This window comes from Oceanirhabdus seepicola, assembly GCF_023684385.1.
In the GTDB taxonomy this organism is placed as follows: Bacteria; Bacillota; Clostridia; order Clostridiales; family Clostridiaceae; genus Oceanirhabdus; species Oceanirhabdus seepicola.
In genome coordinates this window covers 922,740-980,410 of the sequence record NZ_JAGSOJ010000002.1, presented here as the reverse complement: position 1 = coordinate 980,410, position 57,671 = coordinate 922,740, and the positions used below count along the sequence as shown (strand labels likewise).

The 57,671-nt window shown below is 32.4% G+C and carries 45 protein-coding genes, 8 tRNA genes and 1 riboswitch (2 of these 54 cut by a window edge); of the genes, 5 read left to right on the top strand and 48 right to left on the bottom strand.

Going from position 1 to position 57,671, the window contains the following annotated elements; genetic code table 11:
* Positions 1-617, bottom strand: the 5' portion of a protein-coding gene (locus KDK92_RS11885) for an AIR synthase family protein (protein WP_250859467.1). It extends 364 nt beyond the left edge of the window; 617 of the gene's 981 nt are visible here — the first part of the coding sequence; its start codon is at positions 615-617; its stop codon lies beyond the left edge, outside the window.
* 95 nt (positions 618-712) lie between these two features.
* Between KDK92_RS11885 and KDK92_RS11880 the strand changes: the two genes are divergently transcribed.
* Positions 713-2,119, top strand: a complete 1,407-nt coding sequence (locus tag KDK92_RS11880; protein ID WP_250859466.1) for a hypothetical protein — start codon at positions 713-715, stop codon at positions 2,117-2,119.
* A gap of 59 nt (positions 2,120-2,178) precedes the next feature.
* Here the strand turns inward: KDK92_RS11880 and KDK92_RS11875 are convergent.
* The 10 genes from KDK92_RS11875 to pcrA all read right to left on the bottom strand — a co-directional run bounded on the left by KDK92_RS11875 (position 2,179) and on the right by pcrA (position 7,969).
* Positions 2,179-2,254: transfer RNA gene (locus KDK92_RS11875), tRNA-Thr, on the bottom strand.
* Between the two features lie 186 nt (positions 2,255-2,440).
* A tRNA-Asp gene (locus tag KDK92_RS11870) sits at positions 2,441-2,517 on the bottom strand.
* 19 nt (positions 2,518-2,536) lie between these two features.
* A tRNA-Val gene (locus KDK92_RS11865) sits at positions 2,537-2,612 on the bottom strand.
* 5 nt (positions 2,613-2,617) lie between these two features.
* Positions 2,618-2,692 (bottom strand) — tRNA-Glu (locus KDK92_RS11860).
* Between the two features lie 219 nt (positions 2,693-2,911).
* Positions 2,912-2,987, bottom strand: a tRNA-Thr gene (locus KDK92_RS11855).
* 9 nt (positions 2,988-2,996) lie between these two features.
* Positions 2,997-3,073: transfer RNA gene (locus KDK92_RS11850), tRNA-Asp, on the bottom strand.
* A 19-nt stretch (positions 3,074-3,092) separates the two neighbouring features.
* Positions 3,093-3,168, bottom strand: a tRNA-Val gene (locus KDK92_RS11845).
* A 5-nt stretch (positions 3,169-3,173) separates the two neighbouring features.
* Positions 3,174-3,248: transfer RNA gene (locus KDK92_RS11840), tRNA-Glu, on the bottom strand.
* A 483-nt stretch (positions 3,249-3,731) separates the two neighbouring features.
* Complete coding sequence (gene ligA / locus KDK92_RS11835) at positions 3,732-5,720, bottom strand: NAD-dependent DNA ligase LigA (protein ID WP_250859465.1); 1,989 nt, start codon at positions 5,718-5,720, stop codon at positions 3,732-3,734.
* Positions 5,721-5,737: 17 nt separating this feature from the next.
* A complete protein-coding gene (gene pcrA, locus KDK92_RS11830; protein WP_250859464.1) occupies positions 5,738-7,969 on the bottom strand; it encodes a DNA helicase PcrA in 2,232 nt (743 codons plus the stop codon).
* Between the two features lie 313 nt (positions 7,970-8,282).
* Between pcrA and KDK92_RS11825 the strand changes: the two genes are divergently transcribed.
* Positions 8,283-9,662, top strand: coding sequence for a tryptophanase (locus tag KDK92_RS11825; protein ID WP_250859463.1), 1,380 nt, complete (start codon positions 8,283-8,285; stop codon positions 9,660-9,662).
* Between the two features lie 26 nt (positions 9,663-9,688).
* Here the strand turns inward: KDK92_RS11825 and KDK92_RS11820 are convergent, their stop codons facing one another.
* The 28 genes from KDK92_RS11820 to KDK92_RS11685 form a co-directional block, all read right to left on the bottom strand.
* Positions 9,689-10,012: a YerC/YecD family TrpR-related protein gene (locus KDK92_RS11820; protein ID WP_250859462.1), complete on the bottom strand. Its 324-nt coding sequence runs from the start codon at positions 10,010-10,012 to the stop codon at positions 9,689-9,691.
* Between the two features lie 349 nt (positions 10,013-10,361).
* Positions 10,362-12,401, bottom strand: a complete 2,040-nt coding sequence (locus KDK92_RS11815) for a sodium-translocating pyrophosphatase (RefSeq protein ID WP_250859461.1) — start codon at positions 12,399-12,401, stop codon at positions 10,362-10,364.
* Positions 12,402-12,444: 43 nt separating this feature from the next.
* Entirely contained in the window at positions 12,445-12,675 is a 231-nt protein-coding gene (gene secG / locus KDK92_RS11810; RefSeq protein ID WP_250859460.1) for a preprotein translocase subunit SecG, read from the bottom strand.
* A gap of 246 nt (positions 12,676-12,921) precedes the next feature.
* A complete protein-coding gene (gene eno, locus KDK92_RS11805; protein WP_250859459.1) occupies positions 12,922-14,223 on the bottom strand; it encodes a phosphopyruvate hydratase in 1,302 nt (433 codons plus the stop codon).
* A gap of 76 nt (positions 14,224-14,299) precedes the next feature.
* Positions 14,300-15,829, bottom strand: a complete 1,530-nt coding sequence (gene gpmI, locus KDK92_RS11800) for a 2,3-bisphosphoglycerate-independent phosphoglycerate mutase (RefSeq protein ID WP_250859458.1) — start codon at positions 15,827-15,829, stop codon at positions 14,300-14,302.
* Positions 15,830-15,998: 169 nt separating this feature from the next.
* The gene (gene tpiA / locus KDK92_RS11795; protein ID WP_250859457.1) at positions 15,999-16,745 is read right to left on the bottom strand and encodes a triose-phosphate isomerase; all 747 of its coding nucleotides are present in this window, start codon (positions 16,743-16,745) and stop codon (positions 15,999-16,001) included.
* A 43-nt stretch (positions 16,746-16,788) separates the two neighbouring features.
* A complete protein-coding gene (locus KDK92_RS11790; RefSeq protein ID WP_250859456.1) occupies positions 16,789-17,985 on the bottom strand; it encodes a phosphoglycerate kinase in 1,197 nt (398 codons plus the stop codon).
* A 117-nt stretch (positions 17,986-18,102) separates the two neighbouring features.
* Entirely contained in the window at positions 18,103-19,104 is a 1,002-nt protein-coding gene (gene gap / locus KDK92_RS11785) for a type I glyceraldehyde-3-phosphate dehydrogenase (protein WP_250859455.1), read from the bottom strand.
* A 63-nt stretch (positions 19,105-19,167) separates the two neighbouring features.
* Positions 19,168-20,211: a sugar-binding transcriptional regulator gene (locus KDK92_RS11780; RefSeq protein WP_250859454.1), complete on the bottom strand. Its 1,044-nt coding sequence runs from the start codon at positions 20,209-20,211 to the stop codon at positions 19,168-19,170.
* 107 nt (positions 20,212-20,318) lie between these two features.
* Positions 20,319-21,668 carry an RNA polymerase factor sigma-54 gene (rpoN, locus tag KDK92_RS11775; protein WP_250859453.1) on the bottom strand — a complete coding sequence of 450 codons (1,350 nt, stop codon included), beginning with the start codon at positions 21,666-21,668 and terminating at the stop codon, positions 20,319-20,321.
* Between the two features lie 209 nt (positions 21,669-21,877).
* Entirely contained in the window at positions 21,878-22,834 is a 957-nt protein-coding gene (locus KDK92_RS11770) for an ABC transporter permease (protein WP_250859452.1), read from the bottom strand.
* Positions 22,827-23,933 (bottom strand): ABC transporter permease, encoded by a 1,107-nt coding sequence (locus tag KDK92_RS11765; RefSeq protein ID WP_250859451.1) that lies wholly within the window; start codon positions 23,931-23,933, stop codon positions 22,827-22,829. Before KDK92_RS11765 ends, KDK92_RS11770 begins: the two co-directional genes overlap by 8 nt.
* Positions 23,923-25,464 (bottom strand): ABC transporter ATP-binding protein, encoded by a 1,542-nt coding sequence (locus KDK92_RS11760; protein WP_250859450.1) that lies wholly within the window; start codon positions 25,462-25,464, stop codon positions 23,923-23,925. Before KDK92_RS11760 ends, KDK92_RS11765 begins: the two co-directional genes overlap by 11 nt.
* A gap of 157 nt (positions 25,465-25,621) precedes the next feature.
* Positions 25,622-26,728 carry a BMP family lipoprotein gene (locus KDK92_RS11755; protein ID WP_250859449.1) on the bottom strand — a complete coding sequence of 369 codons (1,107 nt, stop codon included), beginning with the start codon at positions 26,726-26,728 and terminating at the stop codon, positions 25,622-25,624.
* 549 nt (positions 26,729-27,277) lie between these two features.
* Complete coding sequence (gene grdD, locus KDK92_RS11750; protein ID WP_250859448.1) at positions 27,278-28,444, bottom strand: glycine/sarcosine/betaine reductase complex component C subunit alpha; 1,167 nt, start codon at positions 28,442-28,444, stop codon at positions 27,278-27,280.
* Between the two features lie 26 nt (positions 28,445-28,470).
* Complete coding sequence (gene grdC / locus KDK92_RS11745; RefSeq protein WP_250859447.1) at positions 28,471-30,006, bottom strand: glycine/sarcosine/betaine reductase complex component C subunit beta; 1,536 nt, start codon at positions 30,004-30,006, stop codon at positions 28,471-28,473.
* 162 nt (positions 30,007-30,168) lie between these two features.
* A complete protein-coding gene (gene grdB, locus KDK92_RS11740; protein ID WP_276575947.1) occupies positions 30,169-31,476 on the bottom strand; it encodes a glycine reductase complex selenoprotein B in 1,308 nt (435 codons plus the stop codon).
* A gap of 36 nt (positions 31,477-31,512) precedes the next feature.
* Entirely contained in the window at positions 31,513-31,983 is a 471-nt protein-coding gene (gene grdA, locus KDK92_RS11735) for a glycine/sarcosine/betaine reductase complex selenoprotein A (RefSeq protein WP_250859446.1), read from the bottom strand.
* 66 nt (positions 31,984-32,049) lie between these two features.
* Entirely contained in the window at positions 32,050-33,336 is a 1,287-nt protein-coding gene (locus KDK92_RS11730; RefSeq protein ID WP_250859445.1) for a glycine/sarcosine/betaine reductase component B subunit, read from the bottom strand.
* A 79-nt stretch (positions 33,337-33,415) separates the two neighbouring features.
* Positions 33,416-33,754, bottom strand: coding sequence for a thioredoxin family protein (locus tag KDK92_RS11725; RefSeq protein ID WP_250859919.1), 339 nt, complete (start codon positions 33,752-33,754; stop codon positions 33,416-33,418).
* Positions 33,755-33,822: 68 nt separating this feature from the next.
* Entirely contained in the window at positions 33,823-34,743 is a 921-nt protein-coding gene (gene trxB, locus KDK92_RS11720; RefSeq protein ID WP_250859444.1) for a thioredoxin-disulfide reductase, read from the bottom strand.
* A 22-nt stretch (positions 34,744-34,765) separates the two neighbouring features.
* The gene (locus KDK92_RS11715; RefSeq protein ID WP_250859443.1) at positions 34,766-35,143 is read right to left on the bottom strand and encodes a GrdX family protein; all 378 of its coding nucleotides are present in this window, start codon (positions 35,141-35,143) and stop codon (positions 34,766-34,768) included.
* A gap of 180 nt (positions 35,144-35,323) precedes the next feature.
* Positions 35,324-35,428, bottom strand: a riboswitch (glycine riboswitch).
* A 502-nt stretch (positions 35,429-35,930) separates the two neighbouring features.
* Positions 35,931-36,398 carry a tRNA (uridine(34)/cytosine(34)/5-carboxymethylaminomethyluridine(34)-2'-O)-methyltransferase TrmL gene (gene trmL, locus KDK92_RS11710; protein WP_250859442.1) on the bottom strand — a complete coding sequence of 156 codons (468 nt, stop codon included), beginning with the start codon at positions 36,396-36,398 and terminating at the stop codon, positions 35,931-35,933.
* A gap of 312 nt (positions 36,399-36,710) precedes the next feature.
* Complete coding sequence (locus tag KDK92_RS11705; protein ID WP_250859441.1) at positions 36,711-37,532, bottom strand: Cof-type HAD-IIB family hydrolase; 822 nt, start codon at positions 37,530-37,532, stop codon at positions 36,711-36,713.
* A 165-nt stretch (positions 37,533-37,697) separates the two neighbouring features.
* Positions 37,698-40,007, bottom strand: coding sequence for a transglutaminase-like domain-containing protein (locus tag KDK92_RS11700; protein WP_250859440.1), 2,310 nt, complete (start codon positions 40,005-40,007; stop codon positions 37,698-37,700).
* 26 nt (positions 40,008-40,033) lie between these two features.
* Entirely contained in the window at positions 40,034-41,236 is a 1,203-nt protein-coding gene (locus KDK92_RS11695) for a DUF58 domain-containing protein (protein ID WP_250859439.1), read from the bottom strand.
* A 14-nt stretch (positions 41,237-41,250) separates the two neighbouring features.
* Positions 41,251-42,189, bottom strand: a complete 939-nt coding sequence (locus KDK92_RS11690) for an AAA family ATPase (protein WP_250859438.1) — start codon at positions 42,187-42,189, stop codon at positions 41,251-41,253.
* Between the two features lie 184 nt (positions 42,190-42,373).
* Positions 42,374-43,756 carry a VanW family protein gene (locus KDK92_RS11685; RefSeq protein WP_250859437.1) on the bottom strand — a complete coding sequence of 461 codons (1,383 nt, stop codon included), beginning with the start codon at positions 43,754-43,756 and terminating at the stop codon, positions 42,374-42,376.
* A gap of 89 nt (positions 43,757-43,845) precedes the next feature.
* Between KDK92_RS11685 and KDK92_RS11680 the strand changes: the two genes are divergently transcribed.
* The gene (locus tag KDK92_RS11680; protein ID WP_250859436.1) at positions 43,846-44,883 is read left to right on the top strand and encodes a M42 family metallopeptidase; all 1,038 of its coding nucleotides are present in this window, start codon (positions 43,846-43,848) and stop codon (positions 44,881-44,883) included.
* Positions 44,884-44,996: 113 nt separating this feature from the next.
* Here the strand turns inward: KDK92_RS11680 and KDK92_RS11675 are convergent, their stop codons facing one another.
* From KDK92_RS11675 to KDK92_RS11665, 3 genes are all read right to left on the bottom strand, one after another.
* The gene (locus KDK92_RS11675; protein ID WP_250859435.1) at positions 44,997-46,451 is read right to left on the bottom strand and encodes a hypothetical protein; all 1,455 of its coding nucleotides are present in this window, start codon (positions 46,449-46,451) and stop codon (positions 44,997-44,999) included.
* Complete coding sequence (locus tag KDK92_RS11670) at positions 46,432-46,962, bottom strand: RNA polymerase sigma factor (RefSeq protein ID WP_250859434.1); 531 nt, start codon at positions 46,960-46,962, stop codon at positions 46,432-46,434. The genes KDK92_RS11675 and KDK92_RS11670 overlap by 20 nt, the downstream gene beginning before the upstream one ends.
* A gap of 253 nt (positions 46,963-47,215) precedes the next feature.
* The gene (locus KDK92_RS11665) at positions 47,216-48,484 is read right to left on the bottom strand and encodes a magnesium transporter MgtE N-terminal domain-containing protein (protein ID WP_250859433.1); all 1,269 of its coding nucleotides are present in this window, start codon (positions 48,482-48,484) and stop codon (positions 47,216-47,218) included.
* Between the two features lie 353 nt (positions 48,485-48,837).
* Between KDK92_RS11665 and KDK92_RS11660 the strand changes: the two genes are divergently transcribed.
* The gene (locus KDK92_RS11660) at positions 48,838-50,724 is read left to right on the top strand and encodes a YgiQ family radical SAM protein (protein ID WP_250859432.1); all 1,887 of its coding nucleotides are present in this window, start codon (positions 48,838-48,840) and stop codon (positions 50,722-50,724) included.
* A gap of 260 nt (positions 50,725-50,984) precedes the next feature.
* Here the strand turns inward: KDK92_RS11660 and KDK92_RS11655 are convergent, their stop codons facing one another.
* The 6 genes from KDK92_RS11655 to KDK92_RS11630 all read right to left on the bottom strand — a co-directional run bounded on the left by KDK92_RS11655 (position 50,985) and on the right by KDK92_RS11630 (position 57,347).
* Positions 50,985-51,872, bottom strand: a complete 888-nt coding sequence (locus KDK92_RS11655; protein ID WP_250859431.1) for a YegS/Rv2252/BmrU family lipid kinase — start codon at positions 51,870-51,872, stop codon at positions 50,985-50,987.
* A gap of 35 nt (positions 51,873-51,907) precedes the next feature.
* A complete protein-coding gene (locus KDK92_RS11650; RefSeq protein ID WP_250859430.1) occupies positions 51,908-52,186 on the bottom strand; it encodes a hypothetical protein in 279 nt (92 codons plus the stop codon).
* Between the two features lie 319 nt (positions 52,187-52,505).
* Complete coding sequence (cax, locus tag KDK92_RS11645; RefSeq protein ID WP_250859429.1) at positions 52,506-53,516, bottom strand: calcium/proton exchanger; 1,011 nt, start codon at positions 53,514-53,516, stop codon at positions 52,506-52,508.
* Between the two features lie 69 nt (positions 53,517-53,585).
* Positions 53,586-54,455 (bottom strand): L-serine ammonia-lyase, iron-sulfur-dependent, subunit alpha, encoded by an 870-nt coding sequence (gene sdaAA, locus KDK92_RS11640; RefSeq protein ID WP_250859428.1) that lies wholly within the window; start codon positions 54,453-54,455, stop codon positions 53,586-53,588.
* Entirely contained in the window at positions 54,445-55,137 is a 693-nt protein-coding gene (sdaAB, locus tag KDK92_RS11635) for an L-serine ammonia-lyase, iron-sulfur-dependent subunit beta (protein WP_250859427.1), read from the bottom strand. Before sdaAB ends, sdaAA begins: the two co-directional genes overlap by 11 nt.
* A gap of 557 nt (positions 55,138-55,694) precedes the next feature.
* Complete coding sequence (locus KDK92_RS11630) at positions 55,695-57,347, bottom strand: nucleoside kinase (RefSeq protein WP_250859426.1); 1,653 nt, start codon at positions 57,345-57,347, stop codon at positions 55,695-55,697.
* 157 nt (positions 57,348-57,504) lie between these two features.
* Here KDK92_RS11630 and KDK92_RS11625 point away from each other — a divergent pair, with 157 nt between their 5' ends.
* On the top strand, positions 57,505-57,671 hold the 5' portion of the coding sequence (locus KDK92_RS11625; RefSeq protein WP_250859425.1) for a YetF domain-containing protein. The gene runs 505 nt beyond the window's last position; the window shows 167 of its 672 coding nt (coding positions 1-167); the start codon lies at positions 57,505-57,507; its stop codon lies beyond the right edge, outside the window.

The following is a 57,671-nucleotide window of genomic DNA, read 5'->3' as shown; positions in this document are numbered from 1 at the left end:
GCAATACGCCCTTCTCTAAGAACACTTAACTTATCCGCATAACCCTGAGCTTCTTTTATTTTATCCTCATGAATAACACCATCTATTTTTTCTTTATAGTCAAAAGCAAGTATAGCTGTTCCTTCAAGACAAAGCTCTTTTGTTACAACTATAGAATCCCCAAGTTCACATCCTTTAGTCGCGACAGAATCACCTTTTTTATTTTTCCCAATAGCTGTACAAGATACCACCATTCTATTTACAGCTGATGTTATTTCAGTATGACCACCAATAATCTCAACCTTATGCTCAACTGCTTCAGTATGTATTTCATTCATAACTTTTATTATTTTCTCATAGCTTGTTCCTACAGGAGCCAATATTGTTACCAAAATCCCAACTGGCTCTGCACCACTTGATGCTATATCATTCATATTTATATTAAAAGCAATCTTCCCTATTCCCTCTTCAGCCCCGGTTATTGGGTCAGTTGACAAGACACATTCTTCATCTCCAAAAGTTATAACTGTACAATCTTCACCTACTCCACTTTTAACTCTCACCTCATCTCTTTGATACCCTCTATTCTGAGAAATGAGCTCCGTAAGGTCATCCCAATTCAGTTTTCCCTCTTTCATATTAAATTTCCTCCGTTTTTTTTGTGTGGACAAGCACTTTTTTGTTTTATCTTTCATATTATTCTTATAAGGATTATTATATGGTGGTGTAATTTTTGAAATATATAGGACCTTTTTTACGATTAAATTCTCTTACTTTAGACAATATTAAAACCCAGATATTCCATCTCTCAAAAGAGACAATAAAAACACTAGCTTTAAATTCAAAATGTGGTATTCAAATTTCCTACAAGGAATTTATTAAGAACATACCTAATTTTGATAATAACACAAAATCTAGCTTTTATCCACTGCTCTGCTTGTACAAAAAAGCGAGCCCTAAAATAACATTTAAGCATGATAAAATGTTATGGAATGAGAGCAAATTTAAGAAAGAAGTTGATATCCCAAGTAACGCTTTCTTAACGCTGTCACTTTTAGAGTTAAGCGAGTATTATAAACAATTTGAGAACATAAAAAACTCCAAGTATAAACTAGCTCAGATATACACAGAACTAGCGAAAAAACAACTAGAATTTTACGGGAATCATTTACGGAATCAAGAAGGACTATTTGTAAACATGCTAGATGTAGCTGATCCTCTTATGGGTGATTACAAATTCGAGGATAAGGCAAAGAATTTCAAATTTTCTCACCAAGCTTTCATGATGTGCGCATATTATAAATGCTCACTCTCACTTGAAGAAGATGAAGGTAAATCTTTTAAATTATTCGCTTATGATATTTTAAAGATGTTCATGACACACAGAGAGGAGCTTTATTCACTTCCTTATAGCGAAATAGTTAAATTATGCTTAGCATTAAATATCTTCTATATTTATAGCAGAGAATTTGAAGTTAAGACGTTACTTATGGATTTGAATGATCTTCTAAGAGATAGTCACGATGAGTATTCCCAATCTACCTCAGGCAAAAAATTAGATGTTGACCTTATGTTATTCTTGAACTATTATCTTATGTTTAAGAACACAAGCATAACAAAGTATAAGGATGATTCCGAAAAATTATTTACTAAATTGAGCAGACATTATAACAGCGATGTTCAGAACCTTTTCAAAGATTCTGATAGTAAAGAAATAAGTTATTCATCAAATGAGATTATACTTTACTTCATAATGACTTATATATCAGCTATACACAATCAAGATGATGATGACATTAACCGAATGTGCGTAGGACTCTACAAAAACAGTGTTGTAAACTCCGGAATAATTCTCAGTTGGCCTGATTCTCCAAGTCTTGATGATCCTGAGCGTTATATGAATTTTTCAAGTAAATCTGAAGACCTTTTGGATGAACAGCACTTTAAGTTACCATCCATCGGAACCCCTAAAACACTAGAACTAGCATCAATATTCGCGAAGAAGATCACATACGTTAAGAAAAAAGATATGTTCAAACAGAGTAAGACATCCTTTGACAGCACAAAGAATATGCATCTTTTCTATCTTTTTATAATGCTTGAAAAACACCTAGATATTAAAAGAGAAGATAAAGAATGAATAGAAGAAAAATTGAAGATAAAATAAAAAAACCACGATATATAATATCGTGGTTTTTATGGAGCTGGCAATAGGACTTGAACCTACAACCTGCTGATTACAAGTCAGCTGCTCTACCAATTGAGCCATGCCAGCATGTGTTTTAGACTTTGAAAAACTCCAATTTCTTCGTCACTTCGGTTCTCTGTGCTGCTCAAGTACCCGTGTACATTCCGCTGCTCGTTCACCTTGTTCCTCGACCCTGAAGCTTTTCAAAGCCTAAAACAATTTTCATGACAAGATTTTTGTTATTCTTCATCATCTTCAATGTTTAAAATTAAATGGCGACCCAGAAGGGATTCGAACCCTCGACCTCCGGCGTGACAGGCCGGCACTCTAACCAACTGAGCCACTGGGCCATATTGTTTTATTATAATGTGGTGGGAACAACAGGGTTCGAACCTGTGACCCCCTGCTTGTAAGGCAGGTGCTCTCCCAGCTGAGCTATGCTCCCATATTTGGTGACCCATAGGGGAATCGAACCCCTGTTACCGCCGTGAAAGGGCGGTGTCTTAACCGCTTGACCAATGGGCCTTGCTACATTTAATAATATATCATATCAAAAAACAGGTTTCAAGCTTTTTTTAAAAGAAAATATATTTAAAACATTAAGAAAATAAACAAAATTAATCTTTTTGCTATCTTCTTATAATGTTTGAAGAACGGTTAAATCTTAAAAGAGAAAATAAAGAATGAATAGAAAGAAAATTGAGGACAAAATAAAAAAACACGATATAAATATCGTGTTTTTTATGGAGCTGGCAATAGGACTTGAACCTACAACCTGCTGATTACAAGTCAGCTGCTCTACCAATTGAGCCATGCCAGCAAGCATGTATGGCGACCCAGAAGGGATTCGAACCCTCGACCTCCGGCGTGACAGGCCGGCACTCTAACCAACTGAGCCACTGGGCCATATTGTTTTATTATAATGTGGTGGGAACAACAGGGTTCGAACCTGTGACCCCCTGCTTGTAAGGCAGGTGCTCTCCCAGCTGAGCTATGCTCCCACATTTGGTGACCCATAGGGGAATCGAACCCCTGTTACCGCCGTGAAAGGGCGGTGTCTTAACCGCTTGACCAATGGGCCTTGGTACATTTAATAATATATCACATCAAAAAACAAATTTCAAGCTTTTTTTAAAAGAAAGTGTATTTAAAATATTAAGAAAACAAACAAAATTAACCACTTAGACAAATAACTTCATATTTTTTCAAAAGAGCAAAGAAAATCCTCATCCTTTGTTCTTTGTACATAAAAGTTACTTCATAAGTTTAGCTTCCAATATCTTTTTAACTATAGCTGGGTTACCTTTACCCTTAAATGCCTTAATAACATTTCAAAAGAATTATCACTTCACTCTTTATACTCATCTTCTATATTTAGTGAGAAGATACATTTTAAGTACCAACCTCTCACTAAAGTTCACCGCCTTTCTATACACTTACTCTCTTTACTATATAAAAAAGCTGCCGATATTAATATTATACCAGCAGCTATAAAATATGTAATTAAGATATTCTGAAGAATAAAGGATATCTTCAATATTGGTTCTTTATTCTCTATTCTTTGTTATATCATTCCCATAAATTCTTCTTCTGCTATTGTCTGAACACCAAGATCAACTGCTTTATCATATTTTGAACCTGCATTCTCTCCATATATAACCATGTCTGTCTTTTTACTTACACTTCCTGAGACTTTAGCACCAAGTTCTTCTAACTTCTTCTTTATCTCAGGTCTTTTGAAGTTCTGCAGAGTTCCAGTTACAACCACAGTTTTCCCTGTGAATGCACTTTCTTCAATTATACTCTCTTCATATTTAGGATTTACACCTAATTCAAATAACTCTTCAATATTACTCATTACCTTCTCATCTTGGAAGAATGTTAAAACACCCTCTGCAACTTTATCTCCTACATCTTTTATTTCAACGAGTTCCTCAAATCTAGCATTTTTAATACCTTCAAAACTTTTAAATGCAGCAACAATATCCTTTGCAGTTTTCTTTCCAACATTAGGTATACCTAATGCATATAGAAATGATGGAAGGTCACAATCCTTACTTCCTTCAATTGCAATCAATAATTTTTCAGCTTTCTTCTCACCAAATCTTTCAAGGTTAATAAGATCCTCTTTTTTCATCCTATATAAATCAGGCAATGATTTGATATGAAGTTCTTCAAATAATTGACTAGCTGTCTTCTCACTAAACCCTGGAATATTCATAGCATCTCTACATCCATAGTGAACTATACTCTTTACTAGTTGAGGTTTGCAAGATAAAGAATTTTCACAGAAATAATGAACACCATCCTGTTTTACCTTTGCCCCACAACTTGGGCATACTTCTGGAATTATAATCTTTTCTGTATCCTCATCACTTCCCTGAACTATTCCCATAATCTCAGGAATAACATCATTTGATCTCCTAAGGAATACTGTAGCACCAATCTTAACACCTTTTCTCTGTATGTCATCCATATTATTAAGTGTCGCTCTCTTTACTGTTACTCCACCAATATCAACTGGTTCAAGAATCGCTGTAGGAGCAACTCTTCCACTTCTTCCAACATTCCACTCCACTTCAAGGAGCTTTGTTGTTGCCTCTTCTGCTGCAAATTTATATGCTATTGCCCACTTTGGGAATTTCACAGTGTATCCCATTAGCTCTCTAGTTTTTATATCATCAATCGCTAAAACCACACCATCTATATCGTAGTTCAAATCCCCTCTTATACTTTCAATATAATCAAGTTGTTCTTGTATCTCATCAATAGTTCTACACGGGACAGCATAATCATCCATAGGAAATCCTTTATCCTCAATGAATTTTAACATCTCTCTATAAGTATCAAATCTATATCCATCTATATGCCCTATATCGTAGAAATAAGCCGAAAGATTTCTTCTTGCCGTTTCTTTAACATTTAAGTTTCTAAGAGCCCCTGCTGCACCATTCCTTAAATTTTTAAGAGGTGTTTGGGATTCCTTATTATATGCTTCAAAAGCTTCTGTAGTCATAAGTGCTTCACCATGTATCTCAAACTCATTATGACATTTAATTTTAAGAGGCAAGCTCTTAATAGTTTTAGCCTGTGCCGTTACATTTTCCCCAATCTCGCCTGTCCCTCTTGTCGCTGCAGTTACCATCACTCCATTGGTATCGTATGTTGCATTAAGAGTTAATCCATCAAATTTCTTTGTTAGTATATATAATGGTTCAGGTAACTGTTCATGATTTAGGTCATTATAATCTTTAATAAATTTTAAATTCCTTTTATGCCAATCCTTTATTTCTTCAATACTCTGAGCTTTATCCAAACTCCAAAGTTTTGCCTTATGCTTATATTTTTTAAATTCAGGCAACACCACATCACCAACTCTAAGTGTTGGTGAATATGGCAGTACCCTATTCAACTCTTTCTCAAGCGCAACTAATTCATCATATAATCTATCATATTCAATATCTGCAACTGTAGGTTCATCTAGAACATAATATTCATGACTGTATCTATTTAATAACTCAACTAACTCTTCCATTCTGTTTTCTTTATTCATCTCAAATCCTCGCTCGTCTATAAAAGTTTCAGTGGTGCAATAGAACTATCTAGTTTTTTGATTCCCATATTTGTGAACGCTATAGTAAGCATAGCTTTCTCTCCACTATGGGATGCTGTTATTATAGTTCCTTCCCCAAATTTAGGATGTTGTATCTTTCTACCAGGAACAAACTCCTTAGAGTTTACTTTCCCACTTGCAGTATTATTAGTAAGACTACTTGAAAATGAACCATTCTTAGCTCCTAGTGCATGTGGATTGTATTCTTTCTTTAAGGTTTTAGATTTTTGCGTTCCTAACTTATTAACTGCTCTATTACCACTTCCCACATTCTCTTTTAGGTTTAAAGGAATCTCCTCTATAAAATCTGACTGTGGATAACAACTTGTTCTACCAAATACCATTCGCTGTTCCGCAGAAGTAAGATATAACTTCTCCTCAGCTCTTGTAATGGCAACATAACACAATCTTCTTGCCTCTTCCATTTCTTCATTACTATTAAAACAAGCATCACTTGGGAAAATACCATTCTCCATTCCCACCATAAACACTGCTGGAAACTCTAGTCCTTTTGATGCATGAACAGTCATAAGTACAACATTGTCATCATCTTCATTATAATTATCAGTGTCTGATACCAAGGTCGCTTGTTCTAAGAAAGCTTCCAAACTCTTATCCTCATTGTTGTTCTCAAAATCAACAGCTTCTGAAACCAATTCTTTTAAGTTCTCAACCCTACTCTCATCCTCAGGATCCTTAGAATCCTTTAAAGCTTTCATATATCCAGTATCCTCTAATATCTTCTTAATTATCTGAGATATTGTCATCTCTTCTCTAAGTTCAATGAATCCGTTCATGAGATTTAAGAATTTATTTACTGAACTTTTTGCTCTTGAAGATAATCCTGGTATAAAATCTATATCCAAAATAGCACTATAGAGACATTCATCTGTTTCCTTAGCGAAATCTCTTATTTTCTGTACTGTCGCATCTCCAATAGCTCTCTTTGGAACGTTAATTATTCTCTGTAAACTTATGTCATCCTGTGGGTTATTTATTAGTTTCAAGTATCCCATGATATCCTTTATTTCTTTTCTATCATAGAATCTAAGGCCTCCAAGAATCCTATATGGTATAGAAGCTCTTCTGAAAGCATCCTCAAATGTTCTAGATTGAGAATTCATTCTATACAATATTGCAAAATCTTTATAATTGAAAGGACTGTCCTCTCTAATTTTTTTTATCTCCCTAGCAACAAATGCTGCTTCATCTTTATCTGTGTAACCTCTATATATTTTAAGTTTTTCCCCTATAACTTGCTCTGTTCTCAATACTTTATCTTTTCTTTTGGAATTATATTTTATTACACTATTTGCAGACTGAAGTATTGCACCCTTTGATCTATAGTTCTGTTCAAGTTTAACCACCTTAGTGTTTTTGAAATCCTTTTCAAAATCAAGTATATTCTGGATGTCTGCTCCTCTCCACTGATAAATACATTGGTCATCATCTCCAACAACACAGATATTATTACTTCCCTGAGCTAAAGCTTTAACCAACTTATATTGAGCATAGTTTGTATCTTGATACTCATCAACCATTATATATTTAAATTTTCTTTGATAGAACTCAAGAACCTCTGGATTCTTCTCAAATAGCTGTACTGTGTTAAATATTAGATCATCAAAATCCATGGCATTATTTGCTCTTAATCTCTTTGTATATAATAGAAATACATCTGCAATTTTATTCTTTCTATAATTACTTTCATTTTTTTTCTTAAAATCCATAGCATTCATAAGTTCATTTTTACTGTTTGATATTGTCCCTATGATTTCTTTATCTGTTATATCCTTTTCATCTATCCCAATCTCTTTCATGCATTGTTTAACCAGTGCTTTTGAATCGTAGGAATCATATATTGTAAAGTTACTGTTGAATCCCATATGTTCTGCTTCTCTTCTAAGAATTCTAACACAAGATGAGTGAAATGTTGAAATCCACATCCCCTCTGCTCTCTCTCCAATAAGTTTCTTAACCCTTTCCCTCATTTCTCCAGCAGCTTTATTTGTAAATGTTATAGCTAATATGTTGTATGGAAATATATCCTTTTCTGTTATCATATTCGCTATTCTATATGTCAAAACTCTTGTCTTCCCCGAACCCGCTCCGGCTAATATAAGCAATGGACCTTCAATATGTGTTGCCGCTTCATACTGTTCACTGTTTAATAGTTCCTTCAAGTTCAAATTGAACCCCTCCTAAATTTCTTTAAATCATAACAATTTACACTTTAAAATTAAAATTATATATTCCAACTTTCCAATACCTATAATTATACCACAAAAATATATATTTTAACCATCATACAGAACATTAGTTCTAAATTTAATTCTTTACCTCTTTATAATATATAAATTCAAATTATTAATCCACATTGTTAATTTTCCAATATATTCCTTTCAACCTTAGAAGGAATTAAGGATATTTTATTGAATACATTAAATATATTAAATTTTCTAAATATTCTTAATAGTATTATTTTTACAAGGAGGAACAAATATGAAATACGTTGCAGAACCTTTTAGAATCAAAATGGTAGAGCCAATGAAAATAATTTCTCATGAAGAGAGACTAGAAGCATTAAAAAAAGCAGGCTATAACCCATTCGCCCTTAAATCTGAAGAAGTATATATAGACTTATTAACCGACAGTGGAACCGGTGCTATGAGTGATAATCAATGGGCCGGTCTTATGCTTGGAGATGAATCATATGCCGGAAGCAAGAATTTTTATAACTTAGAAGCTTCAGTTAAAGATATAATTGGGTACCCTTTAATGATACCTACTCATCAAGGAAGAGGAGCTGAACAAGTATTATTTCCTTGCCTGATTGAAAAAAAAGGACAATATGTACTTTCTAACATGCATTTTGATACAACTAAAGCTCACGTTGAAATTAGTGGCGGAAGAGCTATGAACTTCGTAACCAAAAAAGCATTTAACACTGGTGAATATTATGATTGGAAAGGTAATTTCGATCTTAAACAAATGGAGAGCTTTATTCAGGAAAAAGGTGCAGAAAATATTGCATTTATAATTGTTACAATTACTTGCAATAGTTCTGGAGGACAACCTGTTTCTATGGAAAATATCCGCGGTGTTAGAACCATCGCCGATAAATATGGATTGAGGATTGTTATTGATTCTGCGAGATTTGCAGAAAACGCATATTTCATCAAGAAAAGAGAAAAAGGATATGAAGATAAAAGTATTATTGAAATAGTACGCGAAACTTTCTCTTATGGAGATGCTTTCACAATGAGTGCTAAGAAAGATGCTATTGTAAACATGGGTGGTATCGTTGGAATCAAGGAAGATGAGGAATTATTCAGAGCTGTTCGTTCAAGAGTTGTACCTATGGAAGGCTTCGTTACTTATGGCGGTCTTTCTGGAAGAGATATGGAATGTGTTGCAAGAGGACTTAGAGAAGGTGTAGATGAGGATTACTTAGAATATAGAATTGGTCAAGTTGAATATCTCGGAAGAAAATTAATGGATGGTGGCATCCCTATACAGTGGCCAACTGGTGGTCATGCAGTTTTCGTTGATGCCAAAAAGATACTTCCACATATACCAGCAGATCAATTTCCAGCTCAAGCTTTAGCAAATGAATTATATATTGAGTCTGGAGTTAGAGGTGTTGAGATTGGATCATTCTTACTAGGTAGAGATCCAGAGACAGGAGAACAAGTAGAATCCCCATTAGAACTTTTAAGATTAACTATTCCTAGAAGAGTTTATACTCAAGCTCATATGGATATTATTGCTGAATCTCTTATAAAAATTAAAGATAGAGCTCACACTCTAAAAGGATTAGACTTTACTTATGAACCAAAAATCTTAAGACACTTTACTGCAAGACTTAAACCGATTGAATAAAAATAGAACTCCCTTACGGGAGTTCTTTAAATTTCTTCTTTTTTACTTTTTTCACTTTCACTTACTCTTTCGAATAATGTCTTGTAGCCCTTAGTACCATAGTTTAAAGCTCTGTTTACCCTACTGATAGTAGCCGTACTTGCTCCTGTAGTAGCAGCGATATCCAAATATGTACGCCTTTCCATCAATAATTTTGCAACATGCAATCTTTGCTTCATAGCATTAATTTCATTTACAGTGCAAATATCTTCAAAAAAGCTATAGCACTCCTCCAGTGTCTCTAAAGATAAGATCACTTTAAACAAAAAATCCATCTCTTCACTCTTTAATTTACTATTATAATCATTCATGCTATTACACCCCGTATATTAATTTAACACTTTATATCATTATACTATAAATTTCTTATATATGTAAGAAAAATTCGATAAAATATTGCATTTTATTTTCCTCTGAAATATTTCTTGCAATATTAAGATTACTTATATAGATATTATGTCAAAGTTTAATTTATCCAAGTAATTTAATTGTATTTTTAACCAAATCTTTGTTATATAAAGAATAGTGAAAAAAGAATAATATATAGCTTTTGAATTTCTTGAATAAGTTAAGTTTTCAACTAAGAAATCTATAATACATTAATAATAAAAAAGACTATCTAAAATTAGATAGTCTTTTCCATATATCAAAAGTAATAAATTACTTTATTAAGTTCAATAAGATTCCACCGTACTCAGCAATTAATGGAGCAAAAACAAGTGAAACGATAGTCATAAGCTTGATTAAGATGTTCATTGAAGGTCCTGAAGTATCCTTAAATGGATCTCCAACTGTATCTCCAACAACTCCAGCTTTATGAGTTTCAGATCCTTTACCACCAAAGTTACCTAATTCGATGTATTTTTTAGCGTTATCCCAAGCGCCACCAGAGTTAGCCATGAATATAGCTACAAGAACTCCAGAAGCAACAGCTCCACCTAAGAATCCTCCTAATGCTTCAGCTCCTAAAAGAAGACCGATACCAATCGGAGAAACAATTGCAATGATACCTGGAAGCATCATTTCTTTTAATGCAGCAGTTGTTGAAATATCAACACATTTAGCGTAATCTGGCTTACCTTTACCTTCCATGATACCAGGAATTGTTTTGAACTGTCTTCTAACTTCTTCAATCATCTCGTTAGCAGCTTTTGAAACAGATTCCATAGTTAATGCACCAAATATAAATGGTAACATTGCTCCTATTAATAATCCAACTAGAGTAATTGGTTCAAGCAAATCAATATTAGTAATTTTAGCAGCTTGCGCGAATGCAGCAAATAATGCTAATGATGTTAATGCCGCAGATCCGATAGCAAATCCTTTACCGATAGCCGCAGTAGTGTTTCCAACAGAGTCAAGCTTGTCAGTAATCTGTCTAACTTCTTTAGGAAGTCCAGCCATCTCTGCAATACCACCAGCGTTATCAGCTATTGGTCCGTAAGCGTCAACAGCAACTGTTAATCCAGTTATTGAAAGCATTCCTATAGCAGATAATGCTATACCATAAAGACCAAATGTTGCGTTAGTATTTCCTCCCATTACATAGAAAGAAACTAATACACCAATTGCAATTAATATTATAGGAATCATTGTTGATTTCATACCAACAGCTAATCCTGAAATAATGTTTGTAGCAGCACCTGTTTGAGACTGCTCAGCAATATTTGTTACATGCTTATAATCCGCAGAAGTGTATATCTCTGTAATTTTACCAATTAACATACCTACAACTAATCCAACTAAAACAGCTATAAACGCTGTAAATCCACCAAATAACATTTTACTTAGTACAGCTGAAATAATAATAACAATGATTCCGCCTATATAAGTTCCACTGTCCAAAGCTTTTTGTGGATTGTCTGCTTTACTTTTTCTAGCAATTAAAATTCCTACTACAGAAGCAACTATACCTGCTGCTAATAATAAGAATGGAAAGAAAATTGCAGCCTTATCATTCAAAGACTCAATTCCTGCTGCCATAGCAGCCGTTCCAAGAGTGATTGCAGATATTAATGATCCAACATATGATTCAAACAAGTCTGCTCCCATACCAGCAACGTCTCCAACATTGTCTCCAACGTTATCAGCAATAACTGCAGGGTTTCTTGGATCATCTTCTGGAATACCAGCTTCAACTTTACCAACTAGGTCTGCTCCTACGTCTGCAGCTTTTGTGTAGATTCCTCCACCAACTCTAGCGAATAACGCTATTGAAGAAGCTCCTAGTCCAAATCCTGTTAAATAAACAACGTTGTAATCAAATGCAGTATAAAGTATAGATACACCTAAAATACCTAAACCTACAACGCTCATTCCCATAACCGCACCACCAGAGAATGCTATTTCTAAAGCACCTTTCTGACCGTGTCTTGCTGCCTCAGCAGTTCTTACGTTTGCACTTGTAGCAATTCTCATACCAAAGTAACCAGCAAAGATAGAGAAGATTGCTCCCACAACAAATGCGATTGCTGTCTGCCATCCTAAAGTTAATAGGATAAGAACACATACAGCCCCTACGAATATAGCCAAATAGAAGTATTCTCTCTTTAAGAAAGCCATAGCTCCATCTTGGATATACCCTGCTAACTCTTTCATTCTTTCATTTCCAGCACTTTTGCTATTAATTCCTTTACCTAATACCAAAGCAAAGATCAATGCAAAAACACCCACTAAACCACATAATAGATATAAATTCATTAAGTCATGCGCCCCTTTCAAGCATAAATATAAAATTTATTTATTAAATTAAATTTAAAGCAATAACAATACCTACAAATGCAAGAGACAATACAACTGTAATTCTAGCCATAACTTTCTCTTTTGTCTTAACTTTATTTTTTGCAAAAAAGTTTTCATTAGACCCACCAGTGATTAATCCTGCAAGTCCTTGACTTTTACTTGGTTGTATCATTACAAGTCCAACTATAGCTACTGAAATCAATACTAGTAAAACTCTTAAAACTGTTTCCATATTGCACCTCCTAAAAAAAGATATAACAACAACAATATTTTAGCACAATAAATTAAAGTTTACAACATTATTGTCTACAATGCAAACTCAATCACTATCGCGAATTTTTCTCTTTTAGTTTGTCCAATTATAACATATATATACTATCACACTTATCCCAAAAAGTAAATATTATATACAAATTAATAGGGAAACCATATTTAAGTTTCCCTATTTAACATTTATTACATACTATTTAAAAACTTACTATTTTTTGATGTTATAGAATGTATCCATTCCTCTGTATTCAGCCATTTCTTCTAATTCTTCTTCAATTCTTAATAATTGGTTGTACTTAGCAACTCTCTCACTTCTTGCAGGAGCTCCTGTTTTAATTTGACCAGCGTTAGTAGCTACAACTAAGTCAGCTATAGTTGTATCTTCTGTTTCACCAGATCTGTGAGATATAACAGCTGTATATCCAGCTCTTTCAGCCATCTCGATAGCATTTAAAGTTTCTGTTAAAGTACCAATTTGGTTAAGTTTGATTAAGATTGAGTTAGCTGTACCAGTTTTGATACCTCTGCTTAATCTCTCAGTGTTTGTAACAAATAAGTCGTCACCAACAATTTGGATTTTGTTTCCTAACTTCTCAGTCATTAACTTCCATCCATCCCAATCTTCTTCAGCCATACCATCTTCAATAGAGATGATTGGATATTTCTCACATAAGTCTACATAGAAATCAACCATTTGAGCTGGAGTTAAGTCTTTACCTTCACCTGTTAACTCATACATGTTTCTCTCTTCATTAAAGAACTCAGATGATGCTGGGTCAAGTGCGATGAAGATTTCTTCTCCAGCTTTGTATCCACTCTTCTCAACTGCTTCTAAAATTACTTTGATAGCTTCTTCGTTAGAGTTTAAGTTTGGAGCGAATCCACCCTCGTCACCTACTCCAGTAGCTAATCCTTTTGTTTTTAAGATATTCTTTAATGTAAAGTATACTTCTGAACACATTCTTAAAGCTTCTGAAAAACTCTTAGCACCAACAGGCATAATCATGAACTCTTGAAGGTCAACGTTGTTATCAGCGTGCTTACCACCATTCATGATGTTCATCATTGGAACTGGAAGAACTTTAGCATTAACTCCACCAACGTATTGGTAAATGCCTAATCCTAAGCAGTTAGCAGCAGCTCTAGCAACAGCTAAAGAAACACCCAACATAGCATTAGCTCCTAATTTACTTTTGTTTTTAGTTCCATCTAACTCGATCATAGTCTTATCAATTGCAACTTGATCAAAAACGTTTAATCCAATTATCTCTTCAGCGATTACGTTATTTACGTTATCAACTGCTTGAAGTACACCTTTACCATTGTACTTTTCTTTGTCTCCATCTCTTAATTCTACAGCTTCAAATTGACCAGTAGAAGCTCCACTTGGAACTGCTGCTCTTCCCATAGTACCGTCTTCTAAAGTTACCTCAACCTCTACAGTTGGGAAAGCTCTTGAATCAAGTATTTGTCTTGCATATACATCGATGATTTCTACATAATTTTTCATTTAAATAACCTCCATTATATGTACTTTTTCTTTGAAACAGTTTACCCATTCCAAAGAAAAAATTTATCATTTTTTATTATTTGAATAATGATTTACCAGTCATTTCCTCTGGTATTTCAATGTTTAATTCTTGAAGCATTGTAGGTGCAATATCTGCTAATATACCACACTCCCTTAATTCCTTTGCATTATTAGAAATATATAAGAAAGGTACTTCATGTGTAGTATGCGCAGTCATTGGTTTACCTGTAGAGTATTCTATCATTGTTTCAGCATTTCCATGGTCTGCTGTCATAAATACACTACCATCTTTTTCAAGAATTTTATCAACAACCTTCTTCATTTCAGTATCAACTGTTTCAACAGCCTTTATAGCTGCTTCAATAACTCCAGTATGACCAACCATATCTGGGTTAGCATAGTTTAATACTATAACATCAAATTTCTCTTTATCTAATTCAGCTATTAAAGCATCTGTAACTTCTTTAGCACTCATCTCAGGTTGCAAATCATATGTTGCAACATCTGGAGAATTTAAAAGAACTCTTTCTTCATTATTACTAGGTTCTTCTACACCACCATTAAAGAAGAAAGTAACATGGGCATATTTCTCTGTTTCAGCTATTCTAAGTTGATTTAAACCTTTCTTACTTATATATTCACCAAGTGTATTTTCATAACTTTCTGGCGGATATGCAATTTGCACATTCTCAATTGTACTATCATATTGAGTCATACAAACATAATGAAGATTTAATCTCTCTCTTTCAAATGCACTGAATTCAACATCATTGATGGCTCTAGTTATTTCTCTAGCTCTATCTGGTCTGAAGTTGAAGAACACAACAGAATCTCCATCTTTAATCTTTGCTACCGGTCTGCCTTCATTCATGATTACACTTGGAAGAACAAATTCATCAGTTTTATTCTCATGGTATGATTCTTCAACTGCACCAACAGCAGTATTCACTTTTTCACCTTCACCAAGCACAAGAGCATTATAAGCAAGATTAACTCTTTCCCATCTTTTATCTCTGTCCATAGCATAGTATCTACCACTTACAGTAGCAATTTCTCCTAAACCTACTTCTCTCATATATGCTTCTATTTCTTCAATATAAGTGATTGCTGATTTAGGTGGAACATCTCTTCCATCAAGAAAAGCATGTAGGTATAGTTTTGTTATACCCTTATTTTTAGCTCCTAAAATTAATCCTTTTACATGATCAATATGAGAGTGAACTCCTCCATCAGATAATAATCCTAGTAAGTGTACACTACCATTTTTTTCAATAGCATTTTCAAAAGCACCATTAATTGCTTTATTTTCAAAGAACTTTTCTTCTTTAATTTCTTTAGTTATTTTTGTTAATGCTTGATAAATAACTCTACCAGCACCTATATTCAAATGACCAACTTCTGAGTTACCCATCTGACCTTCTGGAAGACCAACATCTAATCCACTAGCTCCAACTGTTGTCATTGGATATTTCTTAATATATTCATCATAGTTAGGCGTGTTAGCTAAAGCTATAGCATTACCATCTCCTGGATTATCTAAACCAAATCCATCTAGAATCATTAACAATACTGGTTTTTTAGCCATTCTTTTTCCTCCATTATTAATTTTTAATGTTTCCCATTGTACTTCTTCTTATGTTCAATCAACATGTGAACCACTTTTTCAAGATAGCATAAGCACTAATTACAACCATAAAAAAAAGGTTTTCCCTAACTAGTTTATCTCACATATCTTATTTTTTCAATAGAATTAATTAATAATTAACAATAGCAGAAAAATCTTCTACTTTTAGGCTAGCTCCACCAACTAATCCACCATCAATATCACTCATTTCCATTTGACCTTTAATAGTATTAGGTTTTACAGAACCACCATAAAGTATTCTCATTGCTTCAGCACTTTCAGTATCAAATAACTCAGCTACTTTATTTCTTATGAACTTAATAGTATCATTTGCATCTTCAGCACTAGCAGTTTTACCAGTACCAATTGCCCATATTGGTTCATAAGCAACAACTAAAGTTTTTACATTTTCACTAGTTAATCCAGCTAAATCTTCCTTTAATTGTCCTTCAAGAACAGCTTCAGTTCTTCCACTTTCTCTTTCTTCAAGAGTTTCACCTACGCAAAGAATAGGTATAATACCATTTTCAAAAGCAGCTTTAAGCTTAAGATTAACTGTTTCATCAGTTTCATTGAAGTACTGTCTTCTTTCACTGTGTCCTATTACTACATGCTCAATACCTACTGATTTAAGCATTAATGGAGATAACTCTCCTGTAAATGCTCCACTCTCTTTATAGTGCATGTTTTGTGCTGCAATCTTAACATTAGTTCCTTCAGCCGCTTTAACAGCCTCTGTTAAGCATATTGCTGGCGGACAAAGTATTACCTCTGCATCAGCATCTTTAACGTTGTTTTTAAATTCATTTATATATGCAACTGTTTCTTCTGGAGTTTTATTCATTTTCCAGTTACCAGATATAATAGCTCTTCTCATTAAAATCACCTCTATATTAAACTTAGTTATATTCTAATACGACTTATTTATCGTCTAATGCAACTATTCCTGGAAGCTCTTTTCCTTCTAGTAATTCTAAAGAAGCTCCACCACCAGTTGAAATGTGTGTCATCTTATCTCCGAATCCTAAAATATTAACAGCAGCAGCACTATCTCCACCACCGATTATAGTATCTGCATCACTTCCGGCTAAAGCTTCTGCTACAGCCATTGTACCTTTTGCAAAGTTCTTAAATTCGAATACTCCCATTGGTCCATTCCATACAACCGTTTTAGCTTCCCTAACGGCATCTTCATATAATTTAGAAGTTTTTGGTCCGATGTCTAATCCCATAAATCCTTCTGGAATGTTTTGATCTTCTGTAATTACAGGTTCAGTTTCTGCATTGAATTCTGCACCACAAACGTGATCAACAGGTAGTAATAATTTAACACCTTTATCTTCAGCTTTCTTAATCATTTCTAAAGAGTAATCTACTTTTTCAGCTTCTAATAGTGAAGTTCCAATTTCATATCCTTGTGCTTTAAGGAAAGTATACGCCATACCTCCACCTATGATTAATGTATCAACCTTATCAAGAAGATTATTGATAACACTAATCTTATCTGATACTTTTGCTCCTCCTAAAATAGCAGCAAATGGTTTTTTAGGAGATTCAATAGCACCACTTAAGAATTTGATTTCCTTCTGAATAAGGTATCCACAAACTCTCTCTTCTAAAAACTCACCAGCACCAACAGTTGAGCAATGAGCTCTATGTGCAGTACCAAAAGCATCATTTACAAAGATTTCAGCAAGTGAAGCTAACTCTTTAGAGAACTCTTCACCATTCTTTGTCTCTTCTTTTCTATATCTAGTGTTTTGAAGTAATACAACTTCTCCATCCTTCATAGCTTCCACTGCTTTTTTAGCATTTTCCCCTACAACGTTAGCATCATCAGCAAAAACAACTTCTGTTTCAAGCATTTCACTTAGTCTCTTAGCCACAGGAGCTAAAGTCAACTCAGGTTTCGCCTCTCCCTTTGGCTTACCAAGGTGAGAACAAAGTATAACTCTTGCACCGTTTTCCATAAGATACTTTATTGTAGGAAGAGCTCCTACTAATCTATTCTCATCTGTAATTTTTCCATCCTTTAGAGGCACGTTAAAATCACATCTAACTAATACTTTTTTACCTTTAACTGAAATGTCTTCAATTGTCTTTTTGTTTAGTTTCATAATCTCTGCTCCTTTCACTACAAAATCCCATAAGTCTTCCAAAAATTCTCTCTAAGTTTGAAAAAGTCTGGCACTATAGAAAACTCTAAGGCCAGACTTTTAGTTTTCAACTATAGTCTATAATTTATCTGCAACAAATTTAGCAAGGTCAGCTAATCTATTAGAGTAACCCCACTCGTTATCATACCAAGAAACAACTTTTACTTGCTTCCCGCTAACCATTGTTGATAATCCGTCAACGATAGAAGATCTTTCATCTTGTCTGTAGTCGATAGATACTAATGGTTCTTCTGAGAAACCAAGAACTCCAGCCATTTCTCCTTCAGCAGCTTTCTTTAAAGCAGCATTAACAGCTTCTACAGTAGCTTCTTTTTCAACTTCTACAACTAAGTCAGTGATTGAAACTGTTGGAGTTGGAACTCTTACAGCCATACCATTTAACTTACCTTTTAATTGTGGTAATACTTTAGCAACTGCTTTAGCCGCTCCAGTTGATGTTGGGATCATGCTCTCAGCACATGCTCTAGCTCTTCTTAAATCAGAGTGAGGTGCGTCAAGTACTTTTTGATCTCCAGTATATGAATGAATTGTAGTCATTAATCCGCTTACAATTCCAAATTCTGTGTCAAGAACTTTAGCAAATGGTGCTAAACAGTTTGTAGTACAAGATGCATTTGAAATTATGTGATGCTCTGCTGGCTTATAGTCACCTTCATTAACACCTAGAACGATTGTAATATCTTCGTTGCTAGCAGGTGCAGAGATTAATACTTTCTTAGCTCCAGCTTCAATGTGAGCTGATGCAGCTTCTTTAGATCTGAAGAATCCAGTACACTCAAGTACGATATCTACTCCATTTTCCCAAGCGATGTTCTTAGGATCTCTTTCTGCACTGATTTTAATTTCTTTACCGTTAACTACGATAGCACCCTCTTTTGCTTCTACTGTTCCATTAAACTTACCGAAACATGAGTCATACTTTAATAAGTGAGCTAATGTAGCTGGGTCAGTTAAATCGTTAATTCCTACTACTTCAAGAGAATCAGCATACTTATCTACCAATACCTTGAAACAACTTCTTCCTATTCTACCAAAACCATTAATACCAACTTTAATCATTTTGTTACCTCCTATGAATGTAATAGTTCTTTATTTGAATTTCATTTAAACAAATTAAGTTTTCTAAATATAATTTTCTTCATTACGAGAAATTATATTCATTATTTCATTAGCACAACCCTGATCAATAACTAGAACACTTTTTTTTCTTCCTCGTTCTACCGAGATAATAGCTTCACTCTTTTGCTTTCCTCCAGCTATTGCAATTAAATGTTCAATTTTTTCAAGATCTTCTCCTTGAATACCGATTGTAGGGGTGCAATATACTGTGCTACCATTTTTGTTGAAGTAAATTCCAAATGCTTCTCCAACAGCACCTAAATTATGTAATTGTTCAATTGTTTCTGCTTCCAATTCTCTTCTTTTTGCCATTTCATCTGCTCTACCGATTCCATAAACCAGTATATCTGTTTCTCTTATTTTTTCAATTGTTTCACATATACTTTTTTCTTTTAACATAGTTTCTAGAGCTATACCACTCATATTATCAGGTGCATATAGAAGTTTATAATTACCATTGAGCTTGTTGCTTAATTCTGCAGCTAGAGTATTAGATTGAATTTCAACCTTCTTCCCTATACCTCCTCTTGCTGGCAAAACAAGAATATCTTTATACTTAGTGTATATATCAAAATTATCAACAACAGCTTTAATACTATTTCCACCTGTAAGTGCTATGCTAATGTTATCATACATAATAGTTTTACAATAACTAGCAGCCGCTCTTCCCATCTCACCTAAAACCGATGGGTCTTCATCACAATCACCAGGAACTATTATTACTTTCTTTATGTTTAAATATTTCTGGATCATTTCTTCTTTTCCACTTAATCCTTCAATATCTTTTAACAAGTCTTTAAGTTCATTCAAAATACCTTTACCTTCTCGAGTGAGACACATTCCACTATTCTTCACAGAAATAAAATTCGATTTCTTCATTTGTTCAACTTCATTCCTTATGGTTCTCTCTCCAAGATTAGTTTCTTGAGCTAACATTCTTCTTCCGATAGGCTCATAGAAGTTTATTGTTTTTAGAATATTATACCTTCTATGGAGTAATTCAGGTAACTCCGGCAATATCTTATTTGCTAAATCTTGTAGATTCATAATGTAAACACCTTCTGGGACTTATTTTGTCCCCCTACTTAATTATTGTTCCCACTTATATTATAATACATTTTAGAATTATTTCAACGTTTTTTTGCAAAATATCTCTAAAACCTTTTTCTTTTACTCGTGCTAAGTATCCCCATCTCCTCTCTATACTTCGCTACAGTTCTTCTAGATATCTTAACCCCTTGCTCAAATAACATTTGCGAAATAATATTATCCGAGTATGGCTTCTTTTTATTTTCACCATTTATAATGTTTTTTATTATACTTTTTATTGATTTCGCTGAACTCTCTTCTTTATCATAATTACTTTTTAACGAAGCACTAAAAAGTTCTTTAATAGCAATTACACCCTTTGGTCCTTCCAAGTACTTATTTTTAACAGCTCTACTAATAGTAGATTCATGCAAGTTCAAATCTAAAGCAATTTCCTTTAAAATCATTGGTTTAAGATACATATCACCTTTTAAGAAGTATTCTTTTTGTTTTTCAACTATCTTCTCACTCACTTGATAGAGCGTACTTTTTCTTTGATCTATTCCCTTAATTATATTAAGAGCCTCACTTATTTTTTCCTTAACATATTTCTTTTCTTCACTCTTTGCATTTTCATTATTAATGATGTTCATATATAAATTATTTATTTGGAGATTTGGTGCATTTCTCTCATTCAATAATATAATTAACTCTCCATTTATATTTTTAATAAAAACATCAGGAGTTATGTATACTATCTTTTCACCAGTATAAAATCCTCTAGCAGGTTTAGGCTCAAGTTTTTTAATAATATCTCCTAAATCTTGAGCTTCTTTTATTTTAATTCCATATATTTGGGATAATTCTTTATATTTATTACTAGCGATTAAATCCAAATGTTTATCAATAATTTCAAAGAGCACTTCATTTGTATAATCTTTATCTTTCAACTGTATATTTAAACATTCTTTCAAATTTCTGGCACCTATACCTGTTGGCTCCATACTTTGGAGTGTTTTCACACATAACTCATACTCATTTTCTTTTATCTCAAAACTTTTTAACACATTTTCTACTTCAACATTTAAATATCCTTTTTCATCAATGTTATTTATTAAGTACTCTAAAATTTCATTATGTTCTTTAGAGAGATTTATATTTTTAAGTTGTGTTAATAAGAACTCATACAAACTCTCTTCCTTGCTAATAAAATTTAGTGGAGAAACATAATCATTATTGTAATCTATTCTTTCGTATTTATTCTTTTCATACTTTCCAAGTTCCTTTACAAATTCCACCAATTCTTCAGAATCCCTATTTTCCTTTTCCAACAAAGGATTTTCCTCTAATTTTTCTTCAATAAATTCTGTTAATTCCAAAGAAGAAAATTGCAATATATCTATAGATAATTTCATTTGTTGAGTTAATACCAATTTCTGTTCTTGTGAAATATTTAAATTAACATTCAAATCCATTAAAGCACCACCCATACCCTATGATTTAACATTCAAAAAACTCATACACTTACTCTAATATAAACATATTCTCTTCCTTTATTCAACACCGTATATCATTTCTCTTAAGAATCATTAAATTAATTATCGTGCAAAATCCTATGGGATAAAAAAAATCAAAAGAAATATAGAAAAAAGCCCAGCGAATGCTGAGCTTTTTTCTACATTTATTATCTTGATCCTTTTTCGTAAGGAACACCATCTGCACGAGGTGCTGTTGTTTTTCCAACAAGCCCTGACAATGCTAACATTGTAAGTACATAAGGTAAACTTGAATATATTTCAGTAGGTAAGTTCCATCCAAAACCTTGTGCTTTTATTTGGAATGCCTCAGCAAAACCAAATAATAGACACGCAAGCATTGTTCCTTTTGGCTTCCAGTTACCAAATATCATAGCAGCAAGAGCGATAAATCCTTTACCTGCTACCATTCCATTACTGTATATACCAGCAATACCAATTGAAAGTGCCGCTCCACCAAATCCAGCTAAAGCACCAGAGATAGCAACACATAAATATCTCATTGAATAAACGTTAATTCCTAATGTATCAGCTGCTTTTGGATGTTCTCCAACAGATCTGATTCTTAATCCTAATGGTGTCTTATAAATTATGAATGTAGATACTGCAACTAAAATAAGCGCAAATACAACAAACCAGTTTAATCCACCAACAAAGTCTCCTAGGTATTTTCCAATACCCGGTATTTTGTATAAACCACTAACTAACCATTTAGGTAAACCTGGAAGAGTAGCAACACTATCAGTCTGCCCTCCCTTATGGAATAACGTTTGAATCAAAAACGCACAAAGAGCAGATGCAAATAAGTTAATAGCTGTACCAGATATAACTTGATCTGCTTTAAGTGTTATACTTAAGAAAGCATGTAGTAATGATAAAACAGCACCTGCAACTATAGCACCAATTAGTCCAATCCATGGGCTTCCTGTTTTAAAAGTTACCCACACAGCGAAGAATGCACCAATCGTCATCATACCTTCAAGACCAATATTAACTACACCTGATCTTTCTGAGAATACCCCTCCTATACCAGCAAAAATCAGCGGAGTAGCCATTCTCAATGTAGCAGCTAATAGAGCAACAACAAATATTAAAATATTATCCATTTACAATTGCCCCCTTTTTCTTTCTTTTTCCAAGCCATCTATAAACGAAATCTATAGCAACGAAGATTATGATGATTGCTTGGATTAAAGAAATAATCTCCTTAGGGATTCCATTTAATTGTAAAGTTCTTGAACTTGCTCTTAATGCACCAAACAATAGTGCTGAAGCTATACAGGCTATTGGATTATTTTTTGCAAGCAACGCAACTGCGATACCATCAAATCCATATCCTGGTAAACTAACATAATCAGTTATATTATGAGCTGTACCTGCAACCTGCATTGCACCACCAATACCAGCAATCGCTCCTGAAAGAACCATTGAAAGAACAGTGTTCTTCGAAATGTTTATTCCACCATACTCAGATGCATGTGGATTAATTCCTACAGCTCTTAATTCGTATCCTATTGTTGTTTTCCAAAGAAGAATATATGCTAATATTGCAAATATTACTGCAATAGCGATACCCCAACTTCCTCTACTCAACTCTACCATAATTTTCGGCATTTGAGCACTAGCTTGAATATCATATGTTTTAGCAGCGTTAGGTATACCAAATGCAGTTCTTAGAACAACAAAGTTTATTAAATACAACGCTATATAGTTCATCATAATGGTGTTAACAACTTCATTAGCACCTATCTTAGCTTTTAAGTAACCTGGGATGGCAGCCCAAAGGCCTCCGAATACAATACCTGCTATTATCATTAAAGGTATATGAATTAACATTGGTAATCCAGGTATCATACCTACAAGAGCCGCTCCAATCATACCTAGTGCAAATTGTCCCTCAACTCCAATATTGAATAAGCCAGTTCTAAATGCCAATGAATGAGCTACCCCAGTAAATAATAATGGTGTAACATATATTAATGTGTCTAGCATTTTTTTAGTATTACCAAATGAACCTTTCCAAATATTATCAAATAAATCAACAAAAGCCTTAGGGTAATCTAAAAGTGAAAATTCAGGCTTTGCCCATATTACAAAGAATACTGCAACAAAAATTGAGATAAGAATTGATAATAGCGGAAACGCTAATGATTTAATATTATTCATTAAAGGAGATTCTTTTACTTCTTTTTTCTTATTGCTCATTTGATTTCACTCCTTTCGTTTCATCTAGTGTTCCACCAGCCATAAGTATTCCTAATTTTTGTTCATCAGCATCTTTTCTATCAAGAATACCTACTATCTGTCCATCATACATAACAGCTATTCTATCAGATAGTGCTAAAACTTCATCCAACTCTAATGAAACCAATAACACACCTTTTCCGTTATCTCTTTCTTGAACTAATCTTTTATGAATATATTCTATAGCTCCAACATCAAGACCTCTTGTAGGCTGTGCAGCAATTACCACATCAGGGTTTTTACTAATCTCTCTAGCTGCTATAAGTTTTTGTTGATTTCCTCCTGATAAAGCACCAACATGAACATCAATACTAGGTGTTCTAACATCAAATTCTTCAACTAATTTTCTACAGTGATCTTTTATTGCTTCATACTTCATTTTTATTCCATTAGAGAATTCCTTACGATGATATTTCCCTAATACAGAATTCTCAAACAATGAAAATTTAAGTATAAGTCCTCTTTTATGTCTATCTTCTGGAATATGTGCTAATCCTGAGTCTGATATTTCTCTAGGTGTCTTTCCAAAAATATCTTTTCCACTTAAAGTTATTTCACCTTTTACAGCCTTTCTAAGACCTGTAAGAACTTCAATTAATTCGGATTGACCATTTCCATCAACCCCAGCTATTCCTAGTATTTCACCACTACGCACTTCTAAACTTAGTTTTTCAACAGCAGCTATTCCTCTGTGATCGTTAGCAGTAACATCTTTTATCTTTAATATAGTATCTCCAACTTTAGCTTCCTTTTTCTCAACAACTAAGTTTACTTTTCTTCCTACCATTAATTCTGCAAGTTCATCAATATTAGTTTCTTTAGTATTAACTGTACCAGTTACTTTACCTCTTCTGATAATAGTAACTCTATCACTCATACTCATTACTTCTTTAAGCTTATGTGTAATTAATATTACTGATTTTCCTTCAGCCTCAAGATTATTTATGATTAGCCCTAACTCTTCAATCTCTTGAGGTGTTAATACTGCAGTAGGTTCGTCTAGAATTAAAATTTCTGCCCCTCTATATAGAGCTTTTAATATCTCAACCTTTTGTTGTTGACCAACTGATATATCTTCTATAATAGCATCAGGATCAATCTTGAATCCATATTTGTCAGCAAGAGCTTTAACCTCTTCTCTAGCTTTATCTAAATCTAATTTGATACCAGATTTTATCTCACTTCCAAGTATGATATTTTCAGTTACAGTAAAATTATGTACCAACATGAAATGCTGATGTACCATACCTACTCCTAACTTAATAGCATCATTAGGACTATTTAACTTAACTTCTTGGCCTTTAATTTTAATCTTACCTTTTTCAGGCTGATATAACCCATATAAAACGTTCATTAACGTTGTCTTACCCGCACCGTTCTCTCCAAGCAAAACATGGGTTTCACTCTTGCGCAAGTCAAAGTTTACGTTATCGTTGGCAATCGTCCCAGGGAATAGTTTTGTAATGCCAATCATCTCAATGACTTTTTCCATTATATTTCCTCCTCATTATATGTGATAACTTGCATAGTGAAGAAATAGCCAGATGCATTAAATACATCTAGCTACTATTATACCCTTTGATATTTAATGAAACAATGATAAATTTTTTTTAATTAAGTAAATTTTTAGAAAGTTTATAAATTTAATCTTATTTGAACTCTTTTAACTGTTCTACATTTTCAGGCACAACGATTTCGCCCTCAATAATAGCTTTCTTAGTCTCTTCAACTTTAGCTAAAATTTCCTCAGAAACGTGTTCTTTGCTTGATGCAGCAATTCCAACACCTTCTTCTTTTAATCCAAGAGCTGTAACCTGTCCACCTTTGAACTCTCCATTAGCTACATCGTTAACTACAGAGAAAGTAGCAGTGTCAACTCTTTTAATCATAGAAGTTAAGATAACATCTTTGTACTCAGGTAATGAAACAGCTTGGTCCATATCAACACCGATAGCCCATACATCTTTACCAGCTTCTCTTAACTCAGCAGTAGCTTTGAATAAACCAATTCCTACTCCACCAGCAGCATGATAAATAATATCGCATCCTTCATCATAAAGAGCTTTAGCTAACTCATAACCTTTGTTTACATCACCAAAGCTATCAGCATATTTAACAGCATCTCTGCTAACTAAATCTTTACCTGCTTCTGGGTTAACACTCATAACACCAGCTGCAAATCCAAATTCGAATCTATTTATTAATGGGAAATCTTTTCCACCAATGAATCCAATATTATTTGTTTTAGTAGTTAAACCAGCGATAACTCCAACTAAGAAAGACCCTTCGTGCTCTTTGAATACGATTGAGTGAACGTTAGCAGGTTGAACCTCATAAGCATTGTCGATTATAGCAATTTTTGCATCTGCATACTTCTCAGACATACCAGAAACAGCGTCAGCCATTTGGAATCCTACAGCAAATACAACATCTTTACCATCATCAATTAAAGCTTCTAAGTTCTCAGCGTAATCTTCTTTACTTTGAGACTCAATGTAGTTGTACTTTACATTTAGAGTTTCTCCTGCTCTGTGAATTCCCTCGTCAGCTGATTGGTTAAATGACTTGTCATTTACTCCACCTTCGTCAGTAGCAAGACCAACTTTGATCTCCTCACCTTTCTCTTCAACCTTTGTGTTATTCTTTGCATTATTGTTTGCAGCATTATTTTCAGTGTTTTTCTTTCCACATCCAACGAATCCCGCAGCTACCATAGTGATAGCTAAAGTCATTGCAACAAGTTTTTTATTAAACATGTTTTTCCCTCCTGATTTTTATAATCTTTACCACACTAAATTAATATTCTATAAAAACTAATAAATTCCTTCTTTATTTTTAAATTTTTATTAATTATTTTAATTTTTGTTACAGAACCTAATTTGTGAATTTTCAGTATATTATAGCACATTTCTTCAATATTATACATGTATCGCTATTTATTGATTGTAAAAGTTAAATTATATAACATATTTATTTTTCATTTCAATATTCCCAAGTGTTTTTACTACAAAAAACGCACTTTTTTATAATAACGTTAGCATATTTAAGTAATAACGATGGCACATTTATTATTTAACATAATTAACACAACTAGCAAAAAAATAATGGACTTTTGCTACTTTTATCTTCAAATAGAAACTTGAATAAAAAAATACAATATTATATACATAGATATAATGAGTAAAATTACCTTGTTCTAAATAACGATAAGATGTAGTTTCTGCCAAAACAGAAACATAACTCATTATACATTATCAATTCTCCATTAAAAAAACACACAAGTTCCCTTGTGTGTTTTTAATATACTATCCTTGAATAAATTCAGCTTCTTTTAAAGCTTCAATAGCTTTTTCACCATCAGCTTCATTTACAAGAATTACTGGTCCAGTACATCCCATTCCACTTTCAGAATAGATATCTTTCTTCCAAAGAGCTTTACAAGCATCTTCTAAATCCAGAATATCAACACCTGCTATTGAGAATGTTACAACTTTCTTAGGTGGCATTTTAACTTCTTCTTCAGCAGCAGCTGGCTTCTGCTTATCTAGAAGTTTTTGAATCAAACCATCTAATCCAGATTTTTTAGCCTTCTTAAATTCATCTCTTGCAACATCTAAAACATTACCCTTTGCACAGTCAGCACAATATTTTATAGCTTCAGCTATTAACGGTGCTCCTGATGCTCTAGATACAATATTTATAAGCTTATCGTAGTCTTTACCAACACCTGGTCCGTATCCAGCACCAACTGTTTCGTAGCTTCCACCTGTTGAGAATGAAGATAACATTTTAACCATTATGTTTCCTGTTAATGAATCACAAACCATTACATCTGGTGTACCGAATAATAAGTCATTTCCTCTTAATACACATCCACCGTCAGCTCTTAATGATTCTGCGAAATCTATCTCATATCCACCATCTTTAAGATCTTTAAGTATTCTTTCAACTTGTCTAGCACCTTCAATATTCAAGATACCAATTTTAGGATTTTTAATACCATTTGATTTAGCTACCGCTAAACCAGAAATAGCATTCATAACCATACCTTCTACTCTGTTAAGTGAAGCAGTTCCAGTAGTAGTAGCTAAGATCATCTCTTTTCCTCTTGCTGGAGTTACAACTTTACCTACTGTAGAAACTCCGATTGGGAAATCAAAGTGTTGAGTAACACATCCTTGAATTTCGCCCTTTTCAAGCATAGAAGTCATTAATTTATGACCTTCTTCTGCATTTTCAACTTCTATAAGTTCTAGGTCAGTTTCAACTTTTGAACCTATTAACACGATATTAAAGTCCTTGTATTTAGATGCTGCTAATTCAGCTGCATTAACCATCTCTTCAATTCCATGTTCAGAACCTAAAATTGTTAAACCGATTTTAACTTTTTTACCGAATGATCCACTTTTTACACCTTCAGCTATATCACTGAATACTTCTGCGATCATTGCTTTAGTTTTCTCTTGGCTCATGATATACACCTCTTTTCCTAGCTATATTAGTTTTCCATAAGAAAAGTAGCAAAGTCTTTCATTGCATCCGCAACCATAGATTTAACTTCTTCTTTGCTTATTCCAGCTTCCTCAGCTACAGCACCTGGATTCTTCTCAACTAGCATAGATACTCCGTCGAAAAGATTAGTCATTCTTCCTAAGAATAAACTTCCTTTACCAATTATCATGTAGTTATCTAATTCACCTGATACTATTTTTTCATTACCGTGTCCACAGATTGGTACTCCTGATGGAATATGACCTTGTGTAGGAGCAAATCCTTCATATCCGTGTTTAGTAATAAATTCTTTTAATTCTTTTCTATCTAATTGTCCGTTTTTAACAGCTAATGCACCAATCATTTTATAGTTCTGTGTAGGTACATCTCCAGCTCCAGCTGGTGCTGTAATTTCAGATGTTTGCATTTCTGGTGAGTATTTATTAACGTCAGTGATCTTCATATCCATAGCTTTTAATGGATTTAATACAAGTGCTTCTAAAACAGCTTGTGGTGAAGAACCATGTCCAACAGTATGTCTTCCAACTGCGTCAGTTCTAACTATTGGGTTAATACCGTCATTTTCAGATATTAATAATGCAAATCCACCAAGACAATCTTCCATAACTGGCATTTCTTTTCCAATATGAGATTTAGCATTCATTCCTAATTTAGCAGTACATCCACCAGCAACTATCATAACATGCTTGAATGTTCCAGCTTTTACCAAGCTAGAAGCATTTAATAATGCGTGAGCTGGAGCAGCACAGAATCCTCTTACATCACTACCGTTAGCTGCATTTAATCCAACAACTTCTGCGATAGATTTAGCCATGTTTCCTCCACCTCTTTGGTTCATATCACCAATAGCAGTTTCAGAACATTCTATAACATATCCGATTTCTTCAACTGGAACATCTAATCCATCTAATAAGTGAGCAGCAGCAAGTACGCCTGAAGCTTTACAAGCTATATTCTCTAAGATAAATTCAGCGTTTAAGTTTTCATCAATATCGTGAGCTCTTCTAACACAACCGATTAACTCGCCATTGCTGTATAGTCCTTCAGCGCCTTTGTTCTCAATTAAATCTTTGATTTTAGAAATTTCTTCACCTTCACCTAATTCAGAAACTTTACCTTTGAAGATCTTATGTTCTTCTAATTTTGCTTTAATAGCACTTAAGTAGTCATTTTCTAAAAGAACTAAGTCAAATACATCACATATTTTCATTAATCCGTAGAATTCGTCTTGTGGCATTATTTCTCCGAATTTACCGAATCTTTTAGCCCCTTCAACATTCTTATCGAACCAAGGTTTTGGAGTAGCAGCTAACTCATCTGGAGTCATGTTACCAATATAAACTTGGTTTGGTGCGTATCCTACAACACCTTCATAATTTTTAATGTGATCCTTAAGAGTTTTTAAGTACTCTGAATCTGGATTTGTTATTCTCTCTGTCATTTGTGTAGTTCCATTATGGATGATCATATCTGGAGTATTCACAAGAACATAAGAAGATTTCTTTATTACTGCGTAACTCATATTAACTTCCTCCTTAAAATCTTAATACGTTAAAATTTTTAGTAGTTTATGTAAAAAAGATATATCTATTTGATTTATCCCCTTTACGCAAATTACTGTAATATAATTGTGAGAGGAACGTCTTCCTCTCACATATTATACGGAACGTCTTCCAATTTTATTTTACTCGAATACTACCTGACCATCTACTTCAGTTACTAAAGATTCAAGTGCTTTTTCAGTCAACTTTTCTCTTATAGCGTATTCTTCTTTTTCAGTTAATGATGGATCTCCTAATGGATAAGGAATTGCAATTGTTGGAATGATTCTGTTAGCTCCAACAGTAAGAGATACTGGAGTAATAGTACACATGTGTGTAACTGGAATTCCTGCTCTCTCGATTTCTTTAACTAACGTTGCTCCGCAACGTGTACAAGTTCCTCACGTAGAAGTTAAGATTACAGCATCAACACCATCAGCTAATAATTCCTTAGCTGTGTCTTCTCCGAACTTCTTAGTTGAAGCAACAGCAGTACCGTTACCAACAGTTGAATAGAAGTATCTGTGAAGTGATCCGATTTTTCCTTCTTTCTCCATGTTTCTTAATACATCTACAGGTATAACTCTATCCGGATCTTGATTAGCATATACAGGGTCATGACCACCGTGAGCTGTTTCAAATTCTCCTTCTTTTAAGTCCATGATACCTTCGATATCATATTTACCAATTTTAGATGCACTTGAAGATTCTATGTGATCTGGGTTTCCAGCAGGAACAATTCCTCCAGAAGTTACAATAGCAATTTTAGCTTTTGTAATGTCTTTGATTGCAGCACATGGTTCAACTCTATCAAAGTCTGGCATTGGGAACTCAGTAGTGAATTCTTCACCTTTAAGCTTTTTAACAAGCATGTTTACTGCTCTCTTAGCTCCTCTTTCATCAGCAAAGAAGTTCTTTCTGATTCCTCTAGCAATATATCCATCTTCGTCTGGAGTAACAGCTTCACCTTTAACTAATTTAGCAGCTAATTTAGCCATTCCTGGAAGAGCTTTTCTCATACCAGCAGCACTGTTACCAGTTTCGTAAACATAAGTAAATTTCTTGTACATGTCTGAACCCGGGTTCTCTTTGTACATTGCAGTCATTGCAGGAATTCCTAGAACCTCTTTAACACCTTTACATACAGCACCACAAGCAACACCGTATCTACCAGCGTTAAATGCAGGACCAGCGATTACCATATCAGGCTCGAATCCTTTAATTAAATCTAATACTTTTGGAAGTGCTTCTTCCATGTTCTCACCGAAGTAAGAATCTCCACATATTACTGTAGCAACAATCTCCATTTCTTCACCTTGAGCTTTGAATGCACCGTTTAATCCCATACCAGGACCAACGAATCCTTCTCTCACCTCAGGTTCAATGTGAGCCATCTCTTCTCCACCGATACCAGCGTAGAATTGATTTATATAATGAACTACTTTAATCATAGCTATTCCTCCTATCTTTGGAATGTGTTTATTGTATTATAGTGAATATTTAGCGAACTCTTTTCTTACAGATTTAAGTTCATTAACGATTTCGTCAATATCTAATACCATTTCCATCATTCCACATTGCTCATCGTAAACACCAGCATCTGCTGCTTCTTTAATCTCATCTTCAACAACATGATAAACAGATAATCCTAAAGCAACTCCTGCTAAAGGTCCTGCGAAAGTTGGGTCTCCAGCTGAAACAGTTTCAGCAGATAATCCAGCAGACTCACCTTCTGCTCCACCGATAACTACTACTACGTTTTCTGCTCCATGCTTTTCAGTTAAATCTTTAACTCTTTGTTGGATCTCCAGATCCATTGCACCTGCAGCTGTTCAGACAAAACACTCTGTTGATGCAAATAAAACTTCAGCTCCTGCAGATTCACATACAGCTTGAATAGCTGGACCTGGTATACCATCTCTATCTCCGATTGCAATAATCTTCTTATCTTTTAACATTGATAATACCTCCATTTATAAGTTTTATATATATATTTAACAGTTCTAATTTCTGATTTTCTTAGTTTAGAAACCTTTTGCAGTTAAGTAATGGAATCCTACTTCACTTGTAGCACCAGTAATAACCTGAATTTCTGCTTCAATTGAACCATCTGCTCTTAATGATTCGTGGTTAGCTCCAGCAATAATATTAGCTGCTTCAGCATGACCTATGATTTTATCCATCTTAGGTAATACAATTACTTCATTAGCATTACCGTTAGTTACAACAGCATCAGCTTTTGGAGTAGAGTCCGCTAATGATTGAGAACTTCCATCTTGACCAGCATACTCATCTGTAAGTAAAACAGTTTTGATTCCCTTATCAGTGATTTTGTTACAGTTCATAACTAAGTCAGCATCCGGATTACCGAATCCTTCTTCAGAAACTACTGCAGCGTCTGCTCCTAAGAATTCAAGAGTTTTAGCTACCCAATCAGATGATCTTTGCTTATCAGCAAGATATACATTCTCATTAGTAACAATACATCCGATAAAGTTGATGTCTTTTCCGTGTCTTCCGTATAACTCTTCAATTACTGGTTGGTTCATGTGTACGTATGTTGGGTTTTTATCACATGCTGATACACAGTTACCACTTACAACCGCACCATCAAATGGCTCTGTTGGATACATGATTGTTGGAATGATTTTCTTACCATCAACTCCATAAACGTAAGTGTCATGTAAAAGACCTTGTGTTTGGATCATGTATACATAAACTACCTTAGGTAGATCTGGATACTGCTTAACTTGCTCTAAAATAGGTAAAGTTTCAAATGTTTTAACTTCGTTAGGCTCAACATTTTTACCTGCTTTTCCAAGGTATGTAGCCGCTTTAAATCCAATCATTCTAATTGCATCTTCATGATTGTGTTGATCGATTCCCTCTTTAGGCTCTGCTTTGATAACTAAGTTATTAGTTTTTGAGAAAGGTGTGTATTTAGCTCCCTCTCCTGTCATATCAATGATACCCTCTTGGAAACCAACGATTTTTCCTGTTGTTACTACTGCTGCCCCTTTAAGAACGTGTGTTCTACCAGAACCTACTGTGTCAACTTTGCTGATGAATCCAGGGAATATTCCACCGTTTCCTTCAACCTTAACTCTTGGCTCAACTACATCCTTTACAGGTATTATTCTTACACTTTCACCTGGTCTAGCTATATCGAAATCAATGCTTTCGACTCTTTCATCTCCACCGATTTCAGCTAGAAGCTCTTCTTTATTAACAAAAAGAACTCCATTTTCAACCTTTGTTTCAGCGCCAAACTGAATATCTTGAATAAATATATTACCAATCTCTAGACGCATAAAGGTCCACCTCCTAGAATTATACTCATTGTTTGCTCATATTTTAAATTCAAAAGAACTTTGTCTCTTGAAAATTTAACTATAGTTTTTCGTAGTACTCTTTAATAAATCCTTCAACATCAGCTAAGTTTGTGATTTTATCTGGAGTTATAACTGCATCTCTTTCTCCATTTTTGTATATGATCATTGTTGGAAGTCCTAGAACTTTTTGCTTTATAGCAAGTCTTCTAGCTCCTGAAATATTTAAGCTTGCAAATTTGATCTTGTCACCATATTTCTCAGCTAATTCGTGAACTCCAGGCATAAGTTGTTTACAGATCTCACACTTATCTCCCCAAAAGTCAACAAATACAGGCATTTCTGATTCTAAAACCTCAGTATCAAATATCTCTTTATTATCTTTTCCGATTTCTAACATCATTACTACCTCCTATATATTATATATATGATATTTTATTATTAACATTTTAAAAATTCTTACTCTTATTAGTGATTAGAAACGTAATGTTCTGATTGAGTTGATGCAATAGCTCCATCTGCACACGCTGTGATTACTTGTCTTAATGTCTTTTCTCTTACGTCACCAGCTACAAATACTCCAGGGATGTTAGTTCTCATCTCAGTATCTGACATAATTTCGCCTCTTTCATTCATTTCAACTTTGCCCTCAAATAACTTTGAGTTTGGAACAAATCCAACAAATACAAAACATCCTTGAACTTCTAGCTCAGACTCTTCACCAGTTTTCTTGTTCTTTAATTTTAATCCACCAATAATTCCATCATCATCAATAGCTTCGTCAACAACAGTATCCCAAATAATATCTATCTTATCATTAGCGAAAACTCTCTCTTGAACTGCTTTGTTAGCTCTAAATTCATCTCTTCTGTGGATTACTGTTACTTTTTCAGCGAACTTAGTTAAGTATAACGCCTCATCTAAAGCTGAATCTCCTCCACCTACAACTGCAACATCTAGCTCTGTAAAGAAGTCAGCATCACAAGTTGCACAATAAGATATTCCTTTACCTCTAAGTTCAATCTCATTTTTGAATCCACCTAATCTTGGGTTAGCTCCAGTAGCAATTATGATTGTTTTACCTTGATACTCACCATTTCTACCAACTAGTGTCTTAACATCACCTTCAAGTGTCATATCAACTATTTCATCTTTAATGAATTCTGCTCCAAACTCTTCTGCTTGGCTTCTCATTCTTTCAATAAGTTCTGTAGTTCCACCTTCAATAGCTCCTGGGTAGTTCTCCATTTCTGAAGTAGTAGCTGCTTGTCCGCCGTACTTAGCTCTCTCTAATACTAATGTATTCATTCTTGCTCTTCCACCGTATAGAGCTGCAGCTAATCCAGCTGGTCCACCACCAATAATAATATTATCATAAATATGTGACATGGTTTCTGCCTCCTTTTTTTTTTTAATTCAATGCATGATTAATTAAATCATAATCTATAACTTGAAAATCATATTTCACTGCTTCAGTATATTCTGGAATAGGCTTCATGCTTAAGAACTTTTCTAAAGTTGCAATACTGCCTTCCATCAATGTCAATGACTCCATATCGCACTTAGCGCATTTTTCATAAGAAACACATATTGTTCTATATGGTGTCATATTTGGTTTAACACTACTCATCAAAGGATGTGTTAAAAGTCTATGACCTAAATGAATCATATCTCTCACTTTTTTATATACTTCCCTAACATCCCCTTCAATATAAACACTCTCGTAACTTTTCTTAAAATTTTTAAAACTCAACGGGTTATTTGTTACAATTATAAGTTTTTCAATCATATTCTACTCCCATTTAATTTTTTTAAAATACTATACTAAATTATTATTATGTACTATTTTAATTTTTCTATGTTTTTTTGCATTAAAAAAAGACAATGCAAAAACTTATTAGCCTTTTGCCCTGTCTTGGTACCTGAGAGATTTACTCCGTCGGTGCTGTTTTACAGCTTTCCAGAGATATGTCCATACGTGGTTCCTTTGCCTGAGATTTTCATGTACGTTCGGCAAAACTTACATTTGTTCCTTCGGCTACTAAAATCTTTAGTTATCTCCCACATATATCATCCATAACATTTATTTTATTTTAATCGTGATTGTTGTCTCAATTGTTTTACAATTCGTATTATACAGTATCATAACAAACTTTTCTACATTTTTTTTTAGATTTTTGAATTTGTTTTTTCAATAGCATTCATTTTAAAATTTAGAAAACTAATCAAAAGACTAAAACCCGAATTTCATTTAAGAAAACCCAGATTTTAATCGTAATACAAATAGTAATTTTAATTAAAAACCCGTAATACTTTTCCTATTGTTTGCCCAGATTCCCGCTCTCCAAGCCACATAAATATCATAATCGGTCTCAAAAACTCAAATCACATCATTTTCCACAAAAACATCTATCATTTTCTATAATTCGCATTTTATCATTTTTTAAATCTAATTGATTTTACTTTTCATTTTAATACCGCTGTCATTTTTAGACACTTTTCTCTTTTTTTTGTGATTTATTTAACTAATTACAACCTTCTTACCTCAATCACTTTATTCCACAAACCATTTTTTTCTATTTCATCCCCGGAAAACCAAGTTGTCTTAGTGCTTCATATACAATAATATTTGCTGTATTAGATAAATTTAAGGATCTTGTAGTAGTTTCTACCATAGGAACTCTTATACAATTATCCTTATTGTTTTCTCTTATGTAATCAGGTAATCCACTTGATTCTCTTCCAAAAACTAAAAAATCGCCCTTTTCATATTGAACTTGCGTATAGTCCTTTTTCCCTTTAGTTGTACAGAAATAAAAATTAGACTCAGGGTATTTTGCTCTTAGATCCTCATAACTATCATGTTCTTCAATCTTTACATGTTTCCAATAATCTAACCCAGCTCTTCTTACTGCCTTTTCATTAATTTCAAAACCTAGTGGCTTGATAAGATGAAGTGTACAATTTGTTAAAACGCATGTTCTTCCTATAGCCCCTGTATTATGTGGTATTTCCGGTTGAAATAATACTATATTAATATTCATTGTCTCCTCCTAATTATATACAAAGAACAAAGAATAAAGAACAAAGAAATATATATATTTAAAAGTATCTTTGCTCAAAGTTTAATTGTTTCATTTGTATCGTGTTTTTATTTAGTTTCGTATCTCTCCCTATAATTATATACTTAAAGCCTCTTATATTAAATACTATTTTGAAAAACTTTCATGGTCTGTTACATGTTTTTAAATAATCCACTAATTAAATTTAGGTTCTGACCTAAGTCAGAACCTTTATTCTTTATTCTCTGTCCTTTTTTCTCATTTTTTTGTAGATAAATCTACCAAGTAGTTCATCTACAAAAATATCTTCTCAATTCCGTGAGCCACTCCATTTTCGTCATTACTTAAGGTTATAAAATCAGCATTCTCTTTAATTTCTTCTGTTCCATTTCCCATTGCTACACTTAAACCAGCATATTCCAACATTGAAACATCATTATTACTATCACCAAAAGCAACAATTTCATCTCTACTTATCCCATAGTGAGCAGCTAATATCCCTATTGAATTCCCTTTAGAAACCCCTTTTTTCATAACTTCAAAGTTTTTCTTATGGGAATACACAACTTCAATATTAGGATTTTCACTTAACTGGCTTCTTATTTTTCTTATTAAATCAACATCTTCACTCATTCCTACCGTTTTCATAATCTCATTTTCATTTACTTTTAATATCTCATCCCAATTTTTCACCATATTGAATTTAACTTTAAATCTTTCATCTTCTGTGGATTCATTATATTTCTGATAGAATATAGATGAATATGCCATTTTTTCAGTGTAAACTGTATCTCTTGAATAAAAGTGAGGATAAATATTATTTTTTTTCATTATTTCTAAAGCATACTTCCCATTTTCATAACCTAAATGACTTTCGTAAATTTCTTTTTCATCCTTATCGATTACCATAGCACCATTTGATGCTATTACATCCACTTTTTCACCTATTAAATTAGCAAAGTATTTTGCTGATATTAATAATCTACCTGTACAAACAGCAACAATCACTCCCTTATCTTTAATTTTTCTTAAGTATTCTTTATTTTTTTCACTTATTCTTTTATCCGTAGTTAGTAGTGTCCCATCCATATCAAGGCATATCATTTTATACTTCATTTTTTTCTCCTATCCATTATAGATATTTTAGTTCACGATTTTTTTCAAATTGCTTAAATATAATTTTAACCTAAGAGAATTTTTGACTCAAAGAATAAAGAATAGAGAACAAAGAACAATTAGGTGATTTGTTCTCTGTTCTTTTCTATTTGTTCTTTATATTCATTATTCCCCTAATACAACTCTAATAATTGTGTCCTTGAATATCCCTAAGTGACCTCTTACATATCTATTAATTTCTTTATAGTGAGCTTTAGATGAATATTCATTTTTTATTCCATATGATTCTTCATACCCCAATCTTACAATCTCTATCATAATATTTCTTAAATCTTCGTTTGATATTTTTTCTGAAAACTCGATTTCAGATTCACTAATCTCTTTTTTAATTTTGACCCTTTTCAGCCTTTTTAATGCATAATAATACATTTGAGATGGACTATTGCTTTTCATTACTGATACCCGTTTAAAAACATCATAGAGTAACTTTATCAGAATACCAATCAATAATAATTTAAAAAGAATATAGAAATTCTGATTACTCTTTTTTTCATTACTCTCTATATCATCAATATAACCTTGTCGCTTATCATTAATATTATCCATGTTCAATGCATTCATAGCATCTCGTTGTTCATATTCCTCATTTTCATTTGTTATCTCCTCTGTATCTTCATCTTCCGAATCTTCACTTGCAGTAGCTTCCACTACAATCCAAACATCATCTTCCGGATCAACTAATACTTCAATCCACGCATGTGCATTATCTGTTTTTACAAAATATCCACCATCAGAACGATCATTAACGTTTCCATATAAAGAATTAGTTTGATCAACTTTAAATCCCTCACAATATCTAGTTGGTATACCAGCGATTCTTCCCATAATTGCCATTGCAGTTGCGTAGTATGTGCAATATCCTTTTTTCTCTTCAAATAAAAAATAATCAACAAACTCAGCCCCCTCTGGAATTTCGCTAACATCCAAAGTATAGGGATAATTATTTTTTAAGTAAGCTCTAATTTTATTTATTTTTTCATATGGAGATGTTGCATCCTCAATCACTTCGTATGTTAGATTATAAACTCGATCAGTAATATTTGATGGTACCTCAAGATATTTTGCGTATTCCTCAAGTATAATAATATTATTAATCTGTGTCATCGTGTTTTTCTCTCTGTACTCCTCAGCTCCCATGAACTTTTTTTTGTACTCTTCTGTCATATTTTCACTTTTTATTATGTCAACAGGTATAGAATACTCAAACTCACCAGCTGACTCTAGTGGCATTTCAGAAAATATTTCTGATAATATAAGACCAGTTTTTTTGGATTTTAATTGGATTTTTTTAACCTGATACTTACCAATATCCTCATGTTCTTTCAGTATACTAGTACTGTTTTTATCATAATAAATTACATCCTTAATTAAATATTCTTCTGAAAACCCTGGACTAAAAACACTTTTTGTTTCAAATTTATTATCATATTTTATTTCAATTATTTCTGATTCTTTTTTCTCAAAATCCTTTAAAGTTTCGTTAATCCCCACATTATTTTTCACTTTTTTGTAAGAAGTAGAAGTATTAAACCAGTATTGTCCATCATAAGAGCTTTTACTGGATGATTTAAGGTATTTCACATTTCTCCCTTTTACCTCAATAATTTTCTTACTATGCTGTTTTATCTTTCCTCCTAATTTATTTTTACCATCTTTATTAGCATTAGAATATCTATATACATCTCTATACGATATTTTATCTAAACCTTTTATCGGTGCATATTCGTTATCAATAAAACTATGAACACCAAAAAACTCATTTCCATAGATTTTCGATGGCAATATTCTAACACAACCCCCTATAAGCACTGCCACCACAATCATCCAGACTATCAACGATATCTCGCCATCTTTCTTAAAATCTTTAAGTATTGGGATCATCTTTCCCATCATATAAATCACTATATTAACCATTAAAAATAAAATTAAGTGTTTTTTAACTATTTCCATACCATTTTGATACCACAGCATCATAGCAAAAAACAGATTAAAATAAATCAAACCATTCCGTTTTATATTAAAAGCCAAAGTTACTATACTTAAAGTAATTATGGCAGTAAAGAATAATAAAGTCCCACGAAATTCAGTATACTTAATAACTTCACTATAATAATATTTGTCATGGAGAATATGCAATTCTTCACTGAACCTAAGTATCCCACCTAGTATTTCACTCCCTTTGATAAATAAAGCTACTTCACACAAAAAAGCTAACATTACCACAGCAAGCATTTTCCATCTACTCTTAATTATTACACTCATAAATATTTGAATAAGAAATACAATTAAAATCCCTATTAGTAATTCATAATATACAATTTCTTGAACATTGTAATATTCAATATAGCAAACTCCCACCAGCGCTATATTGATAAATACCAATACCCCAAGAAAAGCTTCTAAATATCTTTTCATCGCGCTTCTCCTTATATATCCCCATATTAATAGTTATAAACTCTATTGCATTCATTAATTTCTCTTTCCCCTACGAGTCTTTGATATTCTATTGTTTCTATTCCAAATCCCCTTAATAATCCAATATTTTTTTGGTTACTATCAAAATGAAAAAGTGTAACTTTATATCCATTATCTTTTAAATTTATTAATGAATTTTTTAGCTCATCATCAACCTTTATAGTTATTACACCTATCCATCCTCTAAAAGGCACCTTATTGATTTTATTGTTAATAAATTCATAGAATTCTTCTTCCCCATCAGATTTTGTATTTTTAAAAAACTCTGCTGTCTCATCAAAAACCGTTTTATCTACTAAATAAAACTCCTTATCTTCCATTGAATTTATCGATATGCTACAACGTATTTCTCTTTTCAAAAAGCTATACATTAAAGACATTGAAAAATCAACCATCCCCTCCTCTTCATCCAAATTTTCCATATTTTCCTTGTTCATATTTATAAACAGAAAAACTTCATTTCCTTCAATTTTTTCATAATTCTTCACCAATAAGGTGTCATATTTCGCACTTGCTTTCCAATGGATTCTTTTAATATCATCCCCAGGCATATATTTCCTAATATCTTTTACTAAGTTCCTATCCTCAACTCCATTTTTACTCAATATATATGCATCTAAATATTTGGATCTAGTATTTATTTCTTCAAATATGTGATAAATTGCTGGATATACATGAATTTCCCCTTCATTTAATTCTTTCTTATTTACTTTAAAAATTCCAAAAGGATCTGAAATCTCATACTCTGTTTCCCCTATTTTATATACCCCTCTATATTTAAAAGCTACTTCTTGCCTAATTCTCTTCGTACCATTCTCCCCAAGAAAAAGTCGCAACTCTTTATTAGCTCCATCAACAGCTTCAAATTGAAAACACTTCATTAATACATTTATCACAGGTGTTATTGTATCACTACAAACCATCTGATTTATTATGATTTTTTCATTAATCACTGTCTTTTTTATATTAAGATCCCAAAAACAAGATAAATTTTTCTTAGTATGATATACATACCACAAAGAAAATATTACAATTGCCCCCATTGTATAGAATACAGAATAAGGTAGTTCTCCTCCCATAAAATACGCAAAAATAAACATTATCAAAGTTCCGATAAGAAATTTAATATTAACCCTCTCTCTATTTTTCTCTACATACATTCCTCTCATAACGGCTCCTTATATTAAATAATTTTTGGTGCTACAGTTCTATCTAATATTTTTTTTATTACCGTTCTAGCAGTGAGTCCATTAGCCTTTGCTGATGGAGAAATCAATATTCTATGCGCTAACACTTCATACACATGTTTTTTTACATCATCAGTAGTTACATAATCTCTTCCTTCAATAAAAGCATTAGCACTGGCTATTTTCATAAGATATAACGCAGCTCTTGTACTAGCTCCCATAATAACAGCTTCATCACTACGTGAATTCGAAACTATTCTGACTATATATTCAAAAATCTCATCTTTCACTTTAACTTTTTTAACCATCTCTTGCATTTCAATCAACTTATCCTTAGAACAAACCACTCCAATTTCTTCAATTGGATTTCTTTCCTTATAATCCTTCAATATTTGAACCTCATATCCTTGTGTAGGATAGCCCATTGATATTTTCATTATAAATCTGTCAAGTTGTGCTTCAGGCAATCTATATGTGCCTTCATTGTCAATAGGATTCTGAGTTGCAATAACAAGAAACGGTTCATTTAACTCATATGTTTTCCCACCTTCAGAAACCTGTTTTTCTTCCATAGCTTCCAACAAAGCAGCTTGCGTCTTTGGCGAGGTTCTGTTTATTTCATCTCCTAATAATAAATTAGTAAAAATAGGACCTTTTCTAAATTCGAATTCTCTTGTTTTTTGATTATAAATTGATATTCCTGTTATATCAGAAGGCAGTAAATCAGGTGTAAATTGTACTCTGTTAAAATCTAATCCAAAACTTTTAGAGATAGCTTTAACTAACATAGTTTTTCCCACACCGGGTGTATCCTCTATGAGAATATGTCCATTACACAACATCCCTAACATAACTTTCTCAATTACATCATTCTTACCAATTATAACTTTTCCAATATTGTTTATAACTTCTTCAATCAATTCCCTTTTAGCCATATTGCTTCTCCTCCCATTTTTTCTTTTATTATTATATTTTACCATATTATACATCTTACGAGCAAATTTCATTCATTATTCTGAATATTTTACAAAATAAAAAAAACACCCTACAAGGGTGTTGAGTTTGTTGACAAAGTTACAATATATTGTTTTCACTCTGTTTTCTGTCTTTAGAGTGTTTTTATATACTAGAGCTTGCCGTTTGACTTTCATCTTCTTTTATCTTTGTTCCAATCTTAGTCTCACCATTAACCACTTGGTATCTATCTTTTGATATAAATTCCTTATTAATAAGTTTTCCATCTTGTCTAAATTCTCTATACACCTCAACTATATAACCAGTTATCGGCCTCTTAACAACCACTTCTTCTCCTACATATAACGTTGGATCTTCAATTTTTTTCACAGTTGGCTCTAGAACCTCTACAACTTTACTCACCATTACATATTCTCCATTCTTAATTGAAGAATTTGAATACACATTTATAAAAATCTCTTTATTTTTTGTATATCCTTCTATGAAAATAGGATAATCCAATGTATTTACAAATTTGTAGTCCAAGTAATCCCACGCTACAGTAGCATCTTGTCCTAATTCAGAATAACTAGAAGGTAATGTATGATTCATTCTTTCTACAAATCCAAGCCCCATCTTCATTACTGCATGATACAATGTCGTTGATACTTGGCATATTCCTCCACCAATACCATCCACAAGTTCATTATTGATTATAACCTTTGACGTTTGATAACCTCTTTCAGCTGTTCTCTCACCAACTACCTCATTAAAACTAAATTGCTCTCCAGGCATAAGAAGTACATTATTTAAACTTTTTGTTGCTATTGCTACATTAGCAGATCTTCCAGAACCAGATGTTTTAAAACTAGTTTTTGCTTCTGCTACCTTAGTATTTATACCCTTTAGAACTGTTTCTCTAATTTCCGGATTTTTAGTTATAACTGGAGCTTCTATGGTAATCTTATCTTCGTTAAAATTCGCATTTATATTAGCTATTACATTTTCTTTTAATTTCACATGATCAAGTTCTTTTCCTATCTGCTCAGGACTAACAAAGAATTCTCCACTCTTCGCCATTGTTATTTTAGAATTTACCGGTTCCTGATCAAATTTACTCTTCATTTTTGAAATAATCTCATCAATTACACTCTCGTCATAATCAAATTCCATTTCCAAGTTTATATCATTATTATTATTTCTTATTTTAAATTTTTCGAAAAGAGAAAGAGTTTTTCCAAAAGACATTGCTTTTTCAACAGTTTTATCTATATTAAATTTTGCCTTTAACTCTTCATATGTTAACAAATACTCTTTATCTTCTGCTTTAATCGTCAACTCTTTTTTCAAAATTTTATTTTCAAAAGCATCAACCAGTTTACTTCTAGCTTCATCAGCAGTTAAGCCACTCAAATCCACATCCATTACCGAAATACCACTATAAATTTTATCATCCCATTCTTGCGTTTGGAAATACATATAACTTCCAAAAGAAGTTCCACCTAACACAATTAACAATAACATTATTATAAAACTCTTTTTTTTCAATCAATCCACCACCTATTAAATATTAAGATGACATCCTCTTATACTTCATGTTAAAATAAACTAAACAAAAAGGAGGTTTAAATATAAATATGAATATAAACAACGAAAAACTACATACGTATTTAAAAGATATTTTAACATTACCTAGCCCTACTGGTTATACACACAAGGTAATAGATTATATCTCAAAAGAACTTGATTCTTTAGGTATCACTTATAAAAAAACTAACAAAGGTGCACTTATCGCAACTATCCAAGGTAATGATTTGGATAACGGTATAACATTTTCTGCTCATGTTGACACATTAGGAGCAATGGTTAAAAGTATTAATTCATCAGGAACACTTGAAATCACTCCTCTTGGAGGATACATGATGAATTCTATAGAAGGCGAAAATTGTACTATAGAAACAGTTGAAGGAGAAACTTTCACTGGAACTATTCAAACTGTAAAACCTTCTGTTCACATAAGCGGTAATGATGCCCGTGAACTTAAAAGAATTCCTGAAAACATGGAAGTAGTTATTGATGAAAAAATATTTTCTAAAGAAGATACCGAAAAACTAGGCATCTCAATTGGCGATTTCATTTGCTTTGATAGTAGAACAATTATAACTAAATCTGGTTTTGTAAAATCCAGACATCTTGACGATAAAGCAAGCATTGCAATTCTACTTTATAGCATGTATCACTTAAAAAGCAATAATATAATTCCTCAAAGAACAATTAACTTCTTTATTAGCAATTATGAAGAAGTTGGACATGGTTCCTCAGCTGCTATTCCTGAGAATACAAAGGAATTCATTGCAGTAGATATGGGTTGTCCTGGTCCAAATCAAAATTCTACAGAATATCATTGTTGCATTTGTGCTAAAGACTCTTCTGGACCATATGATTTAGATCTTAGAAAAACTTTAGTCAATATATGCAAAGACAATAATGTTCCTTACAAGCTGGATATTTATCCATACTATGGTTCTGATGCTTCAGCAGCACTAAGAGCTGGTTGGGACATCCGAACAGCACTAATCGGTCCTGGAGTATTTGCTTCACATGGATATGAAAGAACTCATATGGATTCAATCCACGCCACTCTTCAACTGATTATAGAATATTCTCAAAAATAATTAACAAAGTTAATAAGTTAATTATAAAATACTTATTTTTATAATAGGTTACGAAAACATTACAACTATACAAATTCAATGGTGAGTCGAAAGACTCACCATTAATTTCCAAACTATTTCTTAAAAGTTAATTTTATTACTTGTTTTTTATTTCCATCAGTATCTCTCATTATACTAATATTATCTCTAACAACATATATACACTCATTATCATTACTCCATAGATTTTCTCCATATTTGTACGTTCCTATGAGTTCTTCATCATTTTTAACAATTAATTCATTTTCAGTTAGAGGAATTTCTTTATTTTCTTCAAAATTATATACAACTAATGAAGAATAAGTCTTGATTTTTTCTCCCTCTTCCTTCTCTTGAACTATTTTCACATAACTTAGATATTTTCCATCTGGTGACCAAGCAATATTTTCCCCTTGTAAAGTCTTTTCTTCTTTTTCTGTTTCAATATCTTTAATTACTATGTCATTGTTAATTTCAAATGCTAATTTATCATATGTATTGTTTACTGATATACTATTAGCTTCTACTACAAGTAACTTTTCATTCTTTGAAGAAATATTTAATTTAGATAATTGATATGTTTTATTTTCTTGGTCTCCTAATAAACCTTTATACAATAAAACTTCACTATCATTTACTTTTTTAATTCCTATTAATTGATAATTATCTTCCTGAGTAAAAATCAACTCTTCTAAATCTTCATTTTTAATAAAAACTTTATTATCTTGTATGATAACTTCTTCATCTTCTGTTGTTGATAAAGTTCCACAATACAAATCTAAATTCTTTTCTTCACCATAAGAAACTAGCATCGTATCCTTTTCTTTTTCTTCAGACGATGAATTTGGTGAAGTATAATGTATACCCTCCTGATTTTTAATCACATCATTATGATTTTCATCTATATTAAGTTTTGGATTTTCTACTTTTTCACTATTATCAGGTACCGTTGCAACAACATTATTATTACTTTCATCAGGTTGATTATCAAACTTTTCTTTTACTCTTTCCACATCTTCAGGATTATTTTCAGTTGTAGGTTTTTCATCTACCACCTTATCATCACCGTTAATGTTATTACTTTTAGTATCTTTATCTGCATGAGCATCTTCATTTCCCGAATTTATTGCCACTTCTTTTACATCATTATCAATTTCATCTTCAACACTAGGATTGTTACTTTTGTCAGCTGACGCAGCTTTACTTTTATCAGATACAGCTAATACTTCTAATTGAACCACCTCTATATCTTTAGGATTATCCACCTTAGCAAACCCCAGACCACCTACTCCAACTCTAAAACCAATTAACCCAACAATTGCAAAACTAGAAGCAATCTTTAAGTATTTTCTGTAAAACTTAATATCCTTAGATTTATTAACATTTTCTCCACTTGTCTTCGCATTAAAGTCAATAATATTATTATTTTCAAAGCTTGAATTATTTTTCATGATATTAGCCTTAAGTTTTGCTTTAAAATCTAGATCAATTTCTATTGACTCAGCATCTGCTTCAAGCATTTTCTCAATATCAAACTTTTCTGCGTTCATTTATCACACCTCCTGTACTAGTATCGTATATCTTCCTTATCTTTTTAATAGTCCTTGATATTACTGATTTCACCGTATTCTCCGGGGTATTTATTGCAGAAGCTATTTCTCTATATTTTAATCCACCATAATATCTCAAATAAATCATTTCCCTGGTTTCCCTTGGCAAATCATCAATTATGCTCCTGATAGGTTTAAATTCGTCCTTCACAAGAACGTCTTCATATCCCGACTCTTCACTTCCTCTATCAAGAAATTCTTCTATAGGGATTATCTTACTATTTTTTCTATAAAAATCTATTATAGCGTTATGTGCAATTTTGAATACCCAATTTTTGCTTTCTTCTACAGTTATGATTTTATCTTTATGTTTATATATGTTGGTAAATACATTTGATATGATATCTTCAGCATTCCACTTGTCTTTCACTGCAGCAAATATGTACCTATACACCCCACTATAATAAGTATCATATAATTTTTCAAACAACATATCCGAATTCATTGTCATTCAATGTACCTCCTGAACTTGTACTTTTTTCCTCAAGTTCTACTTAATATACGTTTAGTTAAAATATTTAGTTGCATATTTATAGTATATTTTTTTTAGAATTTGAGTTTCTTTCTTAAAATAGCTTACTATGTAACAAACTGCTTGTCCATGGTAAGCTAAAGGAACTACATGAAAAAATATCTTATATTTCATGTATCTTATAAAACAAATAAACTTAGCTCTACTCACTATAAAGCTAAGTTTGTATTTATTATGCTTGCGCACTTCTTTTTAATTTCTTTTTCCAAGAAGAAGATAATACTTCTTCAACTACATCATTCACAATAACAATACCACAAAGTCTTTCTGCCTCATCAACAATAGGCAATGTGTTCATGCTATATTTTATCACTAATTCAACAGCAACGTCAATGGAATCTGTATCCTTGGCAATTTTTATATCCTTATTCATTATTTCTTTTATATTGCATTCCTTAGATGATAAAAGCAACTCCCTAAGAGATACTTCACCAAGTAATCTGCCATTTTCATCTATGATAAAAATAAAATAACACACTTCCTCTTCCGGATTACTTCCTTTAAGTATTTCTATAACTTCACTGACTTTTAAATCCATATTAAATGCAATAAAATCTTTGTTCATTATACTTCCAATAACATCGTCTTCGTATCTCATTAAAGATCTTACTTCTTCCTGATCTTCTTTTTCAAACCCCATAAGTATTTCTTCTGCTGTTTCCTCATCTACTTCTTCTAGAATGTCTGCAATCTCATCATTAGGCATTATTTCTAATATTTCCTGAGCTTTTACATCGTCAATATTTTTTAATATGTCAACTTGAATTTCAGGTTCAATTTCTTCAAGTATATCAGATGCTAAATCAATATCTAAATTTTCTAATATTCTATTTCTATAATCAGAATCCAAGTCTTCTAATATATCTGCCAAATCAGCAGGGTGCAAATTTTTCAATTTGTCATAGGCATATGCTACTTTAAGACCGCCCTCCCCTATTTCTAGCGATTCAACACTATCCCATAATACTATATTATCTTTTTTGTTCTCTGAAAATAACTTGTAAATCCAAGAATATAGCTTTCTAACCTTTTTTCCTCTTACTTTTGAATCTATTCCTGATTCAACAGCAAGAACCCTAATTTCTCCTGCTATGATTGCTAAACTTAAATCATCAACATGAACCACTTTCTTTCCATTTAAATCTACAATCTTTCTATTTAATAAATTTTTAGATAGTAAATATGTGTAACTTCTTGGAATAATCTCTCTTACACCCTTTATTTTTATCTCAATTTTATCCACTGTTCCATAAAAATCAATACTCTTAAATTCACAATTTACAACTTCACGTTCATTTTTAATTTTATATCCAATTGCCCTTGGATATCCCTCATCAGTTGAAACATATATGTCTATTAAGTACCCAATTACCTCATCAAACTCATCATAAACCTTCTTATTGAGTATAGACTTCAAGTGAAAATTTGTTAACTTATTCATTTCCATTCCTCCTATCCCCAGGAGGAACAGTTCTATTTTCCCATTAATTCATAATTAAAAACACTAGTATTTAAAGCAAATATTTTTAATTATAAATTAATGAATTGACTAATTCCTCCATATTAAATTGTCTTTACATATAACCCATTCAGGACCAGCGTCCATAAAACTCACCTCGTCAAAAAATACATATAGTTATTTCACCATATGTATTTATAGTATGATATATCTTCTAATACTTTCATTATATTATAAATTCATTTATATGTAACGGAATTTTTTAAATTATTTTTAATTTAATTTGAATAGGCGAATCTTTTTTGTTAAGATAAATGGTATTGGAGGTATAGACCATGAAAAAACGCGAAGATTTTCTTCCTATAAATAAAGAAGATTTAATAAAAAGAAATATAGATCAATTAGATTTTATAATTGTTACAGGTGATGCATATGTTGATCATCCATCTTTTGGTACAGCAATAATATCAAGAGTTCTTGAATCACAAGGTTTTACAGTGGGTATAATCGCTCAGCCTGATTGGAGCGATAAAAAAGATTTTATGAAGTTAGGTAAACCTAAACATGCTTTCCTTGTTAATTCAGGAAACATCGATTCAATGGTTAATCATTATTCAGTCAACAAAATTCGCCGTAAAAATGATTTATATTCACCTAATGGCGAACGTGGTCACAGACCAGATAGAGCAATTATTGTTTACTGCAATAAGCTAAGGGAATGTTTTAAAAGCGAAGTTCCTATTATAATAGGTGGAATCGAAGGTAGTTTAAGAAGATTTGCTCATTATGATTATTGGTCTAACAAGGTTAGACGTAGCATACTATTAGATTCAAAAGCTGATATGTTACTTTATGGTATGGGCGAAAAAACGGTAATTGAGTTATCAAACCTTTTATCATATGGTAAATCTATAAAAGATATAACAGATGTTAGAGGGACAGTATTACTTAAAAATTCCCTAGACTCTTTAGAATATAGTCATATAGAGGTACCCTCTTATGAAGAATGCGCTGATGACAAAAATAAATATGCTGAAAGCTTTAAATTAGAGTATTACGAACAGGACGCCATAAAAGGCAGAGCTGTTGTTCAAAAACATGGTGACAGATATATAATTCAGAATCCCCCTCAATTCCCGCTAACAGTTGAAGAGATGGATTTTGTATATTCACTACCTTATGCACGTGATTATCATCCAGTTTATGAATCAATGGGTGGAATACCTGCTATTAAGGAAATTAATTTTTCAATTACCAGCCATAGAGGATGTTTTGGTGGATGTTCATTCTGTGCGCTTACTTTCCATCAAGGAAGAGTTATTCAAAAAAGAAGTGAAAAATCCATCATACTTGAAGCTGATTTAATAACCACTGATGAAAATTTCAAAGGGTATATTCATGATATCGGAGGCCCTACAGCTAACTTCAGAAATGTAGCATGTAATAAACAGGTAACTGAAGGAGTATGTACAAAGAAACAATGTCTCTTCCCTAAACCTTGTAAAAACTTGATTATTGATCACAGTGAATATCTTAATATACTTAGAGAAGTAAGAAGTCACCCTAAGATTAAAAAAGTTTTTGTGCGCTCTGGAATAAGATATGATTATTTGATTCATGATAAAAACACAAAATTCTTTGATGAACTTTGTGAGCATCATATAAGCGGTCAACTTAAGGTTGCACCTGAACACATAAGCGATAAAGTTTTATGTCATATGGGCAAACCAGGTAAAGCTGTATATGAAAAATTTAGAGATAAATATGTTAAGATAAACAAAAAATTAGGTAGCAAGCAATACCTTGTGCCTTATCTAATGTCTAGTCACCCTGGTAGTGACATTAATTCTGCTATTGAACTAGCTGAATTTGTTAGAGATATGGGTCACATTCCTGAGCAGGTTCAAGATTTTTATCCTACTCCTGGTAGTCTTTCAACAGTAATGTACTACACAGGTATAGATCCATTTACAGGTAAAAGTCTTTTTGTTCCAAAGACGGATAAAGATAAGAAAACACAACGTGCCCTTTTACAGTATAACAATCCTAAAAATCATGAGTTGGTTAAAGAAGCTCTATTAAAAGCAGGTCGTTATGATTTAATCGGTAATGGTCCTAAATGTTTAATTAAGGAACACCCTACCTTTAAAAAGAAAAGTACTTCGAAAAAAAATTCTTCGAAGTACGTTGGAAAAGGCAAAAGCAGCAAAAAGAAATTTTAAAAGAAGTTGAGAGTGGTGAGTTGAGAGTTGAGAACGATTGACATTTCACTCTGTGAAATTTAAAATTTATTATTCCAAAGACAATAGGGTTTTACTCGTTTCATCTTAGATAAAACATTGTAATTTAAATACAATATTTTATCTAAAGATAGAATAAGTAAAACCCTATTGTTCTAAAGAACAACACAATGTAGGTTCTGACTTTTGGTCAGAACCATCTATCGTTCTCCACTCTCCACTTTCAACTCTCAACTAATCTTTTATAAGGGTTTTCCTCTAAGAGTTAACCCTTTGTTTATGCAACTAATTTCCAAAGGAAAATCTGGTCCTTTTTCTCCATCAATATCAGTTACAATTCCTTCTTCACACTCAATAAACAAGTTATCACATTTGAAGTAAGTTAACCCTTCAATATTTTCTTCTAAATGCTCTCCTTTTATAAGTCTGTAACAAATAGTTAAAATTTGAGTTACTCTAGTTGCTCTAAACACAAGTACATCTAATTTTCCATCATCAAGTTCGGCTTTATATGCTAAATTTATATTTCCAGCAGTCTTCCCATTTAACACCAAGAGCAGATATATATAATCATCAAACTCCCCTTTATCCCACTTTAGTTTTACCTTCAATTTTCTAAGATTCGGTATTTCTTCTATACCTTTAATATAATAAGCCAGCTTTCCTATTGTATTCTTAATATTAGTATCTGTTTTTTGGGAAACATCAGTGAATAACCCCATACTTGCAACGTTAACAAAATATTGATTATTAGCTTTCCCAACATCCACCTTAAATTCAGTCCCATCAATCACTTGTTTGCATGCTTTAACAATATCCAAAGGTATATCTAAAAATTTAGCAAAATCATTTGCAGTTCCAGTTGGTATTATTCCGATAGGTAAATCAATATTACTTTTTTTCATAGCATTAACTACAATATCTATGGATCCATCTCCTCCTGAAACCAAGATATATTCGTACTTTTCATCAATAGTCTGAAAGTAATTTTGTAATTCTTCTGTTCTCTCAATTCTCTTTATATGTACTGTGTATCCATTTTTTTCGTGTAGTTCAATAATCTTATCTAAATAGTTTAAAATAATTCTTTCACCTGAAAAAGGATTATAAACAAATAATATCTTCTTCATAATAACATTCGCCCCTAATCTCCTATTTTTTTATCTTAATTTCTAAATTTTAGTTCTTCATTAATTTCTATCATTATGTTTTGTGCATCAATTTTTGCCCTAACGGCTTCTGATTTAATCTTAGTATAATTAATATAAGTATAACACACTTTATCTAATGTTTTTATTATTTCATCAATTATCGCGCCTAATTCTTCGGCCCTTTTAAGTGCGTCTTTTACATTACCTTTATCTGCAAAAGTTATTCTACTTATTTCATCCGCACCTCCAATCAGGGACCTATATGATCCAACCAATTTTGTCAATATGTCCACCAAATTGTTTAAATCTTGAAAGTAAGACTCTATTACTTTTCTCTGAGTCAAAGTATATCACCTAACTTATGTTCATTAATTATTTGCTTAATAATACCTTCTTAAGGCATCTTTAAATAAATAACTAGTCAATATGCTAGTATATTTGACTTGTTATTTATTTTCATACACCTAAATAAAAATTTTCATTCTTAATTAATATATATTGAGATTATCAATATAAAGAACAGAGATTAAAGAATAAAGAACAAATATGGATGTTTTTCTTCCCCATTTATTCTCTGTTCTTTGCTCTTTGTTCTTTTTGTTTTAAATGTTCCTAAGGCAAATAATAATATGCTAATGTTATTATTATATAAGTTGAAATCAATATTATTCCTTCAAACCAATAAGTTTTTCCATCTTGAAAGACAAAGTATGATATTCCAACTGCTGCACCTATCATAATTACATGGAACACTGAAAAAAATAAGGTTAAGTTTATGCCTATAAATACTGATACAATCACCATAATTGGTGTTACAAATAATGCCATCTGTATACTTGAGCCTATGGCAGTCTCTAAACTCAAATTAACTTTGTTCCTTAATGCACCCATTATTGCAGATGTATTCTCACCGATATTCCCTAATAATGGTATTAGTATTATTCCCATAAACCCTTCAGAAATATTATAACTCTCCACAACAATCTTTAAATTACCAATTAATTTCTCACTTACAAAATACAAAGAAATTGAAATTAAGAACAATTTTATAATCATCTTTAATATATTACCCTTAGGGCTTTTTTCTATTTGTTCACCATCTTCACTTAGAACGAAATTATTCCTGTGTGTTATCAATGAAAACACTAGTCCTAGAAGGTATACTCCAAGCATAACCATTGCAACTTGTGTACTTATCGATTGCTCAATATTTAGAGATATATTTCCATACCCCTTTAATGCAGCTAATATACCTAAAAAAATCATAGCCATAAATAACATGTTAAAATTTGTTCTAGCAATAATTTTATTAAATCGTTGCTCTTTATATTTTACTCCTCCTAGTACTACAGCAATTCCAAGTCCTAATAACATATTGCTAATAATAGATCCCATTAAGGCCCCACGTGCCATATGGATCATACCGTAACGTAATGCCCAGATACCCATAATTAGTTCTGGAAGATTTCCTAGTGTAGCCCCTATCAACCCTCCAATCTTATATCCTAACATATCAGAAAGATTATTAGTACTTTTCCCTAGTAAAAATGCAAGGACTATAATAAGTATGGAATAAAATATAACTCCAGTGATATTTTGAATACTTAAAAAAATTAAACTCATAATAATTCATCTCATAAAATATTACTATATATCTTATGAGAGGATTTAATATGAGTTACTATATTTATTCTATAAAACTTTATTTTTTAATAATATCCCTGTTTCAGTTGTTGCTATCCCACCCAATGCTGTCTCTCTTAACTCACAAGGTAAACTTTTTCCTACCTTATACATAGCACTAACAACATCATCAAATGGTATAAAACTTGTAACACCGCTCATTACAAGATCTACAGTTGAAAGAGCATTAACAGCACCTGCTAAATTTCTTTTTGCACAAGGTATTTCTACTAATCCTGCTACTGGATCACAAACCAACCCTAAAATATTTTTTATTACTATTGCCGCTCCATGCAATGCCATCTCTGGAGTTCCGCCCATCATCTCTATCACTGCAGCCGCTGCCATTGCTGCAGCAGACCCACACTCAGCTTGGCATCCACCTTCTGCTCCTGACAATGTAGCATTCTTTGCTATGATAATACCTACTCCTGAAGCTGTGAATAATGCATTTATCATTTCTTCATCATTTTTCTCTAACTTTTCAGCGGCACTTATTATAACAGCTGGTAAAATTCCACATGATCCAGCTGTAGGCGCAGCTACTATTCTTCCCATAGCAGCATTCACTTCTGAACATGAAAGTGCTCTCGCCATAGCCCTCACCATAAACTCTCCCGTTAACGTTTTTTCATTAAGAGAATAATCATATAATGTTTTTGCTTGCCCACCTATTAAACCACTAACAGATTTCACACTATTCTTAAGTGCATACTCAGCAGAATCCTTCATTACTTTAAGATTATTTCTCATTTTATTTATTACAACTTCTCTATTGCTTCCTTCTGTGTCAATTTGAGTCCTTATTGTATACTCACTTATTGAAATATTCTCTTTACTACAGGCTTCTATCAGTTCTTTTCCAGTATTAACAAACATTCTCTTCACCTTCCTTTAAAGGTCTAATTTCCTTCACAGAGTATATGTCTCCTAAATCTCTAATTCTTTGACGTATACTACGACCGCAGCCAGAATCAGTCTCACACACCATTACAGCCTTTTCACCTCTTATATTTCTAAATACTTTCAGAAAAGCAATATTTATTTCACTCTGGTATAAAACAGTACTAATCTTCGATAACATTCCAGGTTGATCTTTATATGAAATTATTAATGTTGGATACTCACCATTTAATTCAACTGGTTGACCATCTACTTCATATATTCTTATACTTCCTCCGCCAATGGATGACCCTGATATTTCAACTATTCTACCACTTTCCTTAAATATCCTAAATTTAATTGTGTTAGGATGCACATCACCTAAGTCTCCCTCAATAAAAGAGTATTCTAATTTTTGATCCTGAGCATGAGAAAATGAATTTCTTATACGAATATCCCATGGATCCATACCTAGAATTCCACCAACTAACGCTCTATCTGTACCGTGCCCCTTATATGTTTTAGCAAAGGAGCCATGTAATATAAACTCAACTTTTTCAATTCCTTCCCCTGAAATAGTACTTGCCATTTTCGCTAACCTTGCAGCACCTGCAGTATGTGAACTGGATGGGCCTATCATAACAGGTCCCAATATATCAAAAACACCATAATTTTTCATTTTATCACTTCCCTATTCATATTTATATAAAGAATAATTAAGCTTTCACTTTCATTTCAATTTTATTCCAAAATAGTTGTATAAAAAATTTTAATTCTCAACATTCATATTTTCACAACAGAAATATTATATTTTAAAAAAACTAAACATACAATACTTATTTTTATTTCCCAATGTTGAAAATCTTTAATAAATTTTGTGGTTAAAAGATATTGTTTTGGTTCATGGAAAATTCTTTGGATAAAACACCCTTCAAAAAAAAATGGAAAATGGAGAATGATGGATGTTTCTGCTTTCGCAGAAACTACATCCTTATTGTTCTTTAGGATAAAGATTTTTACTCATTTTATCTGCCATAAAACATTGTAATATAAATACAATGTTTCATTTATAATGAAACCAGTAACTCCCTATTGTTTCCATACCAATAATAATGTAGGTTCTGACCTTAGTCAGAACCATCCTTCATTCTCCATTATCAATTATACATTATACATTCGCCTTAACATTTTTCTTTACACTTAAATTCTCAATTTATATTTAATATATGTTGTATTTTAATATTTATAGAAGTAGCTTCCCCCCACAAATTCTCTAAGAAGAGAGTTATCAGGTACCAATTCCTTATCTACATCTTTGAACATTTCTAAAAATGCTATAAGTTTTTTTGCTTCATAATACACTGTACTTTCCGAAGTTATCTTTTTCAATTCTTCTATTGCATATTTCTTCAAAACTGCTAACTCATAAACTAAATTTGAGTTAAAAATCGCATCAGCCTCTTCTTGAAAAACAAATATATTTCTTTCTTCTCCTCTTCTAATAGACGGCCACATTTTCAAAGTTCTCTCTGCATCTAATCCTCTTGATAATGCATCTCTAACTATTCTTCTTAATGTTCTAACATCTGTTGTAGGAATTCTATTATGGTTATCTACATTTAATTGTGTTAAACAACTAATATATATCTTAAATTTTTTCTGTTTATCAACTGACGATGTTAACATTTCATTTAATCCATGTATTCCCTCTATAAGCAAAATTCCATTTTCGGGTAATCTTAATTTTTTACCATTCCATTCTCTTTTTCCTATTTTAAAATTAAATTCTGGAACTTGAACTTCTTCTCCATTTAATAAACGACTCAAATGTTCATTAAACAATTCTAAATCTAGAGCATAAATTGATTCAAAATCATATTCTCCATTTTCATCCTTTGGAGTTTTTTCACGATCAACAAAATAATCATCGAGAGAAATCAAAATAGGAATATCCCCATTAACTCTAAGCTGAATTCCAAGTCTATTCGTAAATGAAGTTTTCCCCGATGAAGAAGGACCTGCAATTGACACTACTTTTATTTCTTTCCTATTTGTAATCATATCCGCTATATATGCTATTTTTTTCTCATGAAGTGCTTCATTTACTCTGATAAACTCTCCAATATCACCTTTTACTATTATTTCATTTAGTCCACCTAAATCACCAACATTTAAGATTTTTCCCCACTGTTCACTCTCATAAAAGATTTTAGCCAATTTTTCATGTTGTACAAATTTCGGTAATTCAAGAGGGTTGTTTCTAGTTGGAAATCTAAGTATAAACCCACTTTCATATTTTATTAAATCAAAAGTCTTAATAACACCTGTAGAGTGTGCCATAAGTCCATAGAAACAATCATAGTATCCGTCTAATTCATATAATGTTATAAACTCTCTATTTACGTGTTTTAATACTCTAACTCTATCATTCATACCGTATGCTTCAAATATTTCAATTGCTCTATCAATACTAACTTTTTCTCTTTTTATTTCAATATCACTTTCTATCAATTCCTGCATTTTATCTTTTATTTTCAATATATCATCTTCATTTAAAGCTGTTTTTTTATGAATTTCTCCAAATAATCCCTTACTAAGAGAATGTTCTATTGTTATAGTTGCCTCAGGAAATATATCTAAAGTGGCTTTTATTAAAACCATTTTTAGAGTCCTAATATATGCTCTCATTCCAGATTTATTCCTTATATCAACCACATCAAAAAAACCGTTCTCTTTTATTGATTTATTAAGTTCCCTAAGTTTACCATTGAACTTTGCCAATACTACTGGAATCTCGTTCTTTAATCCATATTTCTCCACCAAATCCAGGTATATTTGCCCTTCATCCACCGTTACGTTTCTACCATCAATCAATGTTATATTATACATTATTCATATACCCCCTTTAGAAACACTTAAAAATAATTTAAACTAACTTATTTTTTCCCATGCCCCTTATCTCCTATACATTATTAGTATTGTTTATAATAATTTTTATTATTATGTATAAAATATAATTGTACCCCAAAAGTTAGGATGATTACTTATGTTTATTTTGATTATTAGAACTATTATATTATATTTCTTTACTCTTGTCATAATAAGATTAACAGGCAAGAGGCAATTGGGTCAATTGCAGCCTTTTGAACTTGTTATAACAGTAATGATTTCTCAACTTGCAACTATTCCAATGCAAGATGCTAGAATACCATT

Excerpts from the sequence above, each read along its gene's own strand:
- gap (WP_250859455.1), bottom strand. The coding sequence starts at position 19,104 with ATGATTAAAGTTGGTATTAATGGTTTTGGTAGAATAGGAAGAAGTTGT.
- KDK92_RS11630 (WP_250859426.1), bottom strand. The coding sequence starts at position 57,347 with ATGTATAATATAACATTGATTGATGGTAGAAACGTAACGGTGGATGAA.
- KDK92_RS11690 (WP_250859438.1), bottom strand. The coding sequence starts at position 42,189 with ATGGCTAAAAGGGAATTGATTGAAGAAGTTATAAACAATATTGGAAAA.
- KDK92_RS11820 (WP_250859462.1), bottom strand. The coding sequence starts at position 10,012 with ATGAATGATTATAATAGTAAATTAAAGAGTGAAGAGATGGATTTTTTG.
- grdC (WP_250859447.1), bottom strand. The coding sequence starts at position 30,006 with ATGAGTTACGCAGTAATAAAGAAATCTTCTTATGTTCTTGTGAATACT.
- grdD (WP_250859448.1), bottom strand. The coding sequence starts at position 28,444 with ATGAGCCAAGAGAAAACTAAAGCAATGATCGCAGAAGTATTCAGTGAT.
- KDK92_RS11770 (WP_250859452.1), bottom strand. The coding sequence starts at position 22,834 with ATGGATAATATTTTAATATTTGTTGTTGCTCTATTAGCTGCTACATTG.
- cax (WP_250859429.1), bottom strand. The coding sequence starts at position 53,516 with ATGAGTTTAATTTTTTTAAGTATTCAAAATATCACTGGAGTTATATTT.
- ligA (WP_250859465.1), bottom strand. The coding sequence starts at position 5,720 with ATGAATAAAGAAAACAGAATGGAAGAGTTAGTTGAGTTATTAAATAGA.
- gpmI (WP_250859458.1), bottom strand. The coding sequence starts at position 15,829 with ATGGCTAAAAAACCAGTATTGTTAATGATTCTAGATGGATTTGGTTTA.
- sdaAB (WP_250859427.1), bottom strand. The coding sequence starts at position 55,137 with ATGAAAAATTATGGTGTTTTTGATATATTGGGACCTGTTATGATAGGC.
- KDK92_RS11815 (WP_250859461.1), bottom strand. The coding sequence starts at position 12,401 with ATGAATTTATATCTATTATGTGGTTTAGTGGGTGTTTTTGCATTGATC.
- KDK92_RS11705 (WP_250859441.1), bottom strand. The coding sequence starts at position 37,532 with ATGAAGTATAAAATGATATGCCTTGATATGGATGGGACACTACTAACT.
- trxB (WP_250859444.1), bottom strand. The coding sequence starts at position 34,743 with ATGTCACATATTTATGATAATATTATTATTGGTGGTGGACCAGCTGGA.
- KDK92_RS11825 (WP_250859463.1), top strand. The coding sequence starts at position 8,283 with ATGAAATACGTTGCAGAACCTTTTAGAATCAAAATGGTAGAGCCAATG.
- KDK92_RS11760 (WP_250859450.1), bottom strand. The coding sequence starts at position 25,464 with ATGGAAAAAGTCATTGAGATGATTGGCATTACAAAACTATTCCCTGGG.
- KDK92_RS11725 (WP_250859919.1), bottom strand. The coding sequence starts at position 33,754 with ATGTTAGAAATCGGAAAAGATAATAAAGAGATATTTGATACTGAGGTT.
- KDK92_RS11655 (WP_250859431.1), bottom strand. The coding sequence starts at position 51,872 with ATGAAGAAGATATTATTTGTTTATAATCCTTTTTCAGGTGAAAGAATT.
- sdaAA (WP_250859428.1), bottom strand. The coding sequence starts at position 54,455 with ATGTTTGTTAATACTGGAAAAGAACTGATAGAAGCCTGTAGTAAAGAG.
- KDK92_RS11700 (WP_250859440.1), bottom strand. The coding sequence starts at position 40,007 with ATGAAAAGATATTTAGAAGCTTTTCTTGGGGTATTGGTATTTATCAAT.
- KDK92_RS11660 (WP_250859432.1), top strand. The coding sequence starts at position 48,838 with ATGAAAAAACGCGAAGATTTTCTTCCTATAAATAAAGAAGATTTAATA.
- KDK92_RS11780 (WP_250859454.1), bottom strand. The coding sequence starts at position 20,211 with ATGAATCTACAAGATTTAGCAAATAAGATATTGCCGGAGTTACCTGAA.
- KDK92_RS11695 (WP_250859439.1), bottom strand. The coding sequence starts at position 41,236 with ATGAGAGGAATGTATGTAGAGAAAAATAGAGAGAGGGTTAATATTAAA.
- KDK92_RS11765 (WP_250859451.1), bottom strand. The coding sequence starts at position 23,933 with ATGAGCAATAAGAAAAAAGAAGTAAAAGAATCTCCTTTAATGAATAAT.
- secG (WP_250859460.1), bottom strand. The coding sequence starts at position 12,675 with ATGGAAACAGTTTTAAGAGTTTTACTAGTATTGATTTCAGTAGCTATA.
- KDK92_RS11790 (WP_250859456.1), bottom strand. The coding sequence starts at position 17,985 with ATGAAACTAAACAAAAAGACAATTGAAGACATTTCAGTTAAAGGTAAA.
- KDK92_RS11670 (WP_250859434.1), bottom strand. The coding sequence starts at position 46,962 with ATGACAATGAATTCGGATATGTTGTTTGAAAAATTATATGATACTTAT.
- KDK92_RS11730 (WP_250859445.1), bottom strand. The coding sequence starts at position 33,336 with ATGCGTCTAGAGATTGGTAATATATTTATTCAAGATATTCAGTTTGGC.
- KDK92_RS11715 (WP_250859443.1), bottom strand. The coding sequence starts at position 35,143 with ATGATTGAAAAACTTATAATTGTAACAAATAACCCGTTGAGTTTTAAA.
- trmL (WP_250859442.1), bottom strand. The coding sequence starts at position 36,398 with ATGAATATTAATATAGTATTATTTCAACCGGAAATACCACATAATACA.
- rpoN (WP_250859453.1), bottom strand. The coding sequence starts at position 21,668 with ATGGATTTGAATGTTAATTTAAATATTTCACAAGAACAGAAATTGGTA.
- tpiA (WP_250859457.1), bottom strand. The coding sequence starts at position 16,745 with ATGAGAAGAGCTATTATATCTGGTAACTGGAAAATGAATAAAACTCCA.
- KDK92_RS11680 (WP_250859436.1), top strand. The coding sequence starts at position 43,846 with ATGAATATAAACAACGAAAAACTACATACGTATTTAAAAGATATTTTA.
- eno (WP_250859459.1), bottom strand. The coding sequence starts at position 14,223 with ATGAAAAATTATGTAGAAATCATCGATGTATATGCAAGACAAATACTT.
- KDK92_RS11665 (WP_250859433.1), bottom strand. The coding sequence starts at position 48,484 with ATGAATAAGTTAACAAATTTTCACTTGAAGTCTATACTCAATAAGAAG.
- KDK92_RS11675 (WP_250859435.1), bottom strand. The coding sequence starts at position 46,451 with ATGAACGCAGAAAAGTTTGATATTGAGAAAATGCTTGAAGCAGATGCT.
- KDK92_RS11755 (WP_250859449.1), bottom strand. The coding sequence starts at position 26,728 with ATGTTTAATAAAAAACTTGTTGCAATGACTTTAGCTATCACTATGGTA.